Annotated in this window: 47 protein-coding genes and 1 pseudogene (1 of these 48 running past the window's edge); 17 read left to right on the top strand and 31 right to left on the bottom strand. The window is 65.1% G+C overall.

The annotated features are described in order from the left end of the window. From astD to hpnI, 12 genes are all read right to left on the bottom strand, one after another. Positions 1-570 carry the 5' end (the start) of a succinylglutamate-semialdehyde dehydrogenase gene (astD, locus tag MMB74_RS00240; protein ID WP_277427100.1) on the bottom strand. The gene continues 894 nt to the left of window position 1, outside the view, so only the first 570 of its 1,464 coding nucleotides appear in the window; its start codon is at positions 568-570; its stop codon lies off the left edge, out of view. Positions 571-582: 12 nt separating this feature from the next. Further along, on the bottom strand, positions 583-1,623 hold the full coding sequence (gene astA, locus MMB74_RS00235; RefSeq protein ID WP_277426591.1) for an arginine N-succinyltransferase: 1,041 nt from the start codon (positions 1,621-1,623) through the stop codon (positions 583-585). After that, positions 1,620-2,750, bottom strand: coding sequence for an arginine/ornithine succinyltransferase subunit alpha (aruF, locus tag MMB74_RS00230; protein WP_277426590.1), 1,131 nt, complete (start codon positions 2,748-2,750; stop codon positions 1,620-1,622). Before aruF ends, astA begins: the two co-directional genes overlap by 4 nt. A 25-nt stretch (positions 2,751-2,775) precedes the next feature. Then, positions 2,776-4,011: an aspartate aminotransferase family protein gene (locus tag MMB74_RS00225; RefSeq protein ID WP_277426589.1), complete on the bottom strand. Its 1,236-nt coding sequence runs from the start codon at positions 4,009-4,011 to the stop codon at positions 2,776-2,778. A gap of 144 nt (positions 4,012-4,155) precedes the next feature. Beyond that, positions 4,156-5,205, bottom strand: a complete 1,050-nt coding sequence (locus tag MMB74_RS00220) for a GlxA family transcriptional regulator (RefSeq protein WP_277426588.1) — start codon at positions 5,203-5,205, stop codon at positions 4,156-4,158. Positions 5,206-5,282: 77 nt separating this feature from the next. Then, a complete protein-coding gene (locus tag MMB74_RS00215) occupies positions 5,283-6,080 on the bottom strand; it encodes an ATP-binding cassette domain-containing protein (RefSeq protein WP_277426587.1) in 798 nt (265 codons plus the stop codon). A gap of 43 nt (positions 6,081-6,123) precedes the next feature. Next, positions 6,124-6,837 carry an ABC transporter permease gene (locus MMB74_RS00210; protein WP_277426586.1) on the bottom strand — a complete coding sequence of 238 codons (714 nt, stop codon included), beginning with the start codon at positions 6,835-6,837 and terminating at the stop codon, positions 6,124-6,126. Between the two features lie 13 nt (positions 6,838-6,850). After that, complete coding sequence (hisQ, locus tag MMB74_RS00205) at positions 6,851-7,540, bottom strand: histidine ABC transporter permease HisQ (RefSeq protein WP_277426585.1); 690 nt, start codon at positions 7,538-7,540, stop codon at positions 6,851-6,853. A 791-nt stretch (positions 7,541-8,331) separates the two neighbouring features. Beyond that, positions 8,332-9,390 (bottom strand): lysylphosphatidylglycerol synthase domain-containing protein, encoded by a 1,059-nt coding sequence (locus MMB74_RS00200; protein WP_277426584.1) that lies wholly within the window; start codon positions 9,388-9,390, stop codon positions 8,332-8,334. Then, positions 9,387-10,286: a hopanoid biosynthesis-associated protein HpnK gene (gene hpnK, locus MMB74_RS00195; protein ID WP_277426583.1), complete on the bottom strand. Its 900-nt coding sequence runs from the start codon at positions 10,284-10,286 to the stop codon at positions 9,387-9,389. Before hpnK ends, MMB74_RS00200 begins: the two co-directional genes overlap by 4 nt. Positions 10,287-10,290: 4 nt before the next feature. Further along, the gene (hpnJ, locus tag MMB74_RS00190) at positions 10,291-11,712 is read right to left on the bottom strand and encodes a hopanoid biosynthesis associated radical SAM protein HpnJ (RefSeq protein WP_277426582.1); all 1,422 of its coding nucleotides are present in this window, start codon (positions 11,710-11,712) and stop codon (positions 10,291-10,293) included. 103 nt (positions 11,713-11,815) lie between these two features. Next, positions 11,816-12,985, bottom strand: coding sequence for a bacteriohopanetetrol glucosamine biosynthesis glycosyltransferase HpnI (gene hpnI / locus MMB74_RS00185; protein WP_277426581.1), 1,170 nt, complete (start codon positions 12,983-12,985; stop codon positions 11,816-11,818). A gap of 494 nt (positions 12,986-13,479) precedes the next feature. Here hpnI and pdxY point away from each other — a divergent pair, with 494 nt between their 5' ends. Continuing rightward, on the top strand, positions 13,480-14,352 hold the full coding sequence (gene pdxY, locus MMB74_RS00180) for a pyridoxal kinase PdxY (RefSeq protein WP_277426580.1): 873 nt from the start codon (positions 13,480-13,482) through the stop codon (positions 14,350-14,352). A 47-nt stretch (positions 14,353-14,399) separates the two neighbouring features. On the opposite strand, the gene MMB74_RS00175 is transcribed toward pdxY, so the two are convergent. Next, positions 14,400-16,202, bottom strand: coding sequence for a methyl-accepting chemotaxis protein (locus tag MMB74_RS00175; RefSeq protein ID WP_277426579.1), 1,803 nt, complete (start codon positions 16,200-16,202; stop codon positions 14,400-14,402). Positions 16,203-16,695: 493 nt separating this feature from the next. On the opposite strand from MMB74_RS00175, the gene MMB74_RS00170 reads away from it, so the two are divergent. The 3 genes from MMB74_RS00170 to MMB74_RS00160 all read left to right on the top strand — a co-directional run bounded on the left by MMB74_RS00170 (position 16,696) and on the right by MMB74_RS00160 (position 21,502). Then, positions 16,696-17,844 (top strand): branched-chain amino acid ABC transporter substrate-binding protein, encoded by a 1,149-nt coding sequence (locus tag MMB74_RS00170; RefSeq protein WP_277426578.1) that lies wholly within the window; start codon positions 16,696-16,698, stop codon positions 17,842-17,844. Between the two features lie 115 nt (positions 17,845-17,959). After that, entirely contained in the window at positions 17,960-19,132 is a 1,173-nt protein-coding gene (locus tag MMB74_RS00165) for an FAD-binding oxidoreductase (protein ID WP_277426577.1), read from the top strand. A 471-nt stretch (positions 19,133-19,603) separates the two neighbouring features. Further along, complete coding sequence (locus tag MMB74_RS00160) at positions 19,604-21,502, top strand: alkaline phosphatase family protein (protein WP_277426576.1); 1,899 nt, start codon at positions 19,604-19,606, stop codon at positions 21,500-21,502. 89 nt (positions 21,503-21,591) lie between these two features. Here MMB74_RS00160 and MMB74_RS00155 read toward each other — a convergent pair whose 3' ends face one another. After that, positions 21,592-23,529, bottom strand: coding sequence for a DUF3857 and transglutaminase domain-containing protein (locus MMB74_RS00155; protein ID WP_277426575.1), 1,938 nt, complete (start codon positions 23,527-23,529; stop codon positions 21,592-21,594). A 78-nt stretch (positions 23,530-23,607) separates the two neighbouring features. Further along, positions 23,608-24,546, bottom strand: coding sequence for an AraC family transcriptional regulator (locus MMB74_RS00150; RefSeq protein WP_277426574.1), 939 nt, complete (start codon positions 24,544-24,546; stop codon positions 23,608-23,610). A gap of 74 nt (positions 24,547-24,620) precedes the next feature. On the opposite strand from MMB74_RS00150, the gene MMB74_RS00145 reads away from it, so the two are divergent. Then, the gene (locus tag MMB74_RS00145; RefSeq protein WP_277426573.1) at positions 24,621-25,181 is read left to right on the top strand and encodes a hypothetical protein; all 561 of its coding nucleotides are present in this window, start codon (positions 24,621-24,623) and stop codon (positions 25,179-25,181) included. A gap of 46 nt (positions 25,182-25,227) precedes the next feature. On the opposite strand, the gene MMB74_RS00140 is transcribed toward MMB74_RS00145, so the two are convergent. Continuing rightward, positions 25,228-26,457 (bottom strand): aminotransferase class I/II-fold pyridoxal phosphate-dependent enzyme, encoded by a 1,230-nt coding sequence (locus MMB74_RS00140; RefSeq protein WP_277426572.1) that lies wholly within the window; start codon positions 26,455-26,457, stop codon positions 25,228-25,230. A 121-nt stretch (positions 26,458-26,578) separates the two neighbouring features. Between MMB74_RS00140 and MMB74_RS00135 the strand changes: the two genes are divergently transcribed. After that, on the top strand, positions 26,579-27,439 hold the full coding sequence (locus tag MMB74_RS00135) for a LysR substrate-binding domain-containing protein (protein WP_277426571.1): 861 nt from the start codon (positions 26,579-26,581) through the stop codon (positions 27,437-27,439). A gap of 31 nt (positions 27,440-27,470) precedes the next feature. Here MMB74_RS00135 and MMB74_RS00130 read toward each other — a convergent pair whose 3' ends face one another. From MMB74_RS00130 to hutH, 8 genes are all read right to left on the bottom strand, one after another. Beyond that, positions 27,471-27,776 carry a HigA family addiction module antitoxin gene (locus MMB74_RS00130; RefSeq protein WP_277426570.1) on the bottom strand — a complete coding sequence of 102 codons (306 nt, stop codon included), beginning with the start codon at positions 27,774-27,776 and terminating at the stop codon, positions 27,471-27,473. 60 nt (positions 27,777-27,836) lie between these two features. Beyond that, positions 27,837-28,640, bottom strand: a complete 804-nt coding sequence (gene hutG / locus MMB74_RS00125; protein ID WP_277426569.1) for an N-formylglutamate deformylase — start codon at positions 28,638-28,640, stop codon at positions 27,837-27,839. A gap of 134 nt (positions 28,641-28,774) precedes the next feature. Then, positions 28,775-30,166: a formimidoylglutamate deiminase gene (locus MMB74_RS00120; RefSeq protein ID WP_277426568.1), complete on the bottom strand. Its 1,392-nt coding sequence runs from the start codon at positions 30,164-30,166 to the stop codon at positions 28,775-28,777. A gap of 1 nt (position 30,167) precedes the next feature. Then, entirely contained in the window at positions 30,168-31,433 is a 1,266-nt protein-coding gene (gene hutI / locus MMB74_RS00115; protein ID WP_277426567.1) for an imidazolonepropionase, read from the bottom strand. Positions 31,434-31,471: 38 nt separating this feature from the next. After that, positions 31,472-32,149, bottom strand: coding sequence for a HutD family protein (locus tag MMB74_RS00110; RefSeq protein WP_277426566.1), 678 nt, complete (start codon positions 32,147-32,149; stop codon positions 31,472-31,474). A gap of 5 nt (positions 32,150-32,154) precedes the next feature. Continuing rightward, positions 32,155-33,843, bottom strand: coding sequence for a urocanate hydratase (gene hutU / locus MMB74_RS00105; protein WP_277426565.1), 1,689 nt, complete (start codon positions 33,841-33,843; stop codon positions 32,155-32,157). Positions 33,844-33,915: 72 nt separating this feature from the next. After that, positions 33,916-34,617, bottom strand: a complete 702-nt coding sequence (gene hutC / locus MMB74_RS00100) for a histidine utilization repressor (protein ID WP_277427099.1) — start codon at positions 34,615-34,617, stop codon at positions 33,916-33,918. A 21-nt stretch (positions 34,618-34,638) separates the two neighbouring features. Further along, positions 34,639-36,174 carry a histidine ammonia-lyase gene (gene hutH / locus MMB74_RS00095; protein ID WP_277426564.1) on the bottom strand — a complete coding sequence of 512 codons (1,536 nt, stop codon included), beginning with the start codon at positions 36,172-36,174 and terminating at the stop codon, positions 34,639-34,641. A 515-nt stretch (positions 36,175-36,689) separates the two neighbouring features. Here hutH and MMB74_RS00090 point away from each other — a divergent pair. The 3 genes from MMB74_RS00090 (at position 36,690) to MMB74_RS00080 (ending at position 39,263) form a co-directional block, all read left to right on the top strand. Next, a complete protein-coding gene (locus MMB74_RS00090; protein ID WP_325342937.1) occupies positions 36,690-36,893 on the top strand; it encodes a hypothetical protein in 204 nt (67 codons plus the stop codon). A 473-nt stretch (positions 36,894-37,366) separates the two neighbouring features. After that, positions 37,367-38,425 (top strand): LysR substrate-binding domain-containing protein, encoded by a 1,059-nt coding sequence (locus MMB74_RS00085; RefSeq protein WP_277426563.1) that lies wholly within the window; start codon positions 37,367-37,369, stop codon positions 38,423-38,425. A 133-nt stretch (positions 38,426-38,558) separates the two neighbouring features. After that, positions 38,559-39,263 (top strand): ATP-binding cassette domain-containing protein, encoded by a 705-nt coding sequence (locus MMB74_RS00080; protein WP_277426562.1) that lies wholly within the window; start codon positions 38,559-38,561, stop codon positions 39,261-39,263. 180 nt (positions 39,264-39,443) lie between these two features. Here the strand turns inward: MMB74_RS00080 and MMB74_RS00075 are convergent, their stop codons facing one another. After that, positions 39,444-40,157, bottom strand: coding sequence for an autoinducer binding domain-containing protein (locus MMB74_RS00075; RefSeq protein WP_277426561.1), 714 nt, complete (start codon positions 40,155-40,157; stop codon positions 39,444-39,446). Positions 40,158-40,942: 785 nt separating this feature from the next. On the opposite strand from MMB74_RS00075, the gene MMB74_RS00070 reads away from it, so the two are divergent. Beyond that, on the top strand, positions 40,943-44,074 hold the full coding sequence (locus MMB74_RS00070; RefSeq protein WP_277426560.1) for a transglycosylase domain-containing protein: 3,132 nt from the start codon (positions 40,943-40,945) through the stop codon (positions 44,072-44,074). Between the two features lie 143 nt (positions 44,075-44,217). Further along, entirely contained in the window at positions 44,218-44,424 is a 207-nt protein-coding gene (locus MMB74_RS00065; RefSeq protein ID WP_277426559.1) for a CsbD family protein, read from the top strand. Positions 44,425-44,493: 69 nt separating this feature from the next. On the opposite strand, the gene MMB74_RS00060 is transcribed toward MMB74_RS00065, so the two are convergent. Beyond that, positions 44,494-45,396, bottom strand: coding sequence for a LysR family transcriptional regulator (locus MMB74_RS00060; protein WP_277426558.1), 903 nt, complete (start codon positions 45,394-45,396; stop codon positions 44,494-44,496). Between the two features lie 144 nt (positions 45,397-45,540). On the opposite strand from MMB74_RS00060, the gene MMB74_RS00055 reads away from it, so the two are divergent. The 4 genes from MMB74_RS00055 (at position 45,541) to MMB74_RS00040 (ending at position 51,370) form a co-directional block, all read left to right on the top strand. Further along, complete coding sequence (locus MMB74_RS00055) at positions 45,541-47,670, top strand: 3-hydroxyacyl-CoA dehydrogenase NAD-binding domain-containing protein (RefSeq protein WP_277426557.1); 2,130 nt, start codon at positions 45,541-45,543, stop codon at positions 47,668-47,670. A 99-nt stretch (positions 47,671-47,769) separates the two neighbouring features. Beyond that, complete coding sequence (locus MMB74_RS00050) at positions 47,770-48,978, top strand: acyl-CoA dehydrogenase family protein (RefSeq protein WP_277426556.1); 1,209 nt, start codon at positions 47,770-47,772, stop codon at positions 48,976-48,978. A gap of 12 nt (positions 48,979-48,990) precedes the next feature. Then, on the top strand, positions 48,991-50,133 hold the full coding sequence (locus MMB74_RS00045) for an acyl-CoA dehydrogenase (RefSeq protein ID WP_277426555.1): 1,143 nt from the start codon (positions 48,991-48,993) through the stop codon (positions 50,131-50,133). 16 nt (positions 50,134-50,149) lie between these two features. Further along, a complete protein-coding gene (locus tag MMB74_RS00040; RefSeq protein ID WP_277426554.1) occupies positions 50,150-51,370 on the top strand; it encodes a CoA transferase in 1,221 nt (406 codons plus the stop codon). 147 nt (positions 51,371-51,517) lie between these two features. On the opposite strand, the gene MMB74_RS00035 is transcribed toward MMB74_RS00040, so the two are convergent. Then, on the bottom strand, positions 51,518-52,372 hold the full coding sequence (locus MMB74_RS00035) for a helix-turn-helix transcriptional regulator (RefSeq protein WP_277426553.1): 855 nt from the start codon (positions 52,370-52,372) through the stop codon (positions 51,518-51,520). Positions 52,373-52,560: 188 nt separating this feature from the next. On the opposite strand from MMB74_RS00035, the gene MMB74_RS00030 reads away from it, so the two are divergent. After that, positions 52,561-52,929: a nuclear transport factor 2 family protein gene (locus MMB74_RS00030; RefSeq protein ID WP_277426552.1), complete on the top strand. Its 369-nt coding sequence runs from the start codon at positions 52,561-52,563 to the stop codon at positions 52,927-52,929. On the opposite strand, the gene MMB74_RS00025 is transcribed toward MMB74_RS00030, so the two are convergent. Then, positions 52,926-54,308, bottom strand: a complete 1,383-nt coding sequence (locus MMB74_RS00025) for a hypothetical protein (protein WP_277426551.1) — start codon at positions 54,306-54,308, stop codon at positions 52,926-52,928. The two genes, MMB74_RS00030 and MMB74_RS00025, sit on opposite strands and share 4 nt — an antisense overlap. Positions 54,309-54,584: 276 nt before the next feature. Beyond that, the gene (locus MMB74_RS00020; RefSeq protein ID WP_277426550.1) at positions 54,585-55,073 is read right to left on the bottom strand and encodes an Lrp/AsnC ligand binding domain-containing protein; all 489 of its coding nucleotides are present in this window, start codon (positions 55,071-55,073) and stop codon (positions 54,585-54,587) included. Positions 55,074-55,173: 100 nt separating this feature from the next. Between MMB74_RS00020 and MMB74_RS00015 the strand changes: the two genes are divergently transcribed. Continuing rightward, positions 55,174-56,460, top strand: a complete 1,287-nt coding sequence (locus tag MMB74_RS00015) for a D-amino acid dehydrogenase (RefSeq protein ID WP_277426549.1) — start codon at positions 55,174-55,176, stop codon at positions 56,458-56,460. A gap of 157 nt (positions 56,461-56,617) precedes the next feature. Here the strand turns inward: MMB74_RS00015 and MMB74_RS00010 are convergent, their stop codons facing one another. Together MMB74_RS00010 and MMB74_RS00005 are read right to left on the bottom strand one after the other, a co-directional pair. Further along, a complete protein-coding gene (locus MMB74_RS00010) occupies positions 56,618-57,553 on the bottom strand; it encodes an FAD-binding protein (RefSeq protein ID WP_277426548.1) in 936 nt (311 codons plus the stop codon). 16 nt (positions 57,554-57,569) lie between these two features. Next, positions 57,570-57,671 (bottom strand): annotated as a pseudogene (locus tag MMB74_RS00005) (electron transfer flavoprotein subunit beta/FixA family protein); the annotation flags it as partial.

The raw sequence follows: 57,671 nt of genomic DNA, 5'->3' as shown, positions 1-57,671 counted from the left end.
CAAGCCCGCTTCGCGCCATGCTTCGACCGTCGCCCGTGCGACGCCGGGTGCAAGCTCCGACGGCTTGAACACGACCGTATTGCCCGCGATAAGCGCGGGCACGATGTGGCCGTTGGGCAAATGCCCCGGGAAGTTGTACGGCCCGAATACGGCCACCACGCCATGTGGGCGATGGCGCAGCACGGCCGTGCCGTCGGCCATCGGCAGCCGTTTCTCGCCGGTGCGTTCGTGGTACGCCGTGATCGAGATCTCGACTTTCGCCGCCATGGCGGCCACCTCGGTGCGCGCCTCCCACAACGGCTTGCCCGTTTCGAGTCCGATCGCGTGCGCGAGCTGCTCCTTACGCTCCGACAACACCGCGGCGAAACGGCGCACGATGTCGACGCGCGCTTCGAAAGGCTGCGAGGACCAGGGCTCGAACGCGCGGCGCGCGCTGGCCACGGCGCGCTCGACATCGTCCGCCGAAGCGCTCTTGCCTTCCCACGCCACCGTATCCGTGCCGGGGTTGCGCGACGCGAAGCTCGGGCCGCGGCCCTCGCACCATTGCCCGTCGATGTAATGTTCGCCCATATCCATGTCTACTCAATCCTTGTTCGGTTTTTTCCCCGGCGCGAGCGCAAGCACGCGCACGGGATCGCCTTCGCGCACTTCGAGCGCGGCCGCGTCGGCGGCGGAAAGCACCATCGTGCCGTTCTCGACGATGCCCGGCGCAACCCCAACGCGAAAGCGCGCCATCGAGGTGTTCGAAACGAGCGAGCGCACGCCCTCGCCGGCCTGCGCATCGCCGATCGCAACCGTTGCCATGATGCTTTCGCGCACGGTGCGCAAATCGTTGACGTGGCATTCGAGCACGGGGCCCGCGTCGAAAATATCGACGTGCCCCTGATACCGCAGGCCCTCGGCTTCGAGCATCTTGCGCGCGGGCGCCGTGTCGCGATGCGTCACCCCGATGACCGCCTGCGCCTCCTGCGGCAGCAAATCGGCGTAGACCGGATAGCGCGGCATCAACTCGGCGAGGAACGACTTGCGCCCGTGCGCGCTCAGGTAATCGGCCGCATTGAAGTCGATCTGATAAAAGTGCGAGCCCACGGCGCGCCAGAACGGCGAGGTGCCGTCGGCATCGAAATGGCCGCGCAATTCCGCGCACAGCCGCTCGGGAAACCGCTCGCGGAACTGCGCCATGAACATGAAGCGCGAGCGCGACAACAAGCCGCCGACCCCATGCGCGCGATACCGCGGCGAGAGGAACAGCGAGCACACCTCGGCATAGCCCGTGAGGTCGTGCGAGATGTTGAGCAACGACATCTTGGTCCAGACGCCCAGCTCCTGGCTCGCGTGCACGACCGTGCTCACGCGGTAGTTGTAAAACGGCTGCTCGAGGCCCACTTGCACTTCGATGCCGCACACGCCCGCGACATCGCCCGTGGCGGCGTCCTCCATGACGAAGAAGTAGCCGGCCTCACGAGGCGCAGCGCGGCATTCGAACGTCTTCGTCGCTCGCTCGATGCGCGCGGCGAGCGCGTCGCGATCGGGCTTGAACGTCGTTAGGCCCGGGCCCGTTTCCTGTGCCAGCGACACGAGCGCATCGAGGTCTTCCGTCTTGACGGCGCGCACGACGATCATCGCCGGTCTCCCGATGGATAAGTCTTATGGTTCGAATGCGATTCGGGGACGTCCTCGCCGGCCTGCGCCGCGCCCGCCTGCGCGGCGCAGCGGTGCAGCGGCACACAGCGCACCGTGTCGCCATGGACGACGTCGAGCGCCGCGCGCATCGGTCCGGCGAGCGGCGCATCGGCGCCGCGCTCGCTCGGCAACTCGGCCAGCACGCAGCGGAAATCATCGTCGCGGTGGCTCGCGACGAGATACGCGCATGCCTGCCGCTGCGCGGCGCTCGAAGCGCTTTCGGCGGCCTCGCGCACCGTGCGCGCCTCGTTCGAGCTCACGCACGCGCTGCGGTCCACCTGCGCCGTGAGCACGGGCCCCGCGTCGAAGATATCGACGAAGCGATCGGGCTCGAAGCCCTCTTCCAGATGAATGTCGTACGACAGCAGCGCCTTCGCGTTCGGCTCGCCGATCACGCGCTGCGCGGCCTCGGGTAGAAGCGGCACGTAGATCGGGTAGGTCGGCATGACTTCGGCGATGAACGTGCGGCTGCGACCGCCCGAGGCGACTTCGATCTGCGCGAAGTCGCGCCCGAAGAATTTGCGGCCGACCGCTTCCCAGAACGGCGACGTGCCGGCCTCGTCGGTGACCCCGAGCAGCAGCGAGAACACCTCCGGCGTGAAGCGCCGCCGGTTCGCCGCGATATACATCATGCGTGCGCGCGTGAGCAGATGCGCCGGCGCATCGCCGTGCACCGACGGGTCGATGTAGAACCCCGCCAGGCGGCTCTTGCCCGTCAGCTCGTGCGACATCGTCAGCGCATGGATCTTGCGATTGACGTGCAATTCGCGCGAAGCGTGGATCAACGCATCGTTGCGAAAGACGTAGAACGGCTCGGCGTACCCGGCGGCGGCAACGATGCTGGCCGTGCCGAGCAGCTTGCCCGTGGCGCTGTCCTCGAGAACGAAGAGATAAACCTCCTCGCCCGGGAAGTCCACTTGCGCGCGAAACGAATCCTCCGATAGCGCGACACGCGCTTCGAGCGCATGCCGGTCGTGCGGCAGCGAATGCAGCACGGGCTGCGCCGAGCGCGCCATTTGCGCCAGCGCGTCGAGGTCGGAAAGCCTTCCGGGGCGGACGAAGAGCATCGTCGTATCCTTGGCGGCCGGCCGCTTAGCGCGTCTGTGCGTCGGCGGTCGCGCCGACGACTTGCTCGATCGCCTTTTCGAGCCGCGCGAAGCCTTCGTCCAACTCGGCCTCGTCGATCACGAGCGACGGCGCGAACCGCAGCACATTGGGCCCCGCGATCAGCAGCATGACGCCCTGCCCGGCCGCGGCGTTGACGAAATCCTTAGCGCGCCCTTCATAGGCGGTCGTCAGCTCGGCGCCGATCAAGAGCCCCTTGCCGCGCACCTCCTTGAACAAATTGAAGCGCCGGTTCAACTCGGCGAGCTTGGCCGTGATCGACGCGCCACGACGCTTGACGCCTTCAAGGAGCGCCGGGTCGCTGACGAGTTCTACGACCTTGTCGGCGACCGCCGCGCCGAGCGGATTGCCGCCGTAGGTCGTCCCATGCACGCCGACCTTGAAATGCTGGGCGAGCGCGTTGGTCGTCAGCATCGCCCCGATCGGGAAACCGTTGCCGAGCGCTTTGGCCGACGTCAGGATGTCCGGCGTCACGCCCGTATCCATGTACGCGTAGAAGAAGCCCGTGCGGCCGACGCCGGTTTGCACTTCGTCGAAAATCAGCAGCGCGCCATGTGCGTCGCATGCCTCGCGCAATGCCCGCAGGAACGCGGGATCGGCCGGTATCACGCCGCCCTCGCCCTGGATCGGCTCGACGATGACGGCACACGTCTTGGCGCCGATGGCGGCGCGCGCCGCTTCGATGTCGTTGTAGGGCAAATGCACGATGCCGGCAGGCACGGGGCCGAAACCTTCTGCGTACTTCGGCTGGCCGCCCACGCTGACCGTGAAGAACGTGCGCCCGTGAAACGATTGCTTGAACGAGACGATTTCGATCTTCTCAGGGCCATGCTGCTCGATCGCCACGCGGCGCGCGAGCTTGAGCGCCGCCTCGTTGGCCTCGGCCCCGGAGTTGGCGAAGAACGCGCGCTCGGCGAAGGTCAGCGATTCGAGGCGTTTGGCCAGACGCAGCACGGGCTCATTCGTGTACGCATTGCTGACGTGCCACAGCGTTTCGCCCTGCTCGCGCAGCACGCGCACGAGTTCGGGATGTGCGTGTCCCAAGCCGGTCACGGCGATCCCGCCCGTGAAATCGATATAGTCGCGGCCCTGTGTGTCCCACACCCGCGAGCCCTTGCCGCGCGCCGGCACGAAAGAGGCCGGCGAAAATACCGGCACCATGACTTCGTCGAAAGTCTGGCGGTTCACAGCGAAATCGTTCATGGCGGGTCCTCGTCGAGGGAATGGGGAATAAACGTAAGTGTAGAAAACGATCGGAATATCGTCTTGCTTGCTGGCGACGCGATCTGTCGCGTATCGCCGGGGTGCTGCGGCGCGGCCCCGGCCGTATCTCGTCTCCGGGCGTCGTCACGCTTGGTCGGGCGGCTCGATCATCGCTCCCGCACGCGGCTCGTCCGCATAAGCTGCGCCCGCTCCATGCTGCTTGGCGATCCAATTGCGGCGCTCCTCGCGCGGCGTCACGCCGAAGCGCTCGCGATACGCGTTCGAGAAGTGCGCCGCCGACGAAAACCCGCACGCGAGGCTCACCTGCACGATCGATTTGCTCGTGCGCTGCAACTGCAAGCGCGCCTTGGATAGCCGCAGCCCAAGGTAGTACTTCGACGGCATCGCGCCCAAGTACTGCCTGAACAAGCGCTCGAGCTGACGGCGCGAAATGCCGACGAGATTGGCGATGTCGTCCGTGGTCAGCGGATCTTCGATGTTCGCCTCCATCAGTTGCAGCGCATCGTTCAACCGCGGATGCCGCTCGCCCGGGGCCGTCACGTAGGGAATGCGCTGACGCGTCTCGCCCGAGCGCAGTGCACCGACCCCGAGCGAATCGGCAATGCGCTCCACCAGTTCCGGCCCATGCTCGCGCGCGATCATCGCCAGCATGAAATCGACGCTGGCGAGTCCCCCCGCGCAGGTGGCGCGATCGCTGTCGATCTCGAAGATTTGTTGCGTGACGATCGAGCGCTCGAACTCATCGGCGAATTGCTGATAAGTCTCCCAATTGACGCTGACGCGATAGCCCGACAGTTGCCCGGCCATCGCGAGCCACCAGACGCCGTGATGAATGCCCGTCACGAGCGGCGTGCGTTGACCCACGCGCGCGAGACTGGCCAAGAACAGCTTGTAGTCGGCGAATTGCTGAAACCGTTCCGCCACGACGATGAGCCAATCGCACGAGACGCCGTCGCCGAATGCGCCGTCGGCAGGCAGCGTTGCCGCGCCGGCCAGCGGCACCGGCCGCCCGTCCCAGGAATAGACCTGCCAGCGGTAGAGCGCGCGGCCGTCGATGTCGTTCGCCAGCCGCAGCGCGTCGACGATCGGCGCGAGCCCCGACATGGAGACGGGCGGCAACGCGACGATCGCCACCTGCGTCGTTTTCGCCGGAGCCGCTTGCACGCGAGCCATCGATCAGCCCCTGCCGCGGGCGGGCTGCGCGCCTGGCGCACCCGATGCCCGTTGGTTTCGCCCTTCCCGCATGTCGCTTACTTGAGGCTGCCCGAGAGGAACTGCTGCAAGCGCTCGCTCTTGGGCTGCGCGAGCACGACCGCGGGGTCGCCCTCTTCTTCGGTCCTTCCTTGATGCAGAAACATCACGTGATTCGATACGTTGCGCGCGAAGCCCATCTCATGCGTAACGACGATCATCGTGCGCCCCTCCTCGGCCAGCTTCTGCATGACCTTGAGCACCTCGCCGACGAGCTCGGGATCGAGCGCGGAAGTCGGTTCGTCGAACAGCATCACATCAGGATTCATGGCCAGTGCGCGCGCGATCGCCACGCGCTGCTGCTGTCCGCCCGACAAATGCGACGGATACTGCTTCTCCAGCCGTGGCGCGAGGCCCACCTTCTCCAGGTACACGCGGGCCCGCTCCTCGGCTTCGCGCTTGGACAGCCCCAGCACATGAATTGGCGCTTCGACGATATTCTCGAGCACGTTCATGTGCGCCCATAGATTGAAATGCTGAAACACCATCGCAAGCTTCGTGCGGATGCGTTGCAATTGCTTGTGGTCGGCCACTTCGAGATTGCCCGCCCGATCCGCTTTGGTGCGCACCGTCTCGCCATCGACGACGATGCTGCCCGCATTGGGCCGCTCGAGGAAGTTGATGCAGCGCAGGAACGTGCTTTTACCGGAGCCGCTGGCGCCGATGATGCTGATGACGTCCCCGGCTTTGGCCGTCAACGTCACGCCCTTGAGCACCTCGTTGTCGCCGTAGCGCTTATGGATGTCGAGCGCCGCGAGCTTGACGGCGGCGGATTGAGAAGTCGCTTGGAGCACCATGCTCTCCCGTATGAATCGAAGGCGTGTGAATCGATGCAAGCTGTCAGTGCCGGCTTGCGGCCAGGTAGGCGAGCCAATGCCGCTCGGCCCGTCGGAACGCCGCGACGAGTGCGAACGATACCGCAAGATAAATCAGCGCAGCGACGCCGAAGGCCTGGAACGACATGTAGGTGGCCGAGTTGGCGTCGCGAGCGACCTTGAGCACGTCGGGCACGGTCGCCGTGAACGCGATCGTCGTCGCATGCAGCATCAGGATGACTTCGTTACTGTACAACGGCAGCGCGCGGCGCAGCGCGGAGGGCAAGATGACGCGGCGATACATTGTCCAGCGGCTCATGCCGTAAGCGCGCGCGGCTTCGACCTCGCCATGCGAGATCGCGCGGATCGCTCCCGCGAAGATCTCGGTGGTGTAAGCGCCGGTGTTCAAGCCGAAAGCGAGAATCGCGCAATGCAGGCCGCTGCGGAAGAAATCGTTGAGCACCGCGTGCGCGCGCACGAATTCGAGACTGTAGACGCCGCTGTAAATCAACAGCAATTGCACGTAAAGCGGCGTGCCGCGAAACACGTAGGTGTAGCAGCGCACGGGCGTGGACAGCCAACGGTTCTTCGATACGCGCGCCACCGCCAGCGGCAACGCCATGCAAAACCCGATGACGAGCGATGCAACGAGCAGCCACAGCGTCACCGCGAGACCGGACAGGCCTTGCCCGTCGTAGTAAAGGAACGCGCGGCCGTACTGCGAAAGGATTTCGATCATCGTACCGTCTCCCTCAAAGGTCCGCGTGGCGCACGCCGATCGAGTAGCGCCGGTCGAGCCACAGCAGCACCACGTTCGAGACGGTCGTGATCGCCAGATAGATCAGCGCGGCGACGAGGATGAAGAAGAACATGTTGAAGGTGCTCTTGCCGGCGTCTTGCGCCGCTTTCACCACATCGGCCAAACCGATGATCGAGACGAGCGCCGTCGCCTTGACCAGCACCTGCCAGTTGTTGCCGATGCCGGGCAACGCGAAGCGCATCATCTGCGGAAAGAGGATGCGTGCGAATACGCGCGAGCCGCTCATGCCGTAGGCGCTGCCCGCTTCCAGTTGTCCGCGCGGCACCGCGAGAAAGGCGCCGCGAAACGTCTCGGTGAAGTAGGCGCCATAGATGAACCCGAGCGTGAGCACACCCGCCGCGAAGGGATCGATGTCGATCTGGCTCATGCCGAGCGCATCGGTGAGTTGATTGACGGCGATTTGGATGCTGTAAAAGAGCAGCAACATCAGAACGAGGTCGGGCACGGAACGAATCAGCGTCGTGTATGCCGTCGCCACGCCCGCCACGAGGCGATTGCGCGAGAGCTTCGCCACCGCGCCGGCAAGCCCGAGCAGCACCGACACCGCGAGCGAGAGCACCGACAACTCGATCGTTCGGATCGTGCCGGCAAGAAGGATCGGGCCGAAGCCATATAAGAACACGCGCGTCTCCATTGGAATCAGCTTTATTCGCGTGGGTGGCGCGCCGCATTGCGGACCCGCGGCGCATTCCGCACAGCGCGGATACTCGCAAGCGATTCGAAATCGTTCAAATCCGGGGTCGCGCCATGCTGCACCGCAACAATCGAAGCACACCGGCCGGTATGTCCGTAGAGCGCTGGTTACGGCCGACGAAGCCAGGCCAAGACGCAACGCGACGTCTGTGGCGACACCGCGATTTTGCAAGTTTCGGGTCGCATTTTCGATAGTCGAAGGGCTGAGCGATGGTCCGGTCTGCCGGGCCGCCGAGGCGGCAGGCGGCCTGGCCTGGCTTGGTTCGGCTTGATAAACGGCGTCGCAACGGGACCGCCGCTCCGATCGATGAGGCACTACGCTCGCTGCATACTCGGGAGGCGCCCGTCGCTAAAGAGCACGCCCCTAAAAAACAGAACCGGCCGTCACGCGAAGTGAACGGCCGGCAATCATCATGGCGCGCGACGCAAGTACGTCGGCAAACGACCGAACACCGGCAGAGCGACGTCGTCCCCATGCGCTGCGTCATTGGCCTGCGGCCGCCCGCCCGTGCAATGCACGTGGCGTTCGACCGCCCCCCGTGGCCGGCGCTGCGCTGCGTCCTCTGACCTTTGGTCCTTTTCTATCTATTCGATATGACGTGTTCGTGGCTCTAATGTAGGACGAGACGTGGCCTGAGGACAAAGCGTGTTTACGAGGATAGGGATTGACCGGCGAAGAAGCGCCCGCGCAGCGTGCGCTGCCGAACCGACGCCCCGCGTTCAGCGGACGAGATGGCGGTCTTGCGCTTGCCCGCGGCGATCGGCCACAGGCGCCGCCGCTTGCTCGGCAGCGCCTTGCAGGATGGGCTCGCGCGCAAAGCGCCGAGCGCGCACGATCTCGGCCCATTGCCACGAGCCGAGCGCGATGCAGCCGAAGAGCACTTCGCGCATGCGCTTGACGAGCGCGAGCGAAAATGCAACCTCACGACCCACGCCGAACATCTGCGCGAGCAAGACCACCGTGCCCTCCTGCACGCCGAGGCCCGCGGGCACCATGAACGCCGCGTGCCGCACCGCTTGCGTCAGCGCTTCGATGGCGACTGCGCCGCCCACCGAAACGGGATGTCCGAGCAACGCCAGCGCCCAATAGGTTTCGAATGCGCCGATGAGGTACCCGGCGAACTGCCAAGCGAAAGCGCTCACGAGCAAACCGGTGCGCGTCATCAGCGCGTCGATCTGCGCGTCGAGCCGTGCGCCGTCGATTCCCTGCAAGAAGCGATGCTCGCTGCCGAGCGCGCGCGCCGCGAAGCGTTCGATCGCATGAAACACGCCGCCGCGGCGCAGCAGCAGCGCGGTGATCACGGGCAACGGCAACGACAGCACGAGCGCGAGCGCGATTGTCTTCGCATGTCCCCCGCCTGTAGCGGCAAGAATGAGCACGACGCCGAGCGCCGAAAACGCATACTGCACGGCGATCGTGACGAGCACTTCGACGATCACCGATGCGCTCACGCAGCTTGCATCGCTCACGCGCCACCGCGCGAGCCGGATGCCGACGATTTCGCCGCCCACCGCGAGCACGGGCAACAGCCGGCTCACGGCTTCGCGCACGGTCGCCACCCACCAGAGGAAAGCGAGCGACGCGCGGCCACGCAGCAAGACCCGCCAGCCGTAAGCGTCGAACAACAGCGGCAGCGCATGGAACGGCACGAGCCACAGGAGCGCCCAGCCGGCTGCGCCGATGACGTGAACGACGTCGGCGGCGCCTTCATGCAGCACGAGGGCGATGAAAATACCGATGCCCACGGGCCAACCGGCCCATTTGAGCCACTTCGTCATGACGGCGAGCCTCCTTGCGCAGCGTCGCTACGATGCTGCGCATCGGCCGTGCCGCGCACGTTCGCGCCGCCGCCGAAGATATCGGCAAACCCGCCGCAGGCAAGCCCTGCGCCCGCGATGGCGGCCGCTACGCGCGGGGACAGCAAGGCGTCGAGTTCGTCGACGTGGCGATAGTGCCGCATCGAGGGCGTGATGGCGCCTTCGCCCGCTTCGGCGGGGTGGCAATAGATCTCGCCGACGCCCTCGGCCGGCATTCGCGCGAGCGCATCCAGCAGCGCGGCTTCATCCATGCCGCCCGTATGTTCGATACCGACGACGTAATCGTTATAGGCGATGCCGGCGCGCGTAAGCCTGCGGCGCATCAGCGCGATCCACGGCTTGAGCCACCACGGCGCATTGGCCTCGAACGGCAGCCGCACGGCCCGCAGCCCGAACTCGCGGCCGATCGACAGCACGAGCGAAAGCACGGTGGGGTGCAGATGGAAATGCTTGTGGGCGTTGACGTGATCGAGCGGCAAGCCCGTTTGCGCGAACGCCTCGAATTGAGCGCGGATCTCGCGTGCGAGCGCCTCGCGCACGCCAGGCAGGAAGAAGAAACGAAAGCCGTCGCGCACCATCGCATCGCCGAAACGGCCGTCGGGGCCGACGAGCGCGGAAATCTGCGCGGCCGGCAGCAGCGCCGGCCCGTCCGCCAAGACGAGATGCAGGCCCACGCGCAGGCTGGGCAGGCGGCGCGCACGCGCGACGGCGTCCGCCGCCGCGGGCGCGCCCACCATGAGGCTCGCCGCTTTGAGCACACCGTGCCGGTGCGCCCGCTCGACCGCCGCGTTGACCCGCGGATGCAAGCCGAAATCGTCCGCGGTGATGATGAGGCCGCGGCGGCCCGCGCGCGTCACGTGATCAAGCCTCGTGTGCGCGCAAGAAACGGAAGAACTCGCCGCCTTCGCGCAGGCGGCGCTTCATCATGTCCCAGCTCGTCAACATCTCGCGCACGATTTCCCAGATCTTCGAGGGGCGGAAGTAGAACTGCTTGTAGAACGCCTCGAGGTGATGGTAGATCTCTTCGCGCGACAGATGCGGATAGCCGATCGCGGCGAGTTGCACGCCTTCCTTGCTGACGAGATTGATGGTCTTGTTCTCTTCCATCCATCCGTTTTCGACAGCTTGGTTGTACAGCGTCGTGCCCGGGTAAGGCGCGGCGAGCGAAACCTGAATCGTGTGCGGATTGATTTCCTTCGCGTACTCGATCGTCTTCTTGATGGTGTCCTTCGTCTCGCCGGGCAGGCCAAGGATGAAGGTGCCGTGGATCTTGATGCCGAGCTTCTTGCAGTCCGCGCTGAAGCGGCGCGCGAAGTCGGTGCGCACGCCCTTCTTGATGTTCACGAGAATCTGATCGTCGCCGGATTCGAAGCCCACGAGCAACAACCGCAGTCCGTTCTCCTTCATGACCTTGAGCGTCTTATACGGGACGTTCGCCTTCGCATTGCACGACCAAGTCACACCGAGCTTGCCGAGGCCGACCGCGATCGCTTCGGCGCGCGGCAAGTCGTCGGTGAAGGTATCGTCGTCGAACATGATTTCCTTCACTTCCGGCATGTTGTCGCGAATCCACTTCACCTCCTCGATCACGTTCTCGACCGAGCGCGTGCGATAGCGGTGGCCACTGACCGTCTGCGGCCACAAGCAGAACGTGCAGCGCGACTTGCAGCCGCGCCCGGTGTAGATCGAAACGTACGGATAGTTCAAATAGCCGATGAAGTAGTTTTCGATCTTCAGGTCGCGCTTGTAGATAGGCGCGACGAACGGCAGCGCGTCCATGTTCTCGAGGATCGGACGCGCTTCGTTGTGCTCGATCGAGCCGTCCTTTGCGCGCCAGCTCAAACCCTTGATCTCGGGGAACGGCTTGCCTTCGGCGAGTTCCTTGCAGGTGAAGTCGAATTCCTCGCGGCAGACGAAATCGATCGCTTCGGTCGCCAGCAGCGAGTTGTGCGGATCGACCATCACCTTCGCGCCTACCATGCCGACCACCAGCGACGGCTTGCGCTTTTTCAGGTCTTGAGCGAAGAGCGCATCGGTCGGGAATGACGGCGTGCTCGTATGAATGACGATGAGCTCGTAATCGTCGCAAATCTTCAGCGTTTCTTCGACCGACAAACCATCGGCCGGCGCGTCGATCACGCGGCTGCCGGGAACGAGCGCCGCGGGCTGCGCCAGCCAGGTCGGATACCAGAACGAGCGAATTTCGCGCTTGGCCTGGTAACGCGAACCGGCTCCGCCATCGAAGCCGTCATAAGACGGGGCCTGCAAAAACAGCGTTTTCATGGATGAAGCTCCGGCAACCTGTTGGGTGATGCAAATAACGTGAGAACGGCGGGCCGACTCGTACGGCCGCCCACTAGCGACTTAAAAGACGAATGCGGTTCGCTCAAGGACCATCCGAGCCCTCCGCGATTTGCGCCACGACGGGCATGCGCGCGCCGCGCCAAACCACGTGCGAGCCGAATGCCGCGGCGAACCATTGCGCAGCCAGCAGCGCATCGCGCAGCGGCACGAGCGGCAGATCGCGCCAAAACTGCCTGGGCTCGCGCGCCGCACGGCCGTGCAAGAGGACGCGCGCAGCGATCCCGAGCACCGTCGAGGCGGCCACCATCGCCCCCCCGCCGTGTGCGGCCAAGAGCGCCCCGGCAGCGAGCCAAGGCGACGTGAACGTGATGAACAAGAACGCGAAGCCAAGCGGATTGATCGAGCGGATCGTGCGCAGCCAACGCGTCTCGCGCAGCCATAGCGCGCGGAAGTCGGGCTCGATGACGTCGGTATCGACGACGATTTCCGACAAGACTGTCGTCATGCCCAGCTGGCGCGTATGCTCGGCCAGCCAATAATCGTCGGCCAAGCAATCCTTGAGCGCATCGAAGCCGCCGATATCGGCCAACACCGACGCGCGCAGCGCGAGCGTCGCGCCGAAGCCGAAACTGCGCGAGCCGCCCGCATGGGCGATGCGCACCGACGGCGCGAACCATTCGTTGATGAACTGGGCGCCCACGCGGGTCCAGAACCCGCCGACGCTTTTCGCATGGTAGAGGCACGTGACGATGCCCACCCGCGGGTCGGCCAGCGGCGCCGTGACCGCTTCGAGATAGTCGCGCGCAACGGCGATATCGCTATCGGCCAGCACGATCAGCGGATGCTTCGCGCGCGCCGCCAAATTGATGAGGTTGCTCACCTTCAGGTTGTGCCCGTGCACGCGCGAATCGACGACGAGGACGATGTCGCGCTCGGGGAACGCCGCTTGCAAGCGGCGCACGACGGCAATGGCGGGATCGGCCGCCGAGGACACGCCGAACAGCAGTTGATAGCACGGATGCGATTGCTCGCAAAAGGTCGAAAGGTTTTCGTAAAGCCGCGGCTCGTTGCCGCATAATGGCTTGAGCACGCTCACCGGCTCTGCCGCTCGCCCGGATTCGCCGCCGCGCGAGCGTGCGAGCAGCCCTCGAGCCGAAGGCAGCGCCAGCGCCGCGACGACGGCATACGCCGTGGCCACGCAGCACAGCGCCACGAGCAGCCAGTCCCAAGCCACGATGGGTGCAACCGTCATCGGACGCCACCCCCATGGGCCGCGGCCGTGCGCCCGCGGCGCCCGGTGGACCCGTTGGATGAGACGCTTGCTGACACGTTGGCTACTCCTTCATTTTTTCTGGCGCACCGCGCGAAACCCGTGCGTAGCCCCTGCGCCGCCCGCCTGGGCGCGCTATGGAAACGGGCAATTGTAGCAGTGCATGCGGGAAAACGCTTAAGGCGCGGGCGGCCAAAGGCCGTTTCGTCGGCCGGGAACAACGCCGCGCGCGATACCGTGCATCGACGCGAGAGCGCCTGCAGTCCATGTATCGCCCTTGCGAAGAGCGGCTGAACTCTCGTGTTGGCACGAACGCATGCTCGGCGCGCGTGCACCCGATGACGCGACGCAGCAAGTCCTGTATCTTCTTAATGGTCGGGCCGCTCGCAGGAGCGGCGCACCGGAGCGCCGCGAGGCGCCGGGACCGGCCGCCCGAGCCTCCGGCGAGGCATGGGCTTCACCCGAGCGAAGTCATCATGAAAAACGTCTTGAGCATTCAACCGCACGTCGTGTTCGGTCATGCGGGCAACAGTGCCGCCGTCTTTCCGATGCAGCGGCTGGGCGTGAACGTGTGGCCCCTCGACACGATGCAGTTCTCCAATCACATGCAATACGGTCATTGGGCCGGCAGCGCGATCGATGCGCCGCAGATGACCGAACTCATCGAGGGCATCGGCGCGATCGGCATGCTCAGGCGGTGCGACGCCATCATTTCGGGCTATCTCGGCGATAAGGCCCACGCCCAGGCCGTGATGGACATCGTGCGCACCGTGAAGGCGACGAACCCCGAAGCATGGCACTTTTGGACGCCCGTCATCGGGGCGGGCGCCGGCGCGAGCGTCGACGAATATCTGCTCGAAACGATGCCGGCGCTCGCCGATGCGCTTTCGCCGACCCACGACACCTTGCAAAAGCTCGTAGGCCGCAGCATCGAGACCATCGACGACGCCGTGTCCGCCTGCCGCGAGTTGATCCGCCGCGGCCCGCAGGTCGTGCTCGTCAAGCAATTGATCGACCGCAATAGTCCCGCCAACCGCGTGAACCTGCTGCTCGTCACCGAACGCGAAGCTTGGATGACGCAGCACCCGCGCTACCCGTTCGCCCGTCAACCCGTAGGCGTGGGCGAACTCACGAGCGCGACCTTCGTTGCGCGGCGCTTGAGCGGCGATTCGCTGCTGACCGCGTTCGAGCATGCCGTCTCGGCAGTGCATGCCGTCCTTCGGGCCACTTACGACGCGGGCCGCTACGAACTGGAGCTCGTCGCGACGCAGGACGAGATCGCCAAGCCCCGCGACTGGCTCGGCGCCTGGATGATCGACAAGAAGTTGGATCGGCGTAAGCGCTCGTAGGCGCAGCGCCGGCTCGGCGGCCGCGCTGTCCGGGCCGCCCCCTTTCCTCAATCGAGCTTGAATTGCGCGACGGCCGTCGCGAGATTGACCGCTTGCGTCTGCAGGGCCGAGGCCGCGGCGGCCGATTGCTCGACGAGTGCGGCATTTTGCTGAACCATCTCGTCCAGCTGCGACACCGCGCGATTCACTTCCTGAATGCCGCGCGTCTGCTCGTCGGCCGCGTGAGTGATCTCGGACATGATCGTCGTGACGCTCGATACGTTCGAGACGATCTCGGTCATCGTATCCCCCGCGCGTTTGACTTGGCTCGATCCCGAGGACACGCTGTCGATCGTCGATTCGATCAACGACTTGATCTCCTTGGCCGCCTGCGCGCTGCGCTGCGCCAGGCTGCGCACTTCGCCGGCCACGACGGCGAAGCCGCGGCCCTGCTCGCCCGCGCGCGCCGCTTCGACGGCCGCGTTCAGCGCCAGAATGTTGGTCTGGAACGCGATGCCGTCGATCACGCCGATGATGTCGCCGATTTTGCCCGAGGCCGATTCGATCGTGCCCATCGTCGTCACCACTTCGGAGACGACTTGGCCGCCGCGCGAGGCCACCGTCGAGGCCGACGCGGCCATGTCGTTCGCTTGGCGCGCCGAGCTGGCCGATTGCGTGACGGTCGAAGTGATTTCCTCCATCGAAGCGGCCGTCTGCTGCAGGCTCGCCGCCGCCGATTCCGTGCGGCCGGACAAGTCCAGGTTGCCGGCAGCGATTTCGTCCGCCGCGGTGCGCACCGAGCCGCTCGTGTCGCGAATCTGGCGCATCACGTCGCGCAGCTTATCGACGAACGTATTGAACGAGCGCGCGATCTGCGCCACTTCGTCGCGGCCGTCCGCCGGCAAGCGGCGCGTCAGGTCGCCGCTGCCCGAGCCGATGTCGTCCATCGCGTCGCGCACGAGCGAAAGGCGCTTGAACGCTTTCGACGTCACGGCCGAGACGATCGCGGCCGCGAGCGCGACGATGAGGACGAGCGCGATCGCCGAAGTCGTCAAAAACGAGCGCACGCCGGCCTTCGCTTCGGCCTCGTCGAGCGCCACGACGACGGTCCAATCCGTGCCCGGCACATGAACGCCGCGCAGCAGCACCGACCGCCCGTTGGCAGACGCTTGCACCGGCTTGTCCGCGCCGTCGAGCGCCGCGATCGCGCCCGCGTTCATGCTCGGCATCAACGTCGACACCGGCTTGAGCGTCAACTTCGCATCGGGGTGCGCGACGATGTCGCCCGCACCGTCGACGAGCAAACCGAAGCTAGCGGGCGTCGGGTGAATCGCCTTGACGTTGGCGATCACGCTGTCCATCGCGACGTCGCCCGACACGACCGCTTTGAGCGCGCCGTCGCGCACGATCGGCACGGCAAAGGCCACGACGAGCTTGCCCGATCCGGCGTCGACGTACGGCGGCGTCACGACCGGCTTGCCCGCCGCGGCCGCTTGCTTGTACCAAGGCCGCGCGGTCGGATCGTAGGTGGCCGGGATGCCCGTCGCATCGCCGAATTTCGCGCTCTTGTCGGCATAGCCCGCATACACGTTCGTGAAGCCGCCCGCTGCCATCGCTTGCTTGAATTCGGGAGCGGGGTCGGCCGCGCCGAGCGTGATGTCCTGCAAGGCGCTGATGGCGGCAGTCTTGGACGACACCCATTCGGCGATGCCCGCATCGTGCCCGTTGGCGAGCGCGACGAGGTTGTTGTCGATGGTGTCGTTTTCGTGGGAGTTGACGACGAAGAAGTTCAGGGTCGCATTGACGATCAGCGAACCGACGACGATGGCAAGACAAGCTGCGAGCACCCGGCCGCGAATTGACGCAAACATTAAAACGATTTCCTTCAGACGATTAGGCTGCGAGGACTCGTGATCCTCAAAACAAGTAAACGGCATACCGCGTTGCAAACTTGAAGCAGCGGGTCTAGGGGAATGTGCGGAGTGCTATTCGCATCGAATTGCGCATTGCACCGCAACAATGCGACTAATAGGATGTTTTCCTTGAACCTGCGCGGGCGGATTTATCCCAATTGCTCCGATTTAGCGCGCTGTGCCGAAATGCGCATAGGAAGCGTCGCGAAAGGTCAAGACGCAACCATATTGGCTTTCTATAGTTCTTTCGAGCGAATCGCTGTGGCGCCTCTCAAGCCGAGCGGCTCGATCGATATCACGCCTTGCAGGAGGTAGACCCCACACGCTGGACCATACGAACTAGAGCCGTGCATCGGCCGGCGCCTTGATGGCCCGCCCGCGACAAGGAATGGCGAGAAGCCCGCATGCACGCCACAGCATCGAACTCATGCTTGCCGACAAAGGAAACAACATGCGTTTTGCGAAGACTTTCACCCCCATCGCAGTTGCAGTTGGAGCACTTCTGGCGTTCGCGCCGCTCGCCTCTCACGCAGATACGGTAGTCAAAATCGGTTTTGCCGCACCGCTCACCGGGCCGAATGCGAGCTACGGTAAAGATTTGGAAAACGGCGTGAAGATGGCGCTCGACGACGCCAAGGCGCAGGGCGTCAAGATCAACGGCCAACCCGTGTCGTTCGAGCTCGTCGCCGAAGACGACCAGGCGGACCCGCGCGTCGGAGTACAGGTTGCGCAAAAGCTGGTGGACGAAGGCGTGTCGGTGGTGGTCGGCCACTTCAATTCGGGCACGACGATCCCGGCTTCCGAGCTCTACGAGAAAGCGGGCATCCCCGACATCGATCCGGCTGCCACTAATCCGACGATCAGCGGCCGCGGCTTCAAGAACATCTTCATGGTGATTTCGAGCGACGCGCAAAACGCCGGCACGGCAGGCACGTATGCGGTCAAGACGACGAAGGCCAAGCGCATCGCCGTCATCGACGATCGCACCGCGTTCGGCCAAGGCGAGGCCGATGAATTCGTCAAGGCGGTGAAGGCGGCCGGCGGCGATATCGTCGATCGAGAGTACACGACGAACCAAGCGACCGACTTCAAGACACAACTCACCACCATCAAGGGCAAGAACCCCGACCTCATTTTCGTCGGCGCGCTCAACCCGCAAGCGGCCGGCATCATGAAGCAGATGCGCGCGCTCGGCATCAACGCGCAATATGTCGGCGGCGGCGGCGTGAAGGATATCGACTTCATCAAGCTCGCGGGCGATGTGTCCGAAGGCGCGATGGCTTGGGAGTACGGCCGCCCGCTCGACAGCACGCCGGTCGGCGCGAAGTTCGCCGAGCGCTTCAAGCAAAAGTTCGGCGTAGAAGTGCTCTCGTATGCGCCGTTCGGCTACGACGCCGCATGGACCGCCATCAAGGCGATGCAGGCGGCCAATTCGACCAAGCCCGACGATTATCGTCCGAAGCTGCAAAGCATCAGCTTCGACGGCATCACGGGTCACATCGAGTTCAACGCGAACGGCTCGCTCAAGCACGCCTCCTCGACCGTCTATCAAGTGAAGAACGGTCAGTGGGCCACGGTCAAGACGGTGAGCGGCCTCTGATCTCCGGCAATGGGCCCGCACGCTTTGCGCGGGCCGAAGGCGCGGCGCTATTTGGCGTCGCGCCTTTTGTGCATTTGAGCATTTTTGCTTTCCAGGTAATTGTTTTGGAGTCCTAATGATTTCGAAGATCGTAGTCGTGGGCGGCGGCGTGATCGGCAGCGCCGTGGCGTATTTTCTGCGCAGCATGGATGCGAGCGTCGAGGTGACCGTGCTCGAGCGGGATCCGAGCTATGCGCGCGCCTCGTCGGCGCTGTCGGCGGCGTCCATCCGTCAGCAGTTCTCGACGCCCCTTTCCGTGCAAATGTCGCTCTACGGTATCGAGTTTCTGCGCTCGATAGGAGAGCGGCTGGCCGTTGGCGGCGAGGCGCCGTCGATCGACCTGCACGAAGGCGGCTACCTCTTTCTCGCAACGGCCGCCGGCGAATCGATTCTGCGCGAAAATCACGCGCTGCAAACGTCGCTCGGCGCGCAGATCCGTTACCTGCCGAAGGACGAACTGCAGGCGGCGTTTCCGTGGCTGAACACCGAAGACCTCGTGGCGGGCACTTATGGCGTGTCGGGAGAGGGATGGTTCGACGGCTACGGCCTCGTGCAAGCGCTGCGCAAGAAAGCGCAGTCGCTCGGCGCGCGCTACCTTCCGGTCGACGCCACCGGGCTGCGCCGCGCGGGGCGGCGCGTTACGCACGTGCTGACGTCCGCGGGCGAAGAGCTCGCCTGCGACCTGATGGTCAACGCAGCCGGTCCATGGGCGCGGCGCATTGCGCAGATGCTCGAAGTCGAACTTCCGGTCTATGCGCGCAGGCGCAGCATCTTCAATGTCAGTTCCCCGGCCAAGCTCGAACGTTGCCCGTTGCTGATCGATCCGAGCGGCGTCTACTTTCGGCCCGAGGGCTCGACCTATATCTGCGGCACGTCGCCCAGCGCCGAGCACGATCCCAACGACCTGCCGCTCGATGAGGTCGATCACGCGCTGTTCGACGACGTGATTTGGCCGACGCTCGCCCACCGTGTGCCGCAATTCGAAGCGCTGCGCGTGCAGCACGCCTGGTCCGGCTACTACGAATACAACGTATTCGATCACAACGCGATCATCGGCTACCACCCGGACATCGAGAACTGCGTGTTCGCGAACGGTTTCAGCGGCCACGGGTTGCAGCAAGGCCCAGCCACCGGGCGCGGCGTTGCCGAACTGATCTTGCACGGGCGCTTCGTCTCGCTCGATCTGTCGCCGCTCGGTTTCGCGCGCGTGCTCGAGAATCGCCCTGTGATCGAGCGCAACGTCGTTTAACGCAGATTTTTTCCGCTCGGCCCCGGCCGGGCGGCGAGACGCGTCGCGCGATCGAGCGCCACCCCGGCGCGCCAGCGCGATGCCCTGCCCCGTCGCCGCGGCTTCGAGCAACGCAAGGGCATCGTCGAACACGGGGCCGCCTATCTTCTGAAAGCCACCGACACGCGCACGTCTTGCGTGTGTCACATTCCCTTCCCGCATACGTCATCGTCCGCCGTTATCGTCTCCCTCGCACACGTCTTTTTAGATGCAACGAGGCTTCGAAGGCCCGATCGCCACACCGCTACGCTTCCAGTCCGCGCAATCGGCTTCAAGTCAACGGAGATGCAAATGAAGCGACACGACAATCTCAGAGGTGGTCCCGCAGTACGACGTTCATGCTTGACGCTCGGTGCGCTTTCGCTCGCCGCCGCCGGCGCCCTATTGCCGGCGCTGGCCGCCAGCGAGCCGCAACCTTCCAGCGACCCTTCTATGGCTACCGCAACGCCGATCAAACACGTGATCGTCATCGTCGGCGAGAACCGCACGTTCGACCAAGTCTTCGGCGCCTATCGGCCGCGCGCCGGCCAGCGCATCGCGAACTTGTTGTCCAAGGGCATCATCACCGCGGACGGCCGCCCCGGTCCCAACTTCGCGCTGGCCGCGCAGAACACGGCGCAAGCGGTCGACCCGACGCGCTTCGAAATGAACCCCGGCGGCAAGGCGCCGTACAGCGTCTTGCCCGCGCCCAACACGGGCTCGGCGCCGACCGCGGCAAGCGACACTAACCCGCCGCCGTTCGCGACGCTCGCCGCCGCACAAGCGTTCGAAGGCGCCGTGCTCGAACCGCAAGACCTCGCCCAATTGACGACGGGCGCAACGGGCCTGCCCAAAGGCGTGCCCGACACGCGCTTCGGCGCGAACACCTTCACGCTGCCGAACGGGCCTTTCCAAATTTCGCGCGTGGGGCCGGACTACGATCAGTACATTGCGAGCCCCGTGCATCGCTTCTATCAAGCCTGGCAGCAGGCGGACTGCAGCGTGAAGTCAGCCACGAAGACGAACCCTAGCGGATGCGCGATGGATCTCGTCGCCTGGGTCGAGACGTCGGTCGGCGCGGGCACGAACGGCAAGCCGCAACCGGCCAACTTCAACGATCAAACGACGCGCGAAGGCTCGACGGCGCTTGGTTACTACAACGTGCAATCGGGCGATATGCCCTACTTCAACGAGCTCGCGCGCAAATACACGATCAGCGACAACTATCATCAGCCCGTGATGGGCGGCACGGGCGCCAACAGCGTGATGATCGGCACGGCCGATGCGATCTATTACACCGACGGCCACGGCAACCCGGCAACGCCGCCTTCCAATCAAATCGAAGATCCGCGTCCGCAAGCGGGCACCAACAATTGGTACAAGCAGGACGGGTACTCTGGCGGCTCGTACAGCGACTGCTCCGATACGTCGCAGCCGGGCGTGGGCGCCATTCGCAGCTATCTAGACTCGCTCCCCTACCGTCCGAAAGCCAATTGCGCGCCGGGCGCGTACTACCTGCTAAACAACTACAACCCCGGCTACAACGGCGACGGCACCGTCAATACGAGCAGTTTCACGATCCCGCCCTCGCCGGTGCGCACGATTGCCGATTCGATGCTCGAGCGCGGCGTCTCTTGGAAGTACTACGGCGAAGGCTGGAATGCGTTCGTCGCCAATTCGCCGACGAGCACGTATTGCAACATCTGCAATCCGTTCCTCTATGAGACGGCAATCATGACGAAACCGGCGCTCGTCAAAGCGCACTTGCAGGACACCACCGACCTGTATGCCGACATCTCGCGCGGCTACCTGCCCGCCGTTTCCTTCGTCAAGCCGGGCTGGCTGCTGGACGGCCATCCTGCTTCGTCGAAGTACGGCTTGTTCGAAGCCTTCTCGCGCAAGCTCGTCGACGCGGTCCGCAGCAATCCGAAACTATGGGCCTCGACGGCGATCTTCATCACGAACGACGAAGGCGGCGGCTACTACGATTCGGGGTATATCCAGCCGGTCGATTTCTTCGGCGATGGCTCACGCATTCCGCTCATCATCGTCTCGCCCTACTCGCGCGGCGGCCGTGTCTCGCATCAATACAGCGATCACGTCTCCATCCTGAAGTTCATCGAACGCAACTGGTCGCTCGCGCCGATCACGACGCGCAGCCGTGACAATCTGCCCAACCCGGTGCAGTTGCCCGGCAATCCGTACGTGCCAGTGAACGCACCGGCCATCGGCGATTTGTTCACTGCGTTCCATTTCGACGATCGCGACCATGACGATGGTGGTCGCGATGACGGTCGCCATGGGGGCGAGCATCGCAACGGGCAGGGCGGTGCGGGGTGGTGGCCGTTCTAGCGCTGGCTGGAGAAAGCGGTCCTTGGGTTGGGCCGCTAGCGTGCGCGAACGAGCGCGGCGTGTGCAGGACGATAGCGCGCCGCGTTCCCTCAAGGCGCTCCAAGCGCAGCCCGATCCGGGTGCGCCTTGACGATGATCTGCGCCGAAGCGTCGCGCTCGACCCTGACGAGCGCCGAGCGCATCGCCTCGAATTCACTCGGGCTGCAAACTTGTTTACCGAAGTTTGCCTCCAGCCGGCGCGTCACCTGAACGACACGCGAAGCGGGATCGAACACATAGCGCGATCGATATCGAATCGGGGGCGCCTCGATGGTCAGATCCGATGGCGTATAAACGAGCGTCACGTCGCGCGGCAACGTCGTCGTGCTCTGTTCGACGAACGTGCCGCCGATGCAAACGTACGACTGCGTGCGCACGGGAAGGGTCAGCCAACTTCGAACATGCGAGGCGATGCCGCCCGCGAAGCTCGATAGCGCCGGCATCGCCGTCACGCCGTCGGTCCACAGCACGTGCTCGAGCGTGCCTGTCAGCGCAACCCAAAACGGGCCGCTCGTCGCGCTCGTGTCGCCCGTCTCGATCGAACTCATGCCGCGCAGCCCCGTTTCGCGCAGCCGCTCCTGCGCGATCTGCGCCATCCCGGCGCGGGTGGCCCGCCGAAAAACGTTGCGCTCGAGTTCGGCCGGGAACCCCTCGTCTTCGACCCGATAGCTGTAGCGGGCATCGCCGTCTTCGCCGATCTCGAGCGCGAGGCGGACCTCGCGGGCGCTCGCCTGCGTCGCCGGTGTGCGCGCGAGCATCCCCTCGTCGACCAGTAGCGCCGGCCGGTCCATCACGTTCGGGGGCAAAAAGCCGAACGCGGTGCCGCCGCCTGCCGTGGTATCGGCAAAGCGCCCCAGGCTAGGCAGCCAAACGATCACGTGATTGATCGCGCCTGCGCCGTAGCCGGGGACGGACGGAAGCGCGTACACCGACCCGAGATGGATCAATGCGGGTTCGCTGCGAATGCCGACGGCGGCCAGCAGCGCACCAAAGAGCGCCACGTGGTCTTTGCAGTCGCCATAGCGGTTGCGAAGGATGTCCGCAACGCGATGCGGCTTTGCAGCCGTCTCGCCGAGAAAGAGCGCGACGTAGCGAATGTTCGTCCGCGTCCAGTCGTAAAGCCGCTCCGCTTTCGTCCAATCGTCGGGGGCATCGCGCGTCAGCGAGCGGGCAAGTTCGACCACTGCGGGATCGCCTGCGCTCGGATCGACGGCATCTTCTCGGTAACGCTCGGCGAATGCGGCGAAGCTAGGCACCGTCGTCACCATCAGGCGGTCGCCCTCGTTCTCATAGCCGACCGCACCCTGCTCGATCGGCGCGAAAGGCCCGTGCCGATAGTCGAATTCGTAACGCGTGCGCCCGTTTTGGGTGACAGGCGTGCGTGCAACATATCCACGCGCGTCCGCGTAGAGCGGCAAATCGGCCGGCAAATCGAAGATGAGCCGTTGCTCGAGCACGGGCTCGCGCGCCGGTGTCGCAAAATATTGAAACAAGTCCGGTCGACTCGCTTTGCGCGCCTTGCGAAACGTCAAATGCTCACGCCAGCCCGGTTCGATGCCCGGGAAGATGACCGAACGCAACACGCCGTCCTCGAACGTCGGTGCGCCCGCGGCGCGCGGCTCTTGAACGTCTCTGATCGCCTCCGCCCCGACTCGATGCACACCGCCCTGCGGGTCGATCGACTCGGCCGATAACGCGAGGATCCGCTCGATGTCTTTGTTGAACCATACATAACGTTGCGCAGCGGCATCGACGCCGGCCGCCGTGTCGATGCGCAGCGTCGTGTCGTCGTCCTCGACGAGAGAGCCATCGTGCTCCACCGTGAACAGATGAGTATCGGACTCGATCGTGACGGGGGCGAGGTCGGACGAGAGCGACGCCGATGCATCGGCCCGCGCAACCTCGGCGGAGAAAACCACGGTACTTGCGCCCAGTTCAACGCACAAGCCGAAGCCCAAACCCAAGCAGCAGACCATGCAGATGCTCATGCATGCGCGAACGCAGGTTGTCATGCATCGCTGGCCATGATCGGCGCGTATTTGCATGGTCGATGTAGTTCGTTAGGACTACTCATGAGTGACGCATTGCCAATGCTTGCGGTAGCCTCTCGGCGCCATGCCGAACTCCGCGCGAAACGCGCGATTGAAATTCGACAGATCGGCGAATCCGCAATCGAGCGCGACCTCGACAATCTTGTCGGGTGCATCGGCCAATCGCTGGGCGGCCGCGCGCAGGCGAGCGCGCAACACGTATTGATGGGGGGTCACACCGGTCGCGCGTTCGAAGGTGCGCAGGAAGTGATAGGGGCTCAATCGCGCCTGCTGCGCCAAGCGATCGAGGCCCATTTCGGCCTCGGGCGTCTCGTCGATCCTGCGCAGCGTCTCGACCACGCGCGCGAGCGCGCCCGGCGGCAGCGGCTTGTCGTTGCGCGCGTTCGTGCCATCGACGATCCGCACCACACGTGCGGCCAGCGTCAGCGCCACCTCGTCCCAGGCCATGTTTGCGGCCGCCGTCACGCCGGTGCTCGCAGCCGCCACGTACGGCGCCAATGCTCGCGACGGCTCGATGCGCGCCGCTGAAAACGATGCACGCCGGCGGCGCGCAACGCCTGCATCGGCGAACACGCGCTCGAAGTATTCGGGTTGGTAACGAAACGCAATGCAGCGATCGCCCGCGCGATGCCGGTGCCCGCATTCGAAACATTCGCCCGCATTGCCGAGCATCGCAGCGCCGGGCGTCATGAGCGCCGCCCCAGTCTCCGAGCGATATTCGAACGCGCCCGCCACGACGAGCGCGATACAAAATGCGCGGTGACGTTCTTCGAACGAAGGATCGCCGGGACCGCAGGTGCAAAGCACGTCGGCGACATTCCAGCCCGAGCCTTGCGCGATCGTGCGCGGCTCGGTCCCGCCCTGCGCCGCCTCGCGGGCGCGTCGCGCCAGCGCACGTTCCAGATCGACCGCAATTTTTGCCAAGATTCGCCCCGCTTCAGTGCCTACGATCATGACACGGCGTGCGCCTTCGGTCGTTCGCCGATGCATACGCCATCGCAATCTCACGAGAACGCTAGGACATCACGATGAACGAAACGCACAGCGACATGCCTCGGGCCATTCTTTCCGCTCTTGCCGCGCCCTCGCGCGCGGTCGAGATCGACCAAGCCGACGACGTCTACGGCTGGCTGGTCGGCAGTTGGTCCTTGCAGGTGCTCCACTACCGCGGATTCGACCTGCGCGACGAGCGCTTGAGCGGCGAAGTCCACGCCGGCTGGGCGCTCGAAGGACGCGCGATTCAGGATGTATGGATTATGCCCGCCCGCGAGGACCGGCGCGCGAAGCGAATGGCGCGCGATCCGCAGAACGATATGTACGGCACGACGCTGCGGGCATGGGACCCGGCGCTGCGCGCATGGCGCATCACCTGGAACAATGCGGCGCGCGGTCATCGGGAGACGCAGATCGGCCGGCGCATCGGCGACGAGATCGTTCAGATCGGCTCGCGCCCCGACGGTCAGGCGACCCGCTGGCGCTTCACCGACATGACGCCGAACCGCTTCCATTGGATCGGCGAAGCGCTGGACGTGGACGGCACGACATGGCGGCTCGAGGGCGAATTCCTCGCGACGCGCGCCGGTATGTGAGCAAGATCGCAAGCTCGCAACTGCGGTGACGGCGCAGCCTTTGGGGTCAGGCCGCTTTGCCCCGCGCGCCCTCGCCGAGCGCCCGACGCAACGAGAGCGCGATGGCCTGCCCCGCCCGCTCGATTTCCGCGAGCGACGGGCAACTCGGCGCGATGCGTACGTGCCGGTCACGCGGATCGATGCCATACGGAAACGCCGCCCCCGCGCTCGTGAGCACGACGCCCGCGTGCGCCGCCAGTTCGACGGTCCGCTTCGCGTAGCCGTCGGGGGTGTACAGACTCACGAAATAGCCCCCCTCCGGCTTGGTCCACGAAACGCCGGGCTGGTCGCCGAGCCAGGCGTGCAAGGTCGCGTCGAGCAACTCGAACTTGGGCTGCAAAATCGCGCGATGACGGTCCATTAAGGATTCGAGCGTCGCTCGGTCGCGCAAATAACGTACGTGCCGCAACTGGTTCAGCTTGTCCGGCCCGATGGTTCGCACCGACATATGCCGCCGCCACCAAGCGATGTTCGCGGCGGACGACGCTAGCCACGCCACCCCGCCACCCGCGAACGTCACCTTCGACGTCGACGCGAATACGAAAGCCCGATCGGCATGCCCCGCCTCGGCGCAAGCCGCGAGAATGTCGGGGCTCTCGATGCGTTGATCGGTCAGATGATGAAAGCGATAGGCATCGTCCCAAAGCAAGCGGAAATCGGGCGCTGCCGCCGGCATCCGCGCAAGACGGCGCACCGTCTCGCGCGAGTAGATCACCCCCGTCGGATTGCCGTAGAGCGGCGTGCACCACATCCCCTTGATGGCCGGATCGCTGGCGACCAGCGCCTCGACGCGCGCCATGTCGGGGCCGTCCTCGTTCATCGGCACGGCAATCATCCGAATCCCGAGCGCCTCGCAAATCGCAAAGTGGCGGTCGTAACCGGGCACGGGGCACAGCACCGCCACTTCGTCCGCGCCGCGCCATGGCTCGGCCTGCGGCAGCCCATGCAGCCTCGCAAAGGCCAGTGTGTCATGCATCAGTTCGAGACTCGAATTGCCGCCCGCGACAACCTGCTGCGCTGGTACGCCGAGGCATTGTGCGCCCAGCTCACGCGCCTGCGGCAAACCGAGCACGTGGCCGTAGTTGCGACAGTCGATGCCGTCCCCTGTGAGATAACCCGCTTGCGGCGCATCCTCGATGAGAGACAGCGAAAGATCGAGTTGCTCCGGCGCGGGCTTACCGCGTGTCATGTCGATGGAAAAGCCTAGCGCTTTGAACTCGTCGTAGGTGATCGTCATCGTTGCATTTCCCGAAAGGCGTGGATCGGTCCAATAGAGGCGAGTATGCCGACCGACGCATCTTCAGACAAACGCGTTATATTGATCGCATCCTTCAGTTTTTCTGATACCGGAATATTCGATGAAGACGCTCGACTTGGACGTGCTATCGATGGTCGTTGCCGTCGCCGATGCAGGCAGTTTCGTGCGCGGCTCGGCGCTCGTGCATCGCTCGCAGTCCGCGGTGAGCATGCAAATCAAAGCGCTCGAGCAGGCGCTGGGCAAGCCGGTTTTCGAGCGGCGCACGCGCAGCGTCGTGCCGACGCAGGAAGGCCGCTTACTCGCCGATTACGCCCGGCGCATGCTCGCCCTGCGCGATGAGGCCTGGGCCTCGCTCGTCCACCCGGACGTCAGGGGCCGTGTGGTGATCGGCGTGCCGGACGACTACGCGTCCTCGCTGCTGCCGCCCGTACTGCGCAAGTTCTCGGCAACTTATCCCAAAGTCGAAATGCAGGTGATCGGGCTGCCGAGCCATGCGCTGGCGCCGCTCGTGCGAGAGAACGAACTCGACTTGGCCTGCATGACGCGGGTCAAAGGCGTGCGCGGCGAACGCCTGCGGCTCGAGCCGACCGTTTGGGCCGGCGCGCCACGCGCGCCCGAGCTTTGGCGCGAACGCCCGCTGCCGATCGCGGTGTTCGCGGCAGGCAGCGTGGCCCGAGAGAACGCGATCCGAGCGCTCAAGCGCGCGCGCATCGCCTACAGAACGTCGTACGAGAGTCCGAGCTTGCTTGGGCTGTTGGCCATGGTCGAGGCAGGCCTCGCGGTCGCGCCGATCGCCCGCTGCGCCGTGCCCGAGCGCTTCGTCGAACTCGGCCGCGCGCAAGGGCTTCCCGCGCTGCCGCCACTCGAAATCGTGCTGGCTCGCAGCGCGCGGTCCAATCGGCCCGAATGCGCGTTTCTTGCAGAGCAAATCCTGGCGGAACTGAGGATTCCGGCGGCGTAACCGCCCGTGACATCGCCAGCCGCGACGGGCTTCAGAACAACGAGCGCTGCCGTTGTTGCGCCATCGACACGACGTCGAGTTCGTCCAACCGCTGGCGCGCCTTGGCCAAATCATGCACCAATTGCCTTTGCAGCCAGGTCTCGGCGCCGCCACCGAACGCCTTGTCCAAACGCAGCGCCATTTCGGGCGAGATGCCGGCCTTGCCGCTAAGGAGATTGGTCAGCGCTTGGCGGCTCACGCCCAGCACCGAAGCGCCTTCGGTCACGCTCAAATTGAAGCGCTCGAGGCAGAGCTGGCGCACGATCGCGCCGGGGTGATTGGTATCGGTATCGGCCATGGGGCCACACCATAGCCGGGGAAGCAGCCGGCCGTCAACCGACAAGCGCCGGTTGTCGCCTCAAATTTGCGCAAGTGCAACATCGAGCACCGCGTCGAGCACCGCTTCGACGCGCGTCGCCAGCGCCTCGTCGTAAGCATAAGGCCGCGTTTCTTGCATATAGGTGCGCTGCGACAGTTCGAGTTGCACGGCATGGATGCCCTCGTCGGGGCGCCCGTACTGCCGCGTGATGTACCCGCCCTTGAACCGCCCGTTCGCCACGGCAGTGTAGGCGCCGTCGCGCCCCACGCGCTCGGCCAATGCTTCGGCCATGCCGGCCGCGGCGCTCGCCCCATCGGCCGTGCCGAAATTGAAGTCCGGCAACTGGCCTTCGAAAAACCTCGGCACCTGCGAGCGAATCGAATGCGCCTCCCATAGCAGCACCGCACCGTGTCGCGCTTTGAGCTCGGCGAGCGTGCGCGCGAGCGCGTCGTGATAGGGCCGCCAATACAGCGCAACGCGCCGTGCGACCTCGGCCTCGGTCGGCGCCCCGCCCGGATGGTAGAGCGGCGCTTTGTCGAACGTATCGACGGGCGCCAAGCCCGTCGTGTCTTGCCCCGGATACAAATTGGCGTTGTCGGGCGGACGGTTCAGGTCGATCACATAGCGAGCATGCGACGGCACGAGCAGCGCAGCCCCGCGGCGCGCCGCAAACGCATACAAACGTTCGAGGTGCCAATCGCAATCGTCCACGTGGCGAGCGACCTCGGTCATCGTCGCCAAAATCCCGGCGGGAATATGCGTGCCGACATGCGGCATCGAAATCAGCAGCGGCAATGTGCCGGGCCGCAGGTCGAAAATGGCTGGATCGGTAGAGGCGTTCATGGTCCGTCGATCGAAACTCGAAAGGTCTATCAGATTAGCGCGCTCTGGGCGCGCCGTCATGCGCGCTCGCGCTCGTTGGCAAGCTCGCGATCACGTTGCGAACACACGCATGCCGAGCCCATGCCTTCCCGCGTTCATGCCAGCAACTGCGCGACCGCCGCGCGATACGCCGCGTACGCTCGCGCTTCGTCTTCGTGCCGGCCGTCGCGCACGACGCAGCGCCCGCCCGTGTGGACGTCGACGATAGGCGAAGCGCCGTGCTCGCAGAATACGACGCCCGCAAGCCAGCTTTCCGGGCGGCGCCAATCGAGCGTCGGGTGCGCGGGATCGAGCACGAGCCAGTCGGCGCGACGCCCCGGCTCGAGCGCGCCGACGGCGCGGCCGCTCGCCTGCGCGCCGCCCGCCAGCGCGGCGTCGAAGAGCCGCTGCGCCACTTGCGGGCGCGCCTCGGAAGCGAGCACGTTGCGTTGACGTCTCATCAGGCGCTGCCCGTATTCGAGCAGCCGCAGCTCCGCGCGCCAATCGACGGCGATATGGCTGTCCGATCCCACACCGATGCGCCCGCCCGCCTCCAGGTAAGCCTGCGCGGGAAACACGCCGTCTCCGAGATTCGCCTCCGTGGTGAGGCATAAGCCCGCCACGGCGCCGCTCGCCGCAAGCGCGGCCGTTTCGGCCGGGTCGATATGAGTCGCATGGACGAGGCACCAGCGCGCATCGACATCGAAGCGATCGAGCAGCCATGTCACGGGCCTCGCGCCCGTCGCGGCAATGCATTCGTCGACTTCGCCCATCTGCTCGGCAATGTGAAGATGAATGGGCGCGCCCGGCAAATGCGCGTCGAGCCCAGTCAACAACGTGCGCAACGAAGCTTCGGAGACGGCGCGCAGCGAATGCGGCGCGACGCCGTAAGCAAGCGCGCCATGCTCGGGACGCGCGCGGCGCAGCTCGGCCAAGAACTCGAGCAACGCCTCGGGCGTATTGAGGAAGCGGCGTTGATCGGGCCTCGGCTCGCGCATGGGCAAGCCGCTGTATTGGTAGAGCACGGGCAGCATCGTCATGCCGATGCCCGCCTGCGAGGCGGCGTCGACGGCGCGCTGCGCGAGCTCGGCCCGGTTCTCATAGCTGCCGCCATCGCTCATGTGATGGACGTAATGAAACTCGCAAACCGACGTATAGCCCGCTTTGAGCATTTCGACGTAGACCCAGCGTGCGATGGCTTCGAGTCCCTCGGGCGTGATTCGCGCCGCGAACCGATACATGAGGTCGCGCCAGCTCCAAAAGTTGTCGCTGGCCTGCGCGCGGTACTCGGCGAGCCCCGCCATCGCGCGCTGAAACGCGTGCGAATGCAAGTTCGGCATGCCCGGCAAGACCGGGCCCCGCGCACGGGTTGCGTGCTCGGGGGCCGCAGCTTCGGCAGTCACGGCCGTGAGCGTGCCCGCGTCGTCCCACTCGAGCAGCACATCGCGCCTCCAGCCTTCCGGCAGGTAAGCATGCTCGGCAAACAACGCATGGCGATCGATCGTCACATCAAGCTCCTTCGGGGAAAGCCGCTCGCTCGTCGGTGCGCAGCCACGGCGCCGTGGGGGCGCGATAGATGGTCGCGCCGGCGCGCACCACACGACCAGCGAGCGGCCGACCGATCCAGTAGGCGAGTTCGGCCAAGCTGCCGACCTGCCAAACCACGAAGTCCGCCGGCCGCCCCGGCGCAAGTCGACCATGACGCTCGCTTTGCCCAAGCGCGCGCGCTGCGTGGCACGTGACGCCTTGCAACACTTCGGGCAACGTCAAACGAAACAGCGTGCAGCCCAGATTGAGCATCGCGAGCAACGAGGTGGCCGGCGAGGTGCCCGGGTTGCTGTCGGTCGCGAGCGCGATCGGCACGCCGTGGCGGCGCAGCAAATCGATGGGGGGCAACTGCGTTTCGCGAATGAAGTAGTAGGCGCCCGGTAGCAGCACGGCGACGGTGCCCGCCACTTTCATCGCCTGGACACCCGCTTCGTCGAGAAACTCGAGATGATCGGCCGACAGCGCGCGGTAACGCGCCGCGAGCGCCGCGCCGCCCGCGAGGCTCAATTGCTCGGCATGCATCTTGACCGGCAAGCCGCGGCGCGCCGCCGCCTCGAACACACGCTCGCTCTGGGCCAGCGTGAAACCGATGCGCTCGCAAAAAACGTCGACGGCATCGACGAGTCCCTCGTCGGCCAGCGCAGGCAGCATCCGCTCGCATACTTCGTCGATGTAGGCGTCGGCGCGCCCGGCATATTCCTGCGGCAACGCATGGGCGCCGAGAAACGTCGTGTAGATCGAAACCGGATAACGACGCGCGAGTGCGCGCGCGACGCGCAGCATCTTGCGCTCGGCATTCAGTTCGAGCCCGTAGCCAGACTTGATTTCGATGGCGCCGACGCCTTCCGCCAATAGCGGCTCCAAGCGCGCGGCGGCCGAAGCGAATAGCGCGTCCTCATCGGCCTCGCGCGTAGCGCGCACCGTCGAGAGAATGCCGCCTCCGCGCCGCGCGATCTCTTCGTAGCTCGCACCCGCAAGCCTGAGCGCGAACTCGTCGGCGCGGTTGCCGCCGTATACGAGGTGCGTATGACAATCGACGAGACTCGGCGTGACCCAAGCGCCGCCCAGGGCCTCGCGCGGCCAAGCGGAATATTCGCGCGGCAATTCCCGAGCGGCGCCAAGCCAGGCGATGCGGCCGTCACGCACGGCCAGCGCGGCGTCGACGATCGTGTCGTCCGGATCGCCGCTTGCACACAGATTCAAGTGCTGCCAAACCAGATCGCTCATGACTTTCTCATAGACATCGGCCGAAAACGCCACGCGGTTCAAACATAGCGCACGCACACGACGATCGCGACGCCGCCGCCCTTCACCTCGCACGCAACGCCGTGCGCCGCATCCAGCACGATCGTATCCATCGGCGATAGTTCGAACTGCGATCGAGACGCCGAGAGTGCACCGGGCTCAGTAGCAGGCGCGCCCCGTTCGAGCCGAACGTCGAGCGCGCCGCTTGCGCAAAACACGAGCGCCGCATCCGCATCGAGCACGCGTCGGTTCGCACGCGCGCCTTCCCAAAGCTCGAGCGAAGCATGCGCGCGGTCGCGCCGAACCATCAAGTTGAAATCGCGCGTCGCGCCATCGACGAGTTGCGCATCGAGCGCCGCCGCACCATCGAAGCGCGCGAGCGCCAGCGGCTGAGTAAGCCCGAGCGTCGCGCCGTGCGCTTGGCTAAGATGCATCCCCGCGCCCGCAAGCAAAACGAGGGTCCGGTCGACGCCCGGAAACTGCGAGAACGGACCGGAGCGCTCGACCTCGGCGACGCTGACTCGCCAAACGAACGTGTCGAGGCTCGCCCCGACCGGATAAGCGGCGATTTCGCGCGTGAGGCCGCCGCCATTCTTCCAAGGCGCAGCCGTCAACGACGTGCCGCGCACGACGCGCGGCCACGCGCGCGCCGCCGCACCGCAGGCCGCATGCCCCGCCGGATGAACATGGGCCGGCATGGGTATCAACGCCCGAGCATGGGCAGCTTCAGCCCGACCTCGCGCGCAGTCGCGCACGCCAGATCGTAGCCGGCGTCGGCATGCCGCATGATGCCGGTGGCGGGATCGTTGAAGAGCACGCGCTCGATACGCCGCGCGGCCGCATCGGTGCCGTCGCAGACGATGACCACCCCCGCATGCTGACTGAAACCCATCCCCACGCCGCCGCCGTGATGGATCGACACCCAGGTCGCGCCACCGGCCGTGTTGAGCAGCGCATTGAGCAGCGGCCAATCGCTCACCGCATCCGAGCCGTCCTTCATCGCTTCCGTTTCACGGTTCGGGCTCGCAACGGAACCCGTATCGAGGTGATCGCGGCCGATCACGATCGGCGCCTTCAATTCGCCGCGCTTGACCATTTCGTTGAAAGCGAGCCCCAAGCGATAACGATCCTTGACGCCCACCCAGCAAATGCGCGCGGGCAATCCTTGGAACGCGATGCGCTCGCGCGCCATGTCGAGCCAGTTGTGCAGATGAGGGTCGTCGGGAATCAACTCCTTGACCTTCGCGTCGGTCTTGTAGATATCCTGCGGATCGCCCGAGAGCGCCACCCAGCGAAACGGCCCCTTGCCTTCGCAAAAGAGCGGCCGGATATAGGCCGGCACGAAGCCCGGGAAATCGAAGGCGTTGGCCACGCCCATGTCCTGCGCCATCTGCCGAATGTTGTTGCCGTAGTCGAGCGTCGCGGCCCCGCGCTCCTGAAGCGTCAGCATCGCGCGCACTTGTCTTGCCATCGATTGCTTCGCCGGCGCGACGATGCTCTGCGGATCGGTCTTTTGCCGTTCGCGCCATTGCTCGATGCTCCATCCCTGCGGCAGATAGCCGTTGATGGGATCGTGCGCGCTCGTCTGATCGGTCACGCAATCGGGCGTGACGCCGCGCGTCACGCAGGCTTCGAACACATCGACCGCATTGCCGACGAGACCGACGGAGACCGGCTTGCCGCTCGCCTTGGCCGCGTCGATCATCGCGAGCGCCTCGTCGAGCGTCTTGGCCTTCTTGTCGACATAGCGCGTCTTCAAGCGAAAATCGATCCGCGTTTCATCGCACTCGACGGCGATCATCGAAAAGCCCGCCATCGTCGCCGCGAGCGGCTGTGCGCCGCCCATGCCGCCGAGGCCTCCGGTCAGGATCCAGCGCCCCGACGGGTCGCCGTTGAAATGCTGGTTGGCGACGGCGTAGAACGTCTCGTACGTGCCTTGCACGATCCCTTGGCTGCCGATGTAGATCCAGCTGCCCGCCGTCATCTGGCCGTACATCATGAGACCTTTGCGATCGAGCTCGTGAAAATGCTCCCAGGTCGCCCAATGGGGAACGAGGTTCGAATTGGCGAGCAGGACGCGGGGCGCGTCCGGGTGCGTGCGGAAGACGCCGACGGGCTTGCCCGATTGGATCAACAGCGTTTCGTCGTCTTCGAGATCCTTCAGCGCGGCGAGGATGCGATCGAAGCAATCCCAGTTGCGCGCGGCCCGGCCGATACCGCCGTAGACGACGAGCGCATGCGGATGCTCGGCCACCTCGGCATCGAGGTTGTTTTGGATCATTCGGTAGGCGGCTTCGGTCAGCCAGCTTTTGCACGTCTTCTCGGCTCCGCGCGGCGCGCGGATCGTGCGCGTCGGGTCGAGGCGCGGGTCGAAGGGTTTCGGATCGTTCATGAATGTCCTCTCGTTCTGCATGTGTTGGGTCCAGGTACGGCGGTGCGCAAGCGGATGACCGACGGCTTGCGCTCAGAAATGGCCCGTGAAGCGATAACGGCTGCCGGGGTGCCACAGGTCCGCGACCGAGGCGACTTGCTCGCGCGACCACGTGCGCCGATGCAGCACCAAGCACGGCTCGCCCTCGTCCATCGTCAATTGGCGCGTCGTGAAGGCGTCCGGAAGCGCGGCCTCGATGCGGTACTCGACGCGCTGCAGCGGTGCAACGCGCATCAAGTATTGGTTCGGCGTAATGCGTGAAAAATCCTGCAGCGCATATTCGGGCGCGACGGCCGGATTGACCCAGCGCGCCTCGAGTTGCACGGGCTCGTCGTTCTCGAAATGCAGCACGCGCGAATGAAACGCGGGGCTGCCGGGTTTGATCTGCATTTCGTCGGCAAGCGCCTCGCTGGCCACCGTCGCGCCCAATTCGAGCACCTGCGCGCGATACCGATGGCCGCGCGCGGCAATCTCGTCGGAAATACTGCGAATGGCCACCAACGTCGATTCGTACTTGGGCCGCGCGACGAAGGTCCCCGCGCCTTGCACGCGCGTGAGCACCTGCTCCGCCGTCAACTCGCGTAGCGCGCGATTGACCGTCATGCGCGCCACTTTGAACTCGCGCGCGAGCTCGTTCTCGGAGGGCACCAGATCGCCCTCGGCCCACTCGCCCGAGTGAATCCGCTCGAGGATGAAATCTTTGATGCCCTGGTAGGCAGGCGCGTTCGCGTTCATCGGTTTGGCAAGGTCCATCGCTCAGGCTGCAACGCTCGCTTCCGAAGGAAACGAGAACGGGCTCGCTTGCGCGATCGTGCCTTCTTCGACCAGCCGTGTAATGGCCGCGATATCGGGTGCGAAATAGCGATCCAAATCGTAGTGCGGCACGTGCTTGCGCACCGTTTGCATCACGCGCTCGAGCGCCGCGCTCGTGCGATGCGGCGCACGCAGATCGACGCCTTGCGCGGCCGCGAGCAACTCGATCGCCAAGATATGCGCCGTGTTGCTCGCGATGTCGGCGAGCTTGCGCGCCGCGAAGGTGGCCATCGACACGTGATCCTCCTGATTGGCGGAAGTGGGCAGCGAATCGACCGACGCCGGATGCGCGAGCGTCTTGTTCTCCGACGCCAACGCGGCAGCCGTCACGTGCGCGATCATGAAGCCGGAATTGACGCCGCCATCTTTGACGAGGAACGGGGGCAGCCCCGATAGGGTGGCGTCGATCAGCAGCGCGATGCGGCGCTCGGCGAGCGCGCCGATCTCGGCCGCCGCGAGCGCGAGGTTGTCGGCGGCGAATGCGACGGGTTCGGCGTGGAAGTTACCGCCCGATAGAACCTCGCCCGTATCGGGGAAGACGAGCGGATTGTCGGAGACGGCATTGGCTTCGACGAGCAACACGTCGGCCGCGTGGCGCATCTGGTCCAGGCACGCGCCCATCACTTGCGGCTGGCACCGCAAGCTGTACGGGTCTTGCACCTTGCCGCAATCACGGTGAGACAAGTTGATGCTCGAACCGTCGAGAAGCGCGCGATAGGCCGCGGCCGATTCGATCTGGCCGCGATGGCCGCGCAATGCGTGAATGCGCGCGTCGAACGGCTTGACCGAGCCGGCGGCCGCATCCACCGACAATGCGCCGGCCACCAGCCCCGTGCGAAACAAGTCCTCGATCGCGAACAGGTTGTACAACGCGAGCGCCGTCGAGGCCTGGGTGCCGTTGAGCAGCGCAAGTCCCTCTTTCGCTTGCAATGCGAGCGGTGCGAGACCCGCCAGCTTCAGGCCTTCGGCGGCGCTCATGCGCTCGCCGCGCGCCGTGACTTCACCGATGCCGAGCAGCGTCGCCGACATATGTGCGAGGGGCGCGAGATCGCCCGATGCGCCGACCGACCCCTTGATCGGAATGATCGGCAGGACGTCGGCGTTGAACAGCGTCACGAGCGCATCCATGACTTCGCCGCGGATGCCCGAATGCCCGCGGCCGAGGCTGGAGAGCTTCAAGGCGATCAAGAGCCGCACGACTGGCGCGGCCATGGGATCGCCGACGCCCACCGCATGCGAGAGCACGAGATTGCGTTGCAATAGTTCGAGCTGGTCGTGCGCGATGTGCGTGCTCGCCAACCGGCCGAACCCGGTGTTGATGCCATAAGCGGGCTCGCCCTTGGCCGCGATATCCGCGACTGCTTTCGCGCCGGCATCGATCACGGGGCGGCTGGCAGGATCGAGCGTCAGCGTGACGCGCTCGCGCGCAATGCGGCGCAGTTGAGGGAGCGTCAAATGGCCAGGCGTAAGAATCATCATGGGAAGCATCCTGTGTTTGTCTTCTGCGTTTTGCGGCGAGTCGCAGCGATCGACTCCGGCTTGACAGCGAGTCTAGTGCGGCCATCTTGTATATACAACTCGTTTTTATCGCGGAATTATTAGGGATTTCCACTAGATGAGATTCGGCTACGCCCGTGGCACGACCGCGACTTTCACGAATCGCCAAACCCGACGGAATCCCTTACCAAGCAGGGAAACAAGGGAGATTTGGGTGACGAATGGCGCGGCCGGCGAGCAGACGCATTCGATTACCGGCGCGCGTCGATGTTGTCTAGACAAATCGGTCTGAACGACCCGACGAACGGGCAATCCAAAGGCGCACCGGCACGAAAGCGGCGACGAAAACAGAAAGACACCGCGAAGACAGCGGCGGGAACGGGTCGTGCTTCATCGAAGGCGGGATGGGCGCAGCGCCAACGCGCCTCATGAGCGAACGTGCTCACGAAGCGGCTGGCGCGCCGGTCCCCGGCATCCCGAGCGATTTTCCTTCGACCATGAACAAGATGCATGCACCACGACAGCGAATGGACCTTATCGAACTCGCACGCGAATCGGGCATGGCAGTGCTGCTCGATGCGAAGATCGGCCGAGAGCAGTACGTCAGCGTGAGCGGGTCGCTTGCCGCGCTCGCTCGCTTCGCGGATGCGGTCCGCAGCGAATCCGACGAAAACGGCCCCGACGGCGGCAGCGAGCGCTGATAGGTTTTCCCTGCGCGCAAAGCGGCTAGCGCGTGCGCGTGCACGCCGCCGCGGCGCGCGAGGCACGCATCGGCCGCCGCTTTCGAACGGTCCACCCGCGGCCTTTTCGTCGATATTGCCCGCTGTCCTGTCCCGTAAGTTCTTTGATTCGACGCCGCCGTCTCCCGAGTTTGCCTCTGCGCACCCTCGCGGCCTCTCCTCCTTTTCTTCGACCGCCCGCTGCACGGCGGCTCTCGCGCAACCGCGCCCCTTTCCCGCACCGGCCGCGCCCGAGCCTAGTGCTGGCCGACCAAGCGCCTACCAAAGCTATCAGTTACGGATCCGCATAAGAATGGCTTAAATCCGGCACGACCGAATGCATTTTGGCGAGCGTGCACCCGCGCCCGCCGGCCGCCCGCCGAAAAGATCCGATTGGACCGTGCGCCCGGCTTCGGCTTCGTGTTCTTCCCGCAACTTTTGCATGGGGTAATCGCATGGCAACGCCTCTCGTTCGACTAGCACCGCTCGATCTGATCCGCGGCTTCGTCGCCGTCGGCCGCCGCATGAGCGTCACACTCGCGGCCGAGGACTTATGTCTGACCCAATCCGCCGTCAGCCGGCAAATTCATTCGCTCGAAGATGCGCTCGGCGTGCCGCTGTTCCACCGCGGCTATCGCTCGATCTCTTTCACGCAGGCCGGCGAGCGTTTGTTCCGCACGGCCGATAGCGTCGTGCGCCAACTGCAGGACGCCTTCGAGACGATCACGCGGCCAGCCGAGCGGCAGCCGGTGACGGTCACGGCGAGCATCGGCGCGACCGCCCTGTGGCTGCTGCCGCGGCTGTCCGAGCTGCAGCGCCGCTATCCGGAGTTGGACGTGCGCGTCGCGGCCAACGACAAACCGCTCGATCTGCGCACGGAGGGGATCGACCTGGCGCTTCGTTATGCGAGCGCAGCCAACCCGCCGCCGGGGGCGACGCGCCTGTTCGACGACACGCTCATCGCTGTCGCGCACCCGTCGCTGGCGCTCGACCGGCTCGACGCCGATGCGCTCGGGCGTCATGCGCTGCTCGAGTTCGACGCCTTGCGCCGGCCGCTCGCGCGGTGGTCCGATCACCTGGCGGCGCTCGGTTTGAGCGAGGCCAGGCCACGCAGCATCCTGCACTTCGATCAGTACGACCAAGTCGTACAAGCGGCGCTCGCCGGTCAAGGCATCGCGCTAGGAACAGCCGATCTCGTGCAACCGCTGATCGACGATGGGAGGCTGGTGGCGCTGAGCGCGGGCAAAAACCGCGCAGGCGCGTACGCCTACTGGATCGTGCAAGGCGAGGCGCTCGCCCGGCAGGAAGTGCGCGACGTCGCCCAGTGGCTGGCCGAGCAAGCGCACTTGCCGGCGCCCCCCGCGGAGCGTCCCCCTGTGGCCGGCCACTCCCCGCGCGCCGCCGTTTCTCCTTGCCCGCCGGCCGCGACCGCCGTGCCGCCGTACTTGGGCGCCAGCGCCGCAGCGCGCGCGAGCGAGGCGGCATCGGCCGCCGAGCGCGCGGCGCTCTCGTAGGCATGCGCACGGGCAGACCCCATCCCACTATTTGTGGTAGTTGTGGTCGGATCGGACGGCGGGTGAAATCGACGGCGTCCGCATCCGGCGCCAACCACGACGCGCCGGGTGAACACTCCCGAGGTGACACCCGATGCGCATGCCGCTGCTGCAGATCGAATCGCTCGCCGCCGGCTACGGCAAGAGCGACGTACTAGACGATGTCTCCTTCGCCCTGTTCTCGGGCAGCCTCGCCTACGTGCTGGGGCCGGGAGGCGCCGGCAAGACCACGCTGCTGATGACGATAGCGGGTCTCGTCCGGCCCAAGCGCGGCGCGATCCGTCTCGACGGCGAAGACATCCGGCGCAAACGCCCGAACGAGTTGCTTGCGCGCGGCATCGCTTATGTGCCGCACAATCGTTTGCTCTTCAGCTCGCTCTCGGTGCGCGACAATCTTCTCGCCGGCGTATGGCGCGAGACCGACCGGCCGCGTATCGAGGCCGACGCGGCGCGCCTCACGGCGCGCTTTCCGTTCTTGCACACCTGCGCCCGCCAAAGCGCGAGCCGCCTCACCAACGGCGAGCGCCAGTTGCTGGCGATCGCGCGTGCGCTGATGTCGCGGCCGCGCCTATTGCTGCTCGACGACCCATTCGACGCGCTGGCTCCGCTCGAGGCCGAACGCGTAGCGGATCTCGGGGCGGAGCTGGCCGGAGAGGGAACGGCTGTGGTGATCGCGCAACGCAATGCGACGCCAATCGCGTGGCCTGGCGAACAAGCCTATCGGCTCGACGCCGGACGCCTATGCCGATCGGACGCCTGTAGTGCACCCGCCTGGCCGGCGTTGCCCGCTTCCCTCTAAAACGCCATACCGCCGCGGAAAGCCATATCCCCCGGCTTTCGTCGCGGCGGTCCGCAGAGAATCGTATTAGCGCGGCATGGGGTACCTATAGGTGGGGCGCATTGAACGCTTTGCAGATCAATTACGTATCGATTGCGAAATTCTTAATTAAATGGCATGAAAATTCCGCGCCCGGCAACGTTACTGAAGCAAACCGAGCATCGCTGCGCGCACGACGGCGGCCGTCTTATTCGTGGTCTTCAGCTTCGTCACCGCGTTCTTCACGTGGAAATTGACGGTATCGACCGAGATCACGAGAATCTTCGAAATCTCGCCGGACGTCTTGCCATCGGCGGCCCACTTCAGCACTTCGACCTCGCGATCGGTCAACCCGCGTTCGGGATCGTCCATCAACGTCGGCATCAGTGCGCGCTTGAGCGATAAGTGCGCGGTGCTCACGAGCCACCGCATCTTGACTTCGCTCTCGGCGAGCTCTTCGCTCGTGAGCGGATCGCGCGAACGCGCGAGGGTGAGCATGCCGCCTACGCCGCAACTGTCGAACGCCGATTGCGCCCAGCCATAGCGCAACCCGTACGACTGCGCCTCTCGCCACAGCTGCGGCACGCCGCTAAAAAGCGCATCGTTCCAGACGATCGGCGCTTGCGAGCGCCGCGCATGCTGCACGGTCGGATCGATTTCGTCGTAGCGCGCTTCCTGATAGCGCCGCTTCCACGCTTCGGGGTAGTTGCTCAGCAACCGCGTCTTCGGCTTCGATAGCGGCCACGGCGCGCGCAAGCCATACGCACAGAACTCGAAGCCCAAGCCCCGCGCGGCCACCGCGATCTTGCTGAAAATCTCCGCATCGGAGCTCGTGTGATTCAACTCGTGCAGCAGTTCCTCGGCCCAGCTTTTCATTTATGCCTCCTTGTCGTCGCGCAAGCCATGCGAGCGACCTGCGCGATGCCGTAACGGCCGCGCACCGCGGCCGGAGTATCGACATCCCGGCATGCACCTCCCCCGGTACGGCGCGACCCGACCGCGGCTCTCGACGAGATGCACGCCAAAGGCTCTTGTTCGATTCGATGCAAAGACTTCAATGCGACGACCGCAACTTCGACCGCTCCCAAGAGCGCAGCGAGTCGATTTAATTCGCAACTGCTCGCCTCGCTATTGCCGAATCCATCTATGCGTAAGTCGACGCTCGAGCGTCTATTTAAACGACACGATCATCGCACATTTTTTGTAATTGGAAATTCGAGGTAAGGCTCGTTACCGAATAACTGATTTTGCCAAGAAATTAATACCGAAACGATAATCAGCCCTGTCAATCTCGGCGTCATATTTACGCGGGCGATGCGGCAATCACGCACGGATGCCTGCGCTTGGCTCGTCGAACCGGAAGCACGCGTTGGCCCGCCGCGGAGAAGACTGAAGCGTCGCCGTCCCCTAGGCGTGCCGGTTGCTTCTCCACCCCGGGAAGACCCGGCATAGGGCTGCGGCGCGAATACGATGCGTTCGGTGCGTTTCTCCACACATTCCGCTATGCACAGGCGTTCTGCGCACGATTACACTAGTACGAGCGTTGTCAGCGCGCCCTCGTGCCACAGCGCGACCGCCGCGTCGGCCGGGACCGACGCGGGAGTCGCGACGGCGGCGAACGATAAGGCGCCACCAGGCGACGCCGCCCAGGGAGCCTCCTCATGAATCGCCCACTCGCCCGCCTTCCCTTGCGCTACATCGCCACGATGTCGCCGGGCGCGCGATGGAAGTGGCTCGCCTTCGTGGGCCTAGCCGCACTCGTCGGCGTCCTCGCCTACTTGGTTTCGGTGGAAATGCAGACTTCTCGGCTGCAAGCGCGCTATTTCGCGAATATTGGCCGGCAGGTATCGTTTTCAGTTGCATCCGGCCAAAGCGACAGCGTTTTATTCCCCGCACCCGGCGGCCCTTACGACTGGCGCCTAGGCTATGCACGGCTGCCCGATTTCGAAGCGCGACTGCGCGCGCGCGGCTTTGCGGTCACGCGCCAAGCGCGCGATTCGTCGATGATGAAGTCGCTGGCCGATCGAGGCCTGTTCATTCCCTATGCGGAAAAGGACCAGGCGGGGTTGCGATTGTTCGACGAGGCGGGCGTGCCGCTATTTAGCGCGCGCTACCCGGCGCTCGCGTACGCCGATTACGATTCGATTCCCCCGATCGTCGTGGGAGCGCTGACGTTCATCGAAGACCGCTACCTGCTCGATGCGAACGAGCCCGACCGCAACCCGGCCATCGACTGGGGCCGTTTCGGCCGAGCCCTATGGGACCAAGCGCTGCGCCTCGTCAATCGCCACCAACACACGCCAGGCGGGAGCACGCTCGCCACGCAAACCGAAAAATTCCGCCACTCCCCCGGCGGGCGCACCGCCACCCCTCCGGAAAAGCTGCGACAAATCGCATCGGCATCGGTCCGCGCCTATCTCGGCGGGGAAAACACGATGGCGGCACGCAAGTTAATCGTCGTTCACTACCTGAACACGGTGCCGCTCGCAGCGCAGCCGGGCATCGGCGAAGTGGAGGGGATCGGCGACGGGCTGGCCGCTTGGTACGGACGCGACTTTGCGCAAGTCAATCATCTGCTCTCGCAAGCGGGCACCGAAACGGGCAACGGGCCGATGGCGCCGGGCGTCCTCGCAGACGAAGCGCTCGCATTCAAGCAGGTGCTCTCGCTTCTGATCGCGCAGCGCGCGCCGTCGTACTACCTCGTGCGCAATCGGCCTGCGCTCGAAGGGTTGACCGACAGCTACATCCGCGTGCTCGCCGCCAACGGCGTGATTTCGGCGCCCTTGCGCGACGCCGCCCTGGCCGCCTCGCTGCAAATGCACAAGGCCGCGCCGCCTGCTCCGGCGGTATCGTTCGTCGCCCGCAAGGCCGTCACGCTCGTGCGGTCGCAGTTGCAACGAGCGCTCGGCGTTGCAAGCTTCTACGATCTCGATCGGCTCGACCTCACCGTGCATTCGACGCTGAACGATGCGGTCCAACGCGCCGTCAGCGAGCGCCTCGCGCAAGCGGCCACCGTCGAAGGCGCCAAGGCGGCCGGCCTGTATGGCTACGAGATGCTGCGGCCCGGCGACGACCCTTCGAAAATATCCTTTAGCTTCATCTTGTTCGAACACAAGAGCGGCGCCGACGTCGTGCGCGTGCAAACGGACAGTGTGAATCAACCGTTCGACATCAACAGCGGCGCGCGTTTGAACCTCGGCTCCACGGCGAAACTGCGCACGCTGATTACCTATCTGCAAATCGTCTCGACGCTGCACGACCGGTATGCCTCCCTGAGCCGCGAGCAACTGAAGCGCACGAGCGTCGACCCGCTCGATGGTCTCTCGCGCTGGGCGCGCGACTACCTCGCCGACGCGAAAGATCACTCGCTTCCCGCCATGCTCGATGCGGCCGTCGAGCGCAAGTATTCGGCAAACCCCGGGGAAACCTTCTACACCGGCGGAGGTGCACAGGTATTCACGAACTTCGACAAAGCCGAGAACGGACGCATTCTCACGGTGCGCGAAGCGTTCCAGCATTCGGTCAATCTCGTGTTCGTGCGGCTCATGCGCGACATCGTCCATTACGAGATGGTCGAATCGGCCGGGCCTTCCGCGCATTGGTTCGACGATCCTGCGCTCCGTCATCGCTATCTCGTACAGTTCGCCGATCAGGAAAGCCTCGTCTACCTGCACCGGTTCTACGTGAAATACCGCGACAAAGCGCCCGACGATGCGCTCGACGCGCTGATCGCGGACATGCGCAAGAGCCCGCCGAAGCTCGCTACGGCGCTGCGCAGCATCGCGCCCAATGCGCCATTGCCGTGGTTCGCCGCCCGCATGCGCGCCGCGCTCGCGCACACGCCGAGCGCTTCGCTCTCCGACGAGGATCTCGCCAAGCTCTATACGAAGTACGGCATCGATAAGTTCAACTTGAACGATCGCGGCTACATTTCGGGCGTTCACCCGATCGCGCTGTGGATGCTCGCCTATTTGCGCCAGCATCCCGACGCCACCGAGGCGCAGTTGCGCGAGGCGAGCCGCGACGCACGCCTCACGTCGTACACGTGGCTGTTCAAAACGCGGCACCACCTAACGCAGGACCGCCGCATTCGCCGCATGGTCGAGTTGCAGGCGTATGCCGCTATCAGCAAGTCCTGGCACGCGCTCGGCTATCCATTCGAGACGGTCACGCCCTCCTATGCGGCCGCGATCGGCGCTTCGGGCGATCGACCCGACGCGCTCGCGCGCTTGATGGGCATCGTCGCCGACGACGGCAAGATGCGCCGCCCGCAAAGCATCGACAGGCTCGCGTTCGCGGCGGGCACGCCATTCGAAACGCATTTCGCCCACGCGCCGAGCGCGGGCAACGAAGTCATCTCGCCCGAGATCGTGGCCGTCGCACGCCGGCTCTTGCACCAAGTCGTGCAAGGCGGCACCGGCGGGCGCCTCGCCACGGGGTTGCCGCTCGGCGATGGGCGCACGCTCGAGGTCTACGGCAAGACCGGTACCGGAGACCAACGCTTCGAGGTCTATGCGCGCGGCGCACGGCTCATCGAATCGCGCAAGGTCAACCGCACGGCCACGTTCGTGTTCGTCGTCGGCGACCGCTTCTACGGCACGCTAACGGCGTACGCGCACGAGCCCTATGCCGCGCGCTATGACTACACCAGCGCGATGGCGGTGCAATTGCTCAAATCGCTTGGGCCCGCGCTGGCCCCGGTTCTCGCGGCAGACGATACGCAAATGAAGGCGGCGAACGAGAAGGCCGACGCCTTGACGCCGGCCGCTCCCGAAGCGACGCCCTCCTTCTGACACGCCTTCGTTCAGCCGAACGCGCACGCACGTGCGCCACCGATATCGTGCTCCGTCCCCAAGCCGAGGGGGCGGGACGGGCACGCGCGTTGCGGCTAGGAAGATGTCGCATATGCGGCACACCGCAACCAAGGAGAGATTAGATGAACAAGGACCAAGTGAAGGGCGTCACGGAAAAGGCGAAGGGCAAGGTCAATCAAGCCGTCGGCAATGTGACGAACGATCCAGCACGCCAAGCCAAGGGCGATCTCCAAGAAGCGGCGGGCGAGATCCGCAAGGGCTACGGCGATGCCAAGGAAGATGTGAAGGATGAACTCGAGCGCGAACGCGAGGCGAGGAAGCATCACTAGGCCTAAGCCAAGCGCTAGCGCACGGCCCTCGCGATAGGAAGCGACGGGCCGAGCCAAGGGGGCGGATCCTTACTGCGTCCGCCCCGATTTTTTTGCTTGCGCGAGGATGAAGTCGATAAAGGTCGCCGCCGCCCGCGTCTGATGCCGATCCGGCATGTACAGCAGATACATGCGCGTGCCGAAGATGCTGAGCCGCCACTCGTCGAGCGTCGTCACGACGTCGCCGCGGCGAATGTCGTCCTGCACGACATAATCGGGCACGATGCCCACGCCCAGGCCCGCGCGCACCGCCTGCCTCAAAAATAGAAAGTTTTCGGAGATCAGGGTGGGCTCGAGCAGGACCTCGTGCCGCTCATCGCCCAGGTAGGCCGCCACGCGCAATTGCCGCCCGACCACCGTCGCCGTGATGAGCGGCGTCGTGCCGAGCGCGGCGAGTTGGGTCGGCAAACCATGCTCGCTCGCGTAAGCCTTGGATGCGCAGGCGACATAACGCACGGCGCCCATGTCGCGCGCCACGAGGTTCTGCGGCGGCTCCGACATCACACGCACTGCAATATCGACTTCATCGCGAAGCAAGTCTTCCACACGGTTTTCGAACACGACGTCCAGCACGATGCCTGGATGCAACCGCTTGAATTCGAGCAACCAATCGGCCATCACCAGTTGGCCGTAGCCGCTGGGCACCGACAGCCGCACCCGGCCCTGCAGCGTGCGGCCGAGCGTTTCCACCGTCTCCTGCGCCGCTTCGAGCGCGCGCCGGATCGCACGGCCATGCTCGACTAGGCGCAGTCCCGCTTCGGTCGGCTCGACGCGGCGCGTCGTGCGGCGCACGAGTTGCAGCCCGAGCGTGCGCTCGAACTGATTCAGGTGATAGCTGACGTTGGCACGGGTCATCTTCAGCCTGCGCGCCGCCTCGCTCAGATTACCGGCTTCGAGAATTTCGACCAGCAGAGAAAGAGAATTCAGGTCCACGCAGCTTCCGCGAGCTTGTCGGTCAAGGAGGATCGTTACATCGTCAAATATGATTTGACAGTCTGTCAACCGATGCTTGGATTGTCAATTGCGGCTATCCCCTCGACAATCGGGGTACCGTCACCATCGAGTCCCGCCCCGCCCATGACCGCCTCGAATTCTCCCCCCGTCGTCTCCCGCTCCCTGCACGGCAATGTGCTCGTGGTCAGCATCGATCATCCCCCCGTGAACGCGCTCGGCGTCGACGTTCGGCGCGGCTTGCTCGAAGCCATCGACGCCGCGCAGGCCGATGCGGCCGTGGCCGCGGTGCTGATCGTCGGCGCGGGCCGCAATTTCATCGCCGGCGCCGATATTCGCGAGTTCGGCAAGTCCCCGCAGCAGCCGTCGCTGCCCAGCGTGTGCAACCGCATCGAGGCAAGCACGAAGCCCGTCGTGGCCGCCATCCACGGCGCCGCGCTCGGCGGAGGTTTGGAAATCGCGCTCGCCGCCCATTACCGCCTCGTCGTGCGCGGTGCAAAACTCGGTTTGCCCGAAGTGCAGCTCGGCCTGCTGCCGGGCGCAGGCGGCACGCAGCGCACGCCCCGGTTGATCGGCGCCGCACCCGCCCTCGATCTGATGCTCTCTGGCCGCCATGTTCCGGCTGAAGAAGCCGTATCGCTGGGCTTGGCCGATCGCCTCGGCGCCACCGACGACGTCCTCGGCGAAGGGCTCGCTTATGCGCGCGAGTTGCTCGCCTCGCATGCGGGCGTGCGCCCGACGCGCGCCGCCACTGCGCTCGCGAACGAAGGCGCCGAGGCTAGCCGCAGCGCCATCGAGGCCGCGCGCAAGAGCACGGCCGCGCGCCAACGTGGCCTGTTTTCACCGCTGAAGATCGTCGAAGCTGTCGAAGCCGCCCTCGCCATGCCGTTCGACGAAGGTCTCGCGCTCGAGCGCAAGCTGTTCGTCGAATGCCTCGAAAGCCCGCAGCGCGCCGGGCTCGTGCATGCCTTCTTCGCCGAACGCGAAGTGGCGAAAGCGCCGGAGACCAAGGCGGCCAGGCCGCGGCCCGTCGCGACAATCGGCGTGGTCGGCGGCGGCACGATGGGCGCGGGCATCGCCGTCGCGGTGCTCGACGCGGGCTTGCCCGTCACGATGATCGAGCGCGACGACGAAGCGCTCGCGCGCGGCCGCTCACATGTCGAACGGGTCTATGAAGGCCTCGTCGCGAAGGGCCGCATGAGCAGCGACGCCAAGGCCGCCGCGCTGGCGCGCTTCACCGGCAGCACGTCGTACGACGCACTCGCTAACGTCGATCTGGTGATCGAAGCCGTGTTCGAGGACATGGCGGTCAAGAAGGCCGTGTTCGCCGAGCTCGATCGCGTATGCAAGCCTGGCGCCGTCCTCGCGACGAATACGTCCTACCTCGACATCGACGACATCGCCGCTACCACTTCGCGTCCGGCCGACGTGATCGGCCTGCACTTCTTCTCGCCGGCCAACGTCATGAGGCTGCTCGAGATCGTCGTGCCGGGGCGCGTCGGCCCCGACGTCGTCGCCACGGCATTCGAACTGGCCAAGCAACTGCGCAAAGTGCCCGTGCGCGCTGGGGTGTGCGACGGCTTCATCGGCAACCGCCTGCTTGCCGTCTATCGCACCGCCGCCGACTATCTGATGGAAGACGGCGCGTCGCCCTATCAAATCGACCACGCCATGCGCGAGTTCGGCTATCCGATGGGACCGTACCAAGTGGTCGATCTCGCGGGCGGCGATATCGGTTGGGCGGCGCGCAAGCGGCGCGCGCCGACGCGCGATCCGCGCATGCGCTACGTGCAAATCGCCGACCGCCTTTGCGAGCGCGGCTGGTTCGGCCAAAAGACGGGCCGAGGCTTTTACCACTACGAGCCGGGCGCGCGAACCGGCACGCCCGACCCCGAAGTGGAAGCGATCGTCGAAGCCGAGCGCTTGCGCGCCGGCGTCTCACCGCGTAGTTTCACCGATGAAGAAATCGTGCGTCGCCTCATGTGCGCCGTCATCAACGAAGCGGCGAACGTCGTGCGCGAAGGCATCGCGCTGCGTCCGCTCGATGTCGACATCGCGCTCATCTATGGCTACGGCTTTCCGCGTTATCGCGGCGGTCCGATGAAGTACGCCGACATGCTCGGGTTGCCGAACGTGCTCGTGGAGCTCGAACGTTTGCAGCAGGAGGACCCATTCTTCTGGCGACCTTCACCGCTCATCGTCGAACTCGTCGCACGCGGCGCCGATTTTTCGAGCTTGAACGCAGCGGCGTCCTAGCCTTGCGCTGATGCCCGTGCTTGCGAACGTGCCTTGCCCGGCGCTGTGCATGAAGTGACGAGGCAGGCCCATCAACCGACCACCCGAGAGGGCGAACCGATGGATCTGAGTTTCACGGCCGAAGAAGAGGCGTTTCGTGCCGATGTCCGGCGTTTTCTCGACGAACGGCTGCCGGCGCGCATCGCTCATAAAGCCAAGCATGGGCTACGGCTCACGCGTGAGGACATGGCGCAGTGGCATGCCATTCTGAACGAGCGCGGCTGGCTCGCGAGCCACTGGCCGCGCGAGCATGGGGGCACCGGTTGGAGCGCGGTCGAGCGCTTCATCTTCGATAACGAATGCGCACTGGCGGGGGCGCCGCGCATCGTGCCGTTCGGCGTGAACATGCTCGGCCCCGTGTTGATCAAGTACGGCAACGAAGCGCAAAAACGCCGCTTCCTGCCCCGCATTCTCGACGGCAGCCACTGGTGGTGCCAGGGCTATTCCGAACCGGGCGCAGGCTCGGATCTCGCATCGCTGTCCACGCGCGCGCAACGAAAGGCGGACGAGCGCGGCGAACACTATGTGGTCAACGGCCAGAAGACGTGGACCACGCTCGGCCACTACGCCAACATGATGTTCTGCCTCGTGCGCACGGCTACCGACGTGCGCAAGCAGGAAGGCATCAGCTTCTTGCTGATCGACATGAGCACGCCGGGCATCGAAGTGCGTCCCATCGTCACGCTCGATGGCGAGCACGAAGTCAACGAGGTATTTTTCACCGATGTGCGCGTGCCCGTGGAAAACCTCGTCGGCGAAGAGAACCGCGGGTGGACCTACGCGAAGTACCTGCTCACTTACGAACGCACCAATATCGCCGGTATCGGGTTTTCGACGGCGGCGCTCGAGCGGCTCGAGCAAGCCGCAGCGGCGATCATGCATCGCGGGCGCCCGCTGGCCGAAGACCCGCTGTTTGCAGCGCGCATGGCGCGCGTGGCGATCGACTTGGAGAACATGCGCACGACCAATCTACGCACGATCGCTGCCGCCGCGGGCGGCGGCGCGCCGGGCGCGCAAAGCTCCATGCTGAAGGTGCGCGGCACGCAGATTCGCCAGGAAATCGCGGGCTTGATGCGGCGCGCACTGGGTCCCTACGCCCAGCCGTTCATCGACGAGGCGTTCGACGAGGGATACGACGGCGAGCCGCTCGGCCCGTTCGATGCGCCCGACGCCGCGAAAAGCGACTTCAACAACTACAAGCTGTCGATCTTCGGCGGATCGAACGAGATTCAAAAGAACATCATCGCGAAAGCGATCCTTGACCTCTGAAAGGGCTCGACGATGAACTTCGAAGTGACCGACGAACAGCGGATGCTCGCCGATACGCTCACGCGATTCGTTGCCGAGCAATACAGCTTCGCCACGCGCGAGCGCAACGCGCGCTCGCCCGAGGGATTCGATCGCGCGATGTGGCGACGCTTCGGAGAGCTCGGCGCAATCGGCGCGCTATTCGCACCCGAGCACGGGGGCTTCGGCGGCAGCGGTGACGACATCGCGGTCGTCTTCGAGCAGTTGGGCCGTGGCTTGGTGGTCGAACCTTTTCTCGGCGCGCTCGTGGCGGGCCGCGTGCTCGCGCTGGCCGGCCGCGAAGCGCAGCGCACCGAGCTATTACGGCTGATCGATGGCGAAACCGTCGTTGCGCTGGCCCACGGCGAGCCCGATTCGCGCTACGAGCCGGCGCGCGTCGCCTCCACCGCCGTGCGCGCCAGCGATGGCTGGCGCTTGAACGGAGCGAAGGCCGTGGTGCCGTTCGGCGCAGCGGCCGACGGGTTCGTCGTTTCGGCGCGCACGAGCGGCGACGCGGATGCCGAGCATGGCATCTCACTGTTTTGGGTACCGCGCGGCACAGCCGGCGTAGCGCTACGCGACTATGCGTTGATCGACGGCGGCCGCGGCGCGGAAGTGATGCTTGGCGAGGTGAAGCTCGCGGACGATGCGCTGATCGGCGCGGTGGACGATGGCTTCGCCACGCTCGAAACGGCGCTTGGCGCGGGTCTGCTTGCGCTGTCCGCCGAAGCGCTGGGTGCGATGCAAACCGCGTTCTCCGCCACGCTCGAGTATTTGCGCACGCGCCGCCAGTTCGGCGTGCCGATCGGCAGCTTTCAGGCCCTACAACATCGCATGGCCGATCTCGCGATCGATATTGAGCAAGTGCGCTCCGCCGTCATCAATGCGGCCGCCGCGCTCGAGGCGCCGCGCGCCGCGCGCGAGCGGGCGCTGTCGGCGGCCAAGTACACGGCGGGTCAAGTCGGCGCACGGTTATCGCGCGAAGCCGTGCAACTGCATGGAGGCATCGGCATGACCTGGGAGTTGCCTCTTTCGCACTACGCGAAGCGGCTCGTCATGATCGATCATCAGTTGGGTGACGAAGATCATCATCTGGCCAGATACATTGCATTCGGGCGCACGCCGACACACGCGTAAGCGAGGACGCCGCGACATGAACGAATCGAACTTCGAGCGGGGCGCTGGGCTGCCGCTATCGGGCATCCGCGTACTCGACCTCTCGCGCGTGTTCGCCGGGCCCTCGTGCGCGATGGCGCTGGCCGACCTCGGCGCCGAAGTCATCAAGATCGAGCATCCGACGCGTGGCGACGATACGCGCGATTGGGGCTCGCGCATCGGCGCGACCGAGACCTGCTACTTCAACAGCGTGAACCGCAACAAGCGCTCGGTGACGCTCGATCTGCAGACCGAGGAAGGCGCTCGGCTCGCACGAGAGCTCGCAATCAAGAGCGACATCGTCATCGAGAATTTCAAGCTCGGCGGCGCACGCAACTTCGGCCTCGACTACGAGGCCTTGAGCCAAGCGCATCCCTCGCTCGTCTACTGCTCGATTTCGGGCTATGGGCGTAGCGGGCCGGAGGTCGCGCGGCCGGGATACGACCTCGTCGTGCAGGCCGAATCGGGCTTGATGGCGATGAACGGAGAGCCGACGCAGCCGCCGTTGAAGTTCGGCGTCGCCGTGGTCGATTTGGTCACGGGCATGTACGCGGCCCAAGCGATCCTCGCGGCATTGTTCGATCGAGCGCGCACCGGACGCGGACGCCGCATCGAGATGGCGCTGTTCGATTGCGGCGTGGCGATCACGTCTTACTACGGTCTCGAAGCGTTGCTCGCCGGCGAGGATCCGCCGCGCTACGGCAACGCGCATCCGTCCATCGTCCCGTATGGCGTCTTCGATGCGAAAGATGGACCCATCGTCGTCACCGTCGGCACGAACGCGCAATTCGAACGGTTTTGCCGCGACGTCATCGAACGGCCCGACTTGGCCGAGGACGATCGCTTCAAGACGAACCTCGCGCGCGGCGCGCATCGCGAACCGTTGATCGCTCAGATCAAGGCGGAATTGGGCAAGCGCGAACGCGCCGTCTTGCTTGCGCGGCTGACGGCCGCCGGCATTCCTTGCGGGGAAGTGATGGGATTACTGGAGGCGTTGACTTCCCCGCGCGCCGCCGCGGCCGCGCTCGTGACCGAGCAGCCGCATCCGGTGGCGGGCACCGAACACGTGCTCGCGCCGCCCTACCGGATCGACGGCGAGCGCCCGCCAGTCCGGCATGCGCCGCCGGTGCTCGGTGAAGGCACGGAAGACGTGCTGCGCTCGGTGCTGGGGTTGGACGCCGAGACGGTCACGCAGCTTCGACGCAACGGCGTGATTTAGGCGGAGGGGCGCTCGGTCGATAGGTCGAATCGAGCCGCGTTGAGTCCTGCCGAGCCGCGTTGAGTCCTGCCGAGCCGAGCCGAGCCGAGCCGAGCCGAGCCGAGCCGAGCCGCTCTTAGCGTATGGCGCTCGCTTGCGTCGCGCGCCTTACGCCTGTTTCGCTTGATAGTCGCGCAACGCGTCGGCTGTGGGTGCATCGGCGGGAAAGAAGGCTTCGATGGCCAGTTCCGACAACGTCACATCGACCGGCGAACCGAACACCGTCGTGGTACTGAAAAACGACAATACGCCGATGTCCGTGCGCAGACTGAACGGCACGACGATATCGGCCAACGGCGGCGGCTCGCCAGTGTGTTCGGCCTTGGCGCCTGCCGGCGCCGGATAGGCTGCGAGTTCCTCGATCATCGCAGCGAGCGTCGCGTCGCCGCTCGCTTGCGCCTGGCGCTCGATGCGTTGCAGCGCGTGCGTGCGCCAACCGGTCCAATCGACGATATGCGGCGCGAGGCCATCGGGATGGAGCGACAAGCGCAGGACGTTGACGGGCGCCTCGAGCAATCGCGGATCGGCGCGCGCGACAAGCGGCGCCAACGCCGCGTTGGCGGCCACCATCGTCCAGTGCCGATCGATCGCGAGCGCGGGGTATGGCTCGTGTCCGCGCAGCACGAGCTGCACGGCCTCGCGCGCGGCATCGAGTTGCGGATCGGTCAAGGGCCGCTCGGCATAGAGCGGCGCATAACCGGCGGCGACGAACAACGCGTTTCGGGCGCGCAGCGGCACCTCGAGTTGTTCGGCCAGATGCATGAGCATTTCGCGGCTTGGCTGTGCGCGGCCGGACTCGACGAAGCTGAGATGGCGCGTCGAAATCTGCGCTTCGGTGGCGAGCACGAGTTGGCTCATGCGGCGGCGCTGACGCCACTCGCGCAATAGATCGCCGACGGGGCGGCTCCCCCGTTGCGAGGCGGCGCGCGAGGGCGCGTGCGATGGGCTGAGGATCGAGTTCATAACGGGGATCATAGCGAAACGCCGCGGTGTTTCCATTACCTCGCACGTAATCGACGCGCCCCGTGCATTGTCCGAAGCTTCGGTCCAGGCGCTAACCGAATCGACCTGAACAAGGCGAGACGCACTAGCGACCGAGCGATACGGCCTACCTGCGCCGTCACCCTCAATTTTGAGTTTTGGAGAGAGCCATGACTGCCCATCTCGACCTCGTCGACCGCTATTTTGCTGCTTGGAACGAGACCGACGCTGCCCGCCGCCGCGAGCTGATCGCGCGGACGTGGGCTGAAGACGCGTCCTACGTCGACCCGTTGCTGGCAGGCGAAGGACACGACGGCATCGACGCGATGATTGGCGCCGTGCATGAACGCTTTCCGCAGCACGTGTTCCGGCTGAGCGCGGCCGCCGACGGTTTCGGCAATTATGTGCGATTCTCGTGGGACCTAGTGGCGCCGGGCGGCGAGGCGATCGTGAAAGGCTCCGACTTCGGGGTCGTCGATGCCGCGGGCCGGTTCAAGACCGTCACGGGATTCTTGGACGTCGTGCCGAAGGCGGCTTAGGGCCGTGGGCCGCCTACTACTCCCCCCTCGGATGACGCCAGGCGCGCCCGGAGCGAGCGGTTTTCCGATGCCATGCCCCTGATCAGTCGCAGCACATCCTGTGGGGGCATGTCCCGCAAATCGCTTTCATCGATGTCACCGCCCATCAATGCTTCAATGGACTCGGGGCGTGTCACGCCGTTGTTGCGATAACTGGCGTTCTCTCCAAAGATGCGGTTTTTCTGCGAATCGTCGAGTTCGGTGAGCCCGATCAGTGCGCGGAACACCGCTTCCCGATCGACCCGCCAGTCATCGGTTCTCATGAGGCCGAGAAGGACCTGCACGGCCTCTTTACGATACCGTGTCGTGAGTTCGGCAACGCCCTGATCGAGATCGATCTCGAACCGCCTCCCGTCGGACGCTCTTCTCTCCGGCAAGATCTCCTTGATGACGTCGTTCGCCCAGAACATCTGCGTATGAGGGATGTGCCCCGCGCTACGATCGGGCATGAAAGCCAGCGGGATGAGATCGAACACGCGTGTGCGGCCGTCGACGATCAATCCGCTAGTGTTCTTGTCTGCAACAGTCGCTCTTATCACACTATCGAGATCGGCGTGATCACGCAGGTTTTCCAATACCTTGATACGCGCGGCCGTGGTGATCTCGGTATCCGGGGAACACAACACTGCCACACTAAGATGCCCTAGCATCGCCCGCGATAGCGTTTGCGGATCGGAGGAGAGAAACTCGGTCTGCACTCCCGCGGCGTCGAACACCTTGCCCTCTTCGAACAACGCCTTGAGCTCTGCCTGGGCCTGCTCCGACCCATTAGCTGCGCGCAGGCATGACACATACGCAAGGCTGTATTGCTTCATCAGGTTGCGGTAGGTCACCTGTGCGTCGGCTGCGACCAGACGCGCCTCGCTCGCCGGCGCCTGGTCCAACACGATCCGCGTTGAGTCATAAAGCTGCGGATAAGAGAGAAGGCGTTCGGGCAGCACCAAAGCAAGCGGGTTCAAAGAAGAGACCTTTCCGCGCCCCGCCTTGTCCGCGTTTTCCAGATAGACGACACGTCGATCAGCCTCCGGCGAGCCATCTCGATCGTGAGGCGCGAACGCTTCGGCGATCTGTCGCTCGAGGCTGCCCAGATAAGCTTCGTCGACAACGACATCCGCTGATGAGGCCGCTACGGGTCTAGACGCGGCACGCGCCTGCGCCGGCGGCGAAGCATGTCTGAACGATACCCATGCCGCCGACCCCGACGGTATTGAAGAAGGCAGCCTCTCGTCCCGATGTTGCTGCGATGGTGAGGGCAAGCCGTTCGGCGTACCCGAATCGTCGCCGCCCCAAGATGGCAATAGGCCACCCGTTCCCCCCGTTCGCTCGACGTTAGACGCCATGCCTGCCCTCTTCTCGCTCTCACAAGCGTTAAAACTAGCATGGCTGGGGGCGGGTTAACATCGGGATAGCGAAGCAGGGACACGCATGACGAATAGAGCCGTCATACGCATCGATATCCTGCGGGGATGCAAATCCAGGCTCATTGACGACACGTGCGCAGACCGGCTCCGTGGGCAGACGAACGATTGGCTGGATCATTCCGTAGAGGATCATCTGGCGATGCAATTTGCCGAGCGATGCCCGCCTCGATCCGCATCGATCCGCTTCGATCCTGCTCAATCGCCGACCGAGATCATCAACGTTTCTTTGATCTCTTCCATCACCACATAGCTCTTCGACTGCACCGCGCCCGGCAGTTGCAACAGGATGTCGCCGAGCAGTTTGCGGTAGTCGGTCATCTCGCCGATGCGCGCTTTGATGAGGTAATCGAAATCGCCGGAGACGAGGTGGCACTCGAGCACCTCGGGGATCTTTTGAACTTCGCGCCGGAATTGGTCGAACATATTGCCGCTCTTGTTGCCGAGCGTGATCTCGACGAACACGAGCAGCGCCGCGCCTAGCTGAGCCGGATCCAGGCGTGCGTAATAACCCAGGATGACGCCGTCGCGCTCCATCCGCTTGACGCGCTCGATGCACGGCGTAACGGTCAGCCCCACGCGCTCGGCCAAGTCCTTCATGGCGATGCGGCCGTCTTCCTGCAACAGCTTGAGAATCTTGTGATCGAGCTTGTCCAGCTTACGAAGCGGCTGCCGTTGCGTGCGCATGATGTTTCAACCAAAAATCCAAAAAATACACGAACAAAAACTGCTTTTGTCGCAATAGTATAGCGCCATCAACTGGACTAATCGGTGTTTGGGAGCAACTATGCGAGTCGTCGTTTTGGGTAGTGGCGTCGTCGGCGTGACCACCGCGTATTACCTGGCGCGCGCCGGTCACGAGGTCACGGTGGTGGATCGCGAAGCCGGTCCCGCGCTCGATACGAGCTTTGCCAACGCCGGCCAGATCTCGCCCGGCTATGCGGCTCCGTGGGCCGCTCCCGGCGTTCCAGTCAAAGCAGTGAAGTGGATGTTCCAAAAGCACGCGCCTCTCGCAATCCGTCTGGACGGCACGCAGTTCCAATTGCGCTGGATGTGGCAGATGTTGCAAAACTGCACCGCCGAGCGCTATGCCGTCAATAAAGGCCGGATGGTGCGCCTCGCCGAATACAGTCGCGACTGTTTGCAAGCGTTGCGCGCCGATACCGGCATCCAATACGAAGGCCGCACGGGCGGTACGCTGCAGGTTTTTCGCACGCAGCAACAGCTCGACGGCGCACAAAAAGACATCGCCGTGCTGAAGGACGCCAACGTGGCGTACGAGCTCTTGAGCCCCGCCGAGCTCGCACGCGCCGAGCCGGCGCTCGCCGCCGTCTCGCACAAGCTGACGGGCGGCCTGCGGCTGCCCGGCGACGAAACGGGCGACTGCCAATTGTTCACGACGCGCCTGGCCGCGCTTGCCGTATCGCTCGGCGTGACGTTCCGTTTCAACACATCGATCGATGCGCTCGAAACCGCAGGCGGCCGCATTGCGGGCGTGCGTTGCGGCGGGCAAACGCTGCGCGCCGACGCCTATGTCGTCGCACTCGGCTCGTACTCCACGCAGCTGTTGTCGGGAATCGTGAAGATCCCCGTCTATCCGCTCAAGGGCTACTCCATCACCGCGCCGATCGTCGATTCCGCCAAAGCGCCCGTTTCCACGGTGCTCGACGAAACCTACAAGATCGCGATCACGCGCTTCGACGATCGCATTCGCGTCGGCGGCATGGCGGAAATCGTGGGCTTTAGCAAGACGCTGCGCCAAGCGCGGCGCGAAACGCTCGAAATGTGCGTCAACGATTTGTTCCCGGGCGGCGGCGATACTACGCAAGCCTCGTTTTGGACGGGCCTGCGTCCCATGACGCCGGACGGCACGCCGGTCGTCGGCCGCACGCCGGTTTCGAACCTGTTCTTGAACACGGGGCATGGCACGCTCGGCTGGACCATGTCGTGCGGCTCGGGTCAATTGCTGGCCGACTTGATCTCGGGACGACGCCCCGCGATCCAGGCCGACGATCTGTCCGTGCATCGCTATCTCGGCGATCGCGGCACGGCCCCGCAACCTGCTTACGCGTAACGGCTCGCGCATACCTCAGCAGCCGGCAGCAGCACGAGCGGCGCCCCAACCGGGCGCCGCTTGCTTTTGTGGCGGCGTCCGCAATTGAAAAAGGGGCGCGGCTGAACCGCACCCCTTCCTTTCCTACACTACGTCCGCTTTCGCGGCGCCTGCGCGTTTAGCCCAACGCGCTCACGAGTTCAGGCACCAGCGTGAACAGATCGCCGACGAGGCCGTAATCGGCCACGCTGAAGATCGGCGCTTCCGGATCCTTGTTGATCGCCACGATCACTTTCGAATCCTTCATGCCCGCCAAATGCTGAATCGCGCCGGAGATGCCCACCGCCACGTACAGTTGCGGCGCGACGATCTTGCCCGTCTGCCCCACTTGGTAGTCGTTCGGCACATAACCCGCATCCACTGCCGCGCGCGATGCGCCCAGCGCCGCGCCGAGCTTGTCGGCCAGCGGCTCCAGCACCTTGGTGTAGTTCTCGCCGCTGCCCAGGCCGCGGCCGCCCGACACGATGATGTTCGCGCTCGTCAGTTCCGGACGATCGAGCTTCGTCACTTCGCGATTCACGAATTGCGAAATGCCGCGGTCCGCTGCTGCGTCGATCTTTTCGACCGCTGCGCTGCCGCCTTCGGCCGCCACGGCATCGAAGCCCGTCGCGCGCACCGTGATGACCTTGATCGCATCGCCCGATTGCACCGTCGCAATCGCGTTGCCGGCGTAGATCGGACGCTCGAACGTGTCAGCCGACACGACGGCCGTGATCTCGCTGATCTGCGCCACGTCGAGCTTGGCCGCCACGCGCGGGGCAATGTTCTTGCCGTAAGCCGTAGCCGGCGCCACGATGTGCGAGTAATCCTTCGCAATGTCGAGCACGGTCGCTTCGACGTTTTCCGCAAGGCCCGCGGCCAGTTGCGGCGCATCGGCGAGCAACACCTTCGACACGCCCGCGATCTTGGCCGCGGCCTGCGCCGCGCCTTGCGCGTTGTGGCCGGCAACCAGCACGTGAATGTCGCCGCCAATCTTCTGTGCGGCGGCAACGGTGTTCAGCGTCGCGCCTTTGATCGACGCGTTGTCGTGTTCGGCAATAACCAAAATCGTCATTTTCTTTCGTCCCCCCTCACAGCACCTTGGCTTCGGTCTTCAACTTCTCGACCAGCGTCTGCACGTCCGGCACCATTACGCCCGCGCTACGCTTGGGCGGCTCGGCAACCTTCAGCGT

This window comes from Trinickia sp. Y13, from assembly GCF_029522115.1.
Classification (GTDB): Bacteria; Pseudomonadota; Gammaproteobacteria; order Burkholderiales; family Burkholderiaceae; genus Trinickia.
This window is presented reverse-complemented; position numbering and strand designations above follow the sequence as displayed.

Coding starts and splice junctions, on each gene's coding strand:
- MMB74_RS00155 (WP_277426575.1), bottom strand. CDS start 23,529: ATGAGCATCTGCATGGTCTGCTGCTTGGGTTTGGGCTTCGGCTTGTGC.
- MMB74_RS00135 (WP_277426571.1), top strand. CDS start 26,579: ATGAAGACGCTCGACTTGGACGTGCTATCGATGGTCGTTGCCGTCGCC.
- hpnI (WP_277426581.1), bottom strand. CDS start 12,985: ATGACGGTTGCACCCATCGTGGCTTGGGACTGGCTGCTCGTGGCGCTG.
- MMB74_RS00055 (WP_277426557.1), top strand. CDS start 45,541: ATGACCGCCTCGAATTCTCCCCCCGTCGTCTCCCGCTCCCTGCACGGC.
- MMB74_RS00215 (WP_277426587.1), bottom strand. CDS start 6,080: ATGGTGCTCCAAGCGACTTCTCAATCCGCCGCCGTCAAGCTCGCGGCG.
- pdxY (WP_277426580.1), top strand. CDS start 13,480: ATGAAAAACGTCTTGAGCATTCAACCGCACGTCGTGTTCGGTCATGCG.
- MMB74_RS00035 (WP_277426553.1), bottom strand. CDS start 52,372: ATGAACTCGATCCTCAGCCCATCGCACGCGCCCTCGCGCGCCGCCTCG.
- MMB74_RS00090 (WP_325342937.1), top strand. CDS start 36,690: ATGAACAAGATGCATGCACCACGACAGCGAATGGACCTTATCGAACTC.
- MMB74_RS00110 (WP_277426566.1), bottom strand. CDS start 32,149: ATGCCGGCCCATGTTCATCCGGCGGGGCATGCGGCCTGCGGTGCGGCG.
- MMB74_RS00015 (WP_277426549.1), top strand. CDS start 55,174: ATGCGAGTCGTCGTTTTGGGTAGTGGCGTCGTCGGCGTGACCACCGCG.
- hutU (WP_277426565.1), bottom strand. CDS start 33,843: ATGAACGATCCGAAACCCTTCGACCCGCGCCTCGACCCGACGCGCACG.
- MMB74_RS00020 (WP_277426550.1), bottom strand. CDS start 55,073: ATGCGCACGCAACGGCAGCCGCTTCGTAAGCTGGACAAGCTCGATCAC.
- MMB74_RS00065 (WP_277426559.1), top strand. CDS start 44,218: ATGAACAAGGACCAAGTGAAGGGCGTCACGGAAAAGGCGAAGGGCAAG.
- MMB74_RS00200 (WP_277426584.1), bottom strand. CDS start 9,390: ATGACGAAGTGGCTCAAATGGGCCGGTTGGCCCGTGGGCATCGGTATT.
- MMB74_RS00075 (WP_277426561.1), bottom strand. CDS start 40,157: ATGAAAAGCTGGGCCGAGGAACTGCTGCACGAGTTGAATCACACGAGC.
- MMB74_RS00070 (WP_277426560.1), top strand. CDS start 40,943: ATGAATCGCCCACTCGCCCGCCTTCCCTTGCGCTACATCGCCACGATG.
- MMB74_RS00025 (WP_277426551.1), bottom strand. CDS start 54,308: ATGGCGTCTAACGTCGAGCGAACGGGGGGAACGGGTGGCCTATTGCCA.
- MMB74_RS00165 (WP_277426577.1), top strand. CDS start 17,960: ATGATTTCGAAGATCGTAGTCGTGGGCGGCGGCGTGATCGGCAGCGCC.
- aruF (WP_277426590.1), bottom strand. CDS start 2,750: ATGCTCTTCGTCCGCCCCGGAAGGCTTTCCGACCTCGACGCGCTGGCG.
- astA (WP_277426591.1), bottom strand. CDS start 1,623: ATGATCGTCGTGCGCGCCGTCAAGACGGAAGACCTCGATGCGCTCGTG.
- MMB74_RS00130 (WP_277426570.1), bottom strand. CDS start 27,776: ATGGCCGATACCGATACCAATCACCCCGGCGCGATCGTGCGCCAGCTC.
- hutI (WP_277426567.1), bottom strand. CDS start 31,433: ATGAGCGATCTGGTTTGGCAGCACTTGAATCTGTGTGCAAGCGGCGAT.
- MMB74_RS00150 (WP_277426574.1), bottom strand. CDS start 24,546: ATGATCGTAGGCACTGAAGCGGGGCGAATCTTGGCAAAAATTGCGGTC.
- hutC (WP_277427099.1), bottom strand. CDS start 34,617: ATGAACGCGAACGCGCCTGCCTACCAGGGCATCAAAGATTTCATCCTC.
- hutG (WP_277426569.1), bottom strand. CDS start 28,640: ATGAACGCCTCTACCGATCCAGCCATTTTCGACCTGCGGCCCGGCACA.
- MMB74_RS00010 (WP_277426548.1), bottom strand. CDS start 57,553: ATGACGATTTTGGTTATTGCCGAACACGACAACGCGTCGATCAAAGGC.
- MMB74_RS00160 (WP_277426576.1), top strand. CDS start 19,604: ATGGCTACCGCAACGCCGATCAAACACGTGATCGTCATCGTCGGCGAG.
- MMB74_RS00050 (WP_277426556.1), top strand. CDS start 47,770: ATGGATCTGAGTTTCACGGCCGAAGAAGAGGCGTTTCGTGCCGATGTC.
- MMB74_RS00045 (WP_277426555.1), top strand. CDS start 48,991: ATGAACTTCGAAGTGACCGACGAACAGCGGATGCTCGCCGATACGCTC.
- MMB74_RS00145 (WP_277426573.1), top strand. CDS start 24,621: ATGAACGAAACGCACAGCGACATGCCTCGGGCCATTCTTTCCGCTCTT.
- MMB74_RS00030 (WP_277426552.1), top strand. CDS start 52,561: ATGACTGCCCATCTCGACCTCGTCGACCGCTATTTTGCTGCTTGGAAC.
- MMB74_RS00085 (WP_277426563.1), top strand. CDS start 37,367: ATGGCAACGCCTCTCGTTCGACTAGCACCGCTCGATCTGATCCGCGGC.
- MMB74_RS00175 (WP_277426579.1), bottom strand. CDS start 16,202: ATGTTTGCGTCAATTCGCGGCCGGGTGCTCGCAGCTTGTCTTGCCATC.
- MMB74_RS00225 (WP_277426589.1), bottom strand. CDS start 4,011: ATGAACGATTTCGCTGTGAACCGCCAGACTTTCGACGAAGTCATGGTG.
- MMB74_RS00210 (WP_277426586.1), bottom strand. CDS start 6,837: ATGATCGAAATCCTTTCGCAGTACGGCCGCGCGTTCCTTTACTACGAC.
- MMB74_RS00080 (WP_277426562.1), top strand. CDS start 38,559: ATGCGCATGCCGCTGCTGCAGATCGAATCGCTCGCCGCCGGCTACGGC.
- MMB74_RS00220 (WP_277426588.1), bottom strand. CDS start 5,205: ATGGCTCGCGTGCAAGCGGCTCCGGCGAAAACGACGCAGGTGGCGATC.
- MMB74_RS00040 (WP_277426554.1), top strand. CDS start 50,150: ATGAACGAATCGAACTTCGAGCGGGGCGCTGGGCTGCCGCTATCGGGC.
- hpnJ (WP_277426582.1), bottom strand. CDS start 11,712: ATGAAAACGCTGTTTTTGCAGGCCCCGTCTTATGACGGCTTCGATGGC.
- MMB74_RS00140 (WP_277426572.1), bottom strand. CDS start 26,457: ATGACGATCACCTACGACGAGTTCAAAGCGCTAGGCTTTTCCATCGAC.
- hutH (WP_277426564.1), bottom strand. CDS start 36,174: ATGATGATTCTTACGCCTGGCCATTTGACGCTCCCTCAACTGCGCCGC.
- MMB74_RS00170 (WP_277426578.1), top strand. CDS start 16,696: ATGCGTTTTGCGAAGACTTTCACCCCCATCGCAGTTGCAGTTGGAGCA.